The organism is Burkholderia sp. SCN-KJ (assembly GCF_024656005.1).
Taxonomy (GTDB): domain Bacteria; phylum Pseudomonadota; class Gammaproteobacteria; order Burkholderiales; family Burkholderiaceae; genus Burkholderia.
On sequence record NZ_JANKOG010000022.1, the window covers coordinates 56,679 to 112,634 of the forward strand.

53 protein-coding genes, 1 tRNA gene and 2 pseudogenes are annotated in these 55,956 nt (G+C 68.5%); 31 read left to right on the forward strand and 25 right to left on the reverse strand.

The annotated features are described in order from the left end of the window. Positions 1-223 precede the first annotated feature (223 nt). Both NQV17_RS29080 and NQV17_RS29085 read left to right on the forward strand, forming a co-directional pair. Positions 224-673, forward strand: coding sequence for an HU family DNA-binding protein (locus tag NQV17_RS29080; protein WP_011548077.1), 450 nt, complete (start codon positions 224-226; stop codon positions 671-673). 269 nt (positions 674-942) lie between these two features. After that, positions 943-1,119, forward strand: a pseudogene (locus tag NQV17_RS29085) (ANT(3'') family aminoglycoside nucleotidyltransferase); the annotation flags it as partial. Positions 1,120-1,306: 187 nt separating this feature from the next. Here the strand turns inward: NQV17_RS29085 and NQV17_RS29090 are convergent. The 3 genes from NQV17_RS29090 to NQV17_RS29100 all read right to left on the reverse strand — a co-directional run bounded on the left by NQV17_RS29090 (position 1,307) and on the right by NQV17_RS29100 (position 4,770). After that, on the reverse strand, positions 1,307-1,780 hold the full coding sequence (locus NQV17_RS29090) for a VOC family protein (RefSeq protein WP_044843835.1): 474 nt from the start codon (positions 1,778-1,780) through the stop codon (positions 1,307-1,309). Between the two features lie 478 nt (positions 1,781-2,258). Next, a complete protein-coding gene (locus NQV17_RS29095) occupies positions 2,259-3,416 on the reverse strand; it encodes a porin (protein WP_257774911.1) in 1,158 nt (385 codons plus the stop codon). A 421-nt stretch (positions 3,417-3,837) separates the two neighbouring features. Beyond that, complete coding sequence (locus tag NQV17_RS29100) at positions 3,838-4,770, reverse strand: YihY/virulence factor BrkB family protein (RefSeq protein WP_257774912.1); 933 nt, start codon at positions 4,768-4,770, stop codon at positions 3,838-3,840. A gap of 140 nt (positions 4,771-4,910) precedes the next feature. On the opposite strand from NQV17_RS29100, the gene fdnG reads away from it, so the two are divergent. The 7 genes from fdnG (at position 4,911) to NQV17_RS29135 (ending at position 14,135) form a co-directional block, all read left to right on the forward strand. Beyond that, positions 4,911-7,982: a formate dehydrogenase-N subunit alpha gene (fdnG, locus tag NQV17_RS29105; protein WP_257774913.1), complete on the forward strand. Its 3,072-nt coding sequence runs from the start codon at positions 4,911-4,913 to the stop codon at positions 7,980-7,982. Between the two features lie 10 nt (positions 7,983-7,992). Then, the gene (gene fdxH / locus NQV17_RS29110) at positions 7,993-8,907 is read left to right on the forward strand and encodes a formate dehydrogenase subunit beta (protein WP_124521880.1); all 915 of its coding nucleotides are present in this window, start codon (positions 7,993-7,995) and stop codon (positions 8,905-8,907) included. Then, positions 8,904-9,530: a formate dehydrogenase subunit gamma gene (locus tag NQV17_RS29115; protein WP_044843841.1), complete on the forward strand. Its 627-nt coding sequence runs from the start codon at positions 8,904-8,906 to the stop codon at positions 9,528-9,530. The genes fdxH and NQV17_RS29115 overlap by 4 nt, the downstream gene beginning before the upstream one ends. 108 nt (positions 9,531-9,638) lie before the next feature. Then, positions 9,639-10,574, forward strand: coding sequence for a formate dehydrogenase accessory protein FdhE (gene fdhE, locus NQV17_RS29120; protein ID WP_185733814.1), 936 nt, complete (start codon positions 9,639-9,641; stop codon positions 10,572-10,574). Positions 10,575-10,647: 73 nt separating this feature from the next. Beyond that, entirely contained in the window at positions 10,648-12,087 is a 1,440-nt protein-coding gene (gene selA, locus NQV17_RS29125) for an L-seryl-tRNA(Sec) selenium transferase (RefSeq protein WP_257774914.1), read from the forward strand. After that, positions 12,084-14,009 (forward strand): selenocysteine-specific translation elongation factor, encoded by a 1,926-nt coding sequence (selB, locus tag NQV17_RS29130; protein ID WP_257774915.1) that lies wholly within the window; start codon positions 12,084-12,086, stop codon positions 14,007-14,009. Before selA ends, selB begins: the two co-directional genes overlap by 4 nt. Positions 14,010-14,039: 30 nt before the next feature. Beyond that, positions 14,040-14,135: transfer RNA gene (locus NQV17_RS29135), tRNA-Sec, on the forward strand. A 71-nt stretch (positions 14,136-14,206) separates the two neighbouring features. Here NQV17_RS29135 and NQV17_RS29140 read toward each other — a convergent pair. Both NQV17_RS29140 and NQV17_RS29145 read right to left on the reverse strand, forming a co-directional pair. Further along, a complete protein-coding gene (locus tag NQV17_RS29140; RefSeq protein WP_044843848.1) occupies positions 14,207-14,368 on the reverse strand; it encodes a hypothetical protein in 162 nt (53 codons plus the stop codon). 61 nt (positions 14,369-14,429) lie between these two features. Further along, on the reverse strand, positions 14,430-15,590 hold the full coding sequence (locus NQV17_RS29145) for a DUF4382 domain-containing protein (RefSeq protein ID WP_257774916.1): 1,161 nt from the start codon (positions 15,588-15,590) through the stop codon (positions 14,430-14,432). Between the two features lie 362 nt (positions 15,591-15,952). On the opposite strand from NQV17_RS29145, the gene NQV17_RS29150 reads away from it, so the two are divergent. Continuing rightward, positions 15,953-16,165, forward strand: a complete 213-nt coding sequence (locus NQV17_RS29150; protein ID WP_044843850.1) for a hypothetical protein — start codon at positions 15,953-15,955, stop codon at positions 16,163-16,165. A gap of 60 nt (positions 16,166-16,225) precedes the next feature. Here NQV17_RS29150 and NQV17_RS29155 read toward each other — a convergent pair whose 3' ends face one another. The 3 genes from NQV17_RS29155 to NQV17_RS29165 all read right to left on the reverse strand — a co-directional run bounded on the left by NQV17_RS29155 (position 16,226) and on the right by NQV17_RS29165 (position 18,467). Beyond that, the gene (locus tag NQV17_RS29155; RefSeq protein WP_257774917.1) at positions 16,226-16,525 is read right to left on the reverse strand and encodes a hydrogenase maturation factor; all 300 of its coding nucleotides are present in this window, start codon (positions 16,523-16,525) and stop codon (positions 16,226-16,228) included. An 86-nt stretch (positions 16,526-16,611) separates the two neighbouring features. Beyond that, positions 16,612-17,034, reverse strand: coding sequence for an NUDIX hydrolase (locus tag NQV17_RS29160; protein WP_257774918.1), 423 nt, complete (start codon positions 17,032-17,034; stop codon positions 16,612-16,614). A 98-nt stretch (positions 17,035-17,132) separates the two neighbouring features. Beyond that, the gene (locus tag NQV17_RS29165) at positions 17,133-18,467 is read right to left on the reverse strand and encodes a nucleobase:cation symporter-2 family protein (RefSeq protein WP_257774969.1); all 1,335 of its coding nucleotides are present in this window, start codon (positions 18,465-18,467) and stop codon (positions 17,133-17,135) included. Here NQV17_RS29165 and NQV17_RS29170 point away from each other — a divergent pair. The 3 genes from NQV17_RS29170 to NQV17_RS29180 all read left to right on the forward strand — a co-directional run bounded on the left by NQV17_RS29170 (position 18,393) and on the right by NQV17_RS29180 (position 20,542). Beyond that, positions 18,393-18,836, forward strand: coding sequence for an SDR family oxidoreductase (locus tag NQV17_RS29170; protein WP_257774919.1), 444 nt, complete (start codon positions 18,393-18,395; stop codon positions 18,834-18,836). The genes NQV17_RS29165 and NQV17_RS29170 overlap by 75 nt on opposite strands. Positions 18,837-19,052: 216 nt before the next feature. Beyond that, on the forward strand, positions 19,053-19,388 hold the full coding sequence (locus NQV17_RS29175; RefSeq protein WP_257774920.1) for a putative quinol monooxygenase: 336 nt from the start codon (positions 19,053-19,055) through the stop codon (positions 19,386-19,388). Continuing rightward, entirely contained in the window at positions 19,385-20,542 is a 1,158-nt protein-coding gene (locus NQV17_RS29180) for an iron-containing alcohol dehydrogenase (RefSeq protein WP_124668452.1), read from the forward strand. Before NQV17_RS29175 ends, NQV17_RS29180 begins: the two co-directional genes overlap by 4 nt. A gap of 164 nt (positions 20,543-20,706) precedes the next feature. Here NQV17_RS29180 and NQV17_RS29185 read toward each other — a convergent pair whose 3' ends face one another. Continuing rightward, the gene (locus NQV17_RS29185; RefSeq protein ID WP_257774921.1) at positions 20,707-21,615 is read right to left on the reverse strand and encodes a LysR family transcriptional regulator; all 909 of its coding nucleotides are present in this window, start codon (positions 21,613-21,615) and stop codon (positions 20,707-20,709) included. Positions 21,616-21,799: 184 nt separating this feature from the next. On the opposite strand from NQV17_RS29185, the gene NQV17_RS29190 reads away from it, so the two are divergent. Then, the gene (locus NQV17_RS29190; RefSeq protein ID WP_257774922.1) at positions 21,800-22,384 is read left to right on the forward strand and encodes a putative glycolipid-binding domain-containing protein; all 585 of its coding nucleotides are present in this window, start codon (positions 21,800-21,802) and stop codon (positions 22,382-22,384) included. Between the two features lie 20 nt (positions 22,385-22,404). Here NQV17_RS29190 and NQV17_RS29195 read toward each other — a convergent pair whose 3' ends face one another. Next, positions 22,405-23,397: a sulfonate ABC transporter substrate-binding protein gene (locus NQV17_RS29195; protein WP_257774923.1), complete on the reverse strand. Its 993-nt coding sequence runs from the start codon at positions 23,395-23,397 to the stop codon at positions 22,405-22,407. 215 nt (positions 23,398-23,612) lie between these two features. Next, entirely contained in the window at positions 23,613-24,020 is a 408-nt protein-coding gene (locus NQV17_RS29200; RefSeq protein ID WP_257774924.1) for a DUF427 domain-containing protein, read from the reverse strand. A 360-nt stretch (positions 24,021-24,380) separates the two neighbouring features. Here NQV17_RS29200 and NQV17_RS29205 point away from each other — a divergent pair, with 360 nt between their 5' ends. After that, the gene (locus NQV17_RS29205) at positions 24,381-26,042 is read left to right on the forward strand and encodes an ABC transporter substrate-binding protein (RefSeq protein WP_257774925.1); all 1,662 of its coding nucleotides are present in this window, start codon (positions 24,381-24,383) and stop codon (positions 26,040-26,042) included. 43 nt (positions 26,043-26,085) lie between these two features. Here the strand turns inward: NQV17_RS29205 and NQV17_RS29210 are convergent, their stop codons facing one another. The 6 genes from NQV17_RS29210 to NQV17_RS29235 all read right to left on the reverse strand — a co-directional run bounded on the left by NQV17_RS29210 (position 26,086) and on the right by NQV17_RS29235 (position 31,994). Next, a complete protein-coding gene (locus NQV17_RS29210) occupies positions 26,086-27,033 on the reverse strand; it encodes a TauD/TfdA family dioxygenase (protein ID WP_257774926.1) in 948 nt (315 codons plus the stop codon). Between the two features lie 169 nt (positions 27,034-27,202). Beyond that, on the reverse strand, positions 27,203-28,159 hold the full coding sequence (locus tag NQV17_RS29215) for a TauD/TfdA family dioxygenase (protein WP_257774927.1): 957 nt from the start codon (positions 28,157-28,159) through the stop codon (positions 27,203-27,205). A 162-nt stretch (positions 28,160-28,321) separates the two neighbouring features. Beyond that, positions 28,322-29,173 (reverse strand): ABC transporter ATP-binding protein, encoded by an 852-nt coding sequence (locus NQV17_RS29220; RefSeq protein WP_257774928.1) that lies wholly within the window; start codon positions 29,171-29,173, stop codon positions 28,322-28,324. Positions 29,174-29,208: 35 nt separating this feature from the next. Next, the gene (locus tag NQV17_RS29225; protein WP_257774929.1) at positions 29,209-30,033 is read right to left on the reverse strand and encodes an ABC transporter permease; all 825 of its coding nucleotides are present in this window, start codon (positions 30,031-30,033) and stop codon (positions 29,209-29,211) included. A gap of 24 nt (positions 30,034-30,057) precedes the next feature. Further along, positions 30,058-30,897: an ABC transporter permease gene (locus NQV17_RS29230; protein WP_257774930.1), complete on the reverse strand. Its 840-nt coding sequence runs from the start codon at positions 30,895-30,897 to the stop codon at positions 30,058-30,060. 14 nt (positions 30,898-30,911) lie between these two features. Further along, positions 30,912-31,994: an ABC transporter substrate-binding protein gene (locus NQV17_RS29235; RefSeq protein WP_257774931.1), complete on the reverse strand. Its 1,083-nt coding sequence runs from the start codon at positions 31,992-31,994 to the stop codon at positions 30,912-30,914. Positions 31,995-32,802: 808 nt separating this feature from the next. Here NQV17_RS29235 and NQV17_RS29240 point away from each other — a divergent pair. The 12 genes from NQV17_RS29240 (at position 32,803) to NQV17_RS29295 (ending at position 43,323) form a co-directional block, all read left to right on the forward strand. Then, positions 32,803-32,985, forward strand: coding sequence for a Flp family type IVb pilin (locus tag NQV17_RS29240; protein WP_257774932.1), 183 nt, complete (start codon positions 32,803-32,805; stop codon positions 32,983-32,985). Positions 32,986-33,073: 88 nt separating this feature from the next. Beyond that, positions 33,074-33,553, forward strand: coding sequence for a prepilin peptidase (locus NQV17_RS29245; protein WP_257774933.1), 480 nt, complete (start codon positions 33,074-33,076; stop codon positions 33,551-33,553). 19 nt (positions 33,554-33,572) lie between these two features. Further along, positions 33,573-34,610: a Flp pilus assembly protein CpaB gene (gene cpaB / locus NQV17_RS29250; protein WP_257774934.1), complete on the forward strand. Its 1,038-nt coding sequence runs from the start codon at positions 33,573-33,575 to the stop codon at positions 34,608-34,610. A gap of 53 nt (positions 34,611-34,663) precedes the next feature. Further along, positions 34,664-36,043 carry a type II and III secretion system protein family protein gene (locus tag NQV17_RS29255; RefSeq protein WP_257774935.1) on the forward strand — a complete coding sequence of 460 codons (1,380 nt, stop codon included), beginning with the start codon at positions 34,664-34,666 and terminating at the stop codon, positions 36,041-36,043. 14 nt (positions 36,044-36,057) lie between these two features. Beyond that, positions 36,058-36,441 carry a CpaD family pilus assembly lipoprotein gene (locus tag NQV17_RS29260; RefSeq protein ID WP_257774936.1) on the forward strand — a complete coding sequence of 128 codons (384 nt, stop codon included), beginning with the start codon at positions 36,058-36,060 and terminating at the stop codon, positions 36,439-36,441. 22 nt (positions 36,442-36,463) lie between these two features. Next, positions 36,464-37,687, forward strand: a complete 1,224-nt coding sequence (locus tag NQV17_RS29265) for an AAA family ATPase (protein WP_257774937.1) — start codon at positions 36,464-36,466, stop codon at positions 37,685-37,687. Continuing rightward, positions 37,684-39,096 (forward strand): CpaF family protein, encoded by a 1,413-nt coding sequence (locus NQV17_RS29270; protein ID WP_257774938.1) that lies wholly within the window; start codon positions 37,684-37,686, stop codon positions 39,094-39,096. The genes NQV17_RS29265 and NQV17_RS29270 overlap by 4 nt, the downstream gene beginning before the upstream one ends. After that, entirely contained in the window at positions 39,093-40,070 is a 978-nt protein-coding gene (locus NQV17_RS29275) for a type II secretion system F family protein (protein ID WP_124488401.1), read from the forward strand. The genes NQV17_RS29270 and NQV17_RS29275 overlap by 4 nt, the downstream gene beginning before the upstream one ends. Next, positions 40,067-41,011 (forward strand): type II secretion system F family protein, encoded by a 945-nt coding sequence (locus tag NQV17_RS29280; RefSeq protein WP_257774939.1) that lies wholly within the window; start codon positions 40,067-40,069, stop codon positions 41,009-41,011. Before NQV17_RS29275 ends, NQV17_RS29280 begins: the two co-directional genes overlap by 4 nt. After that, positions 41,008-41,865 (forward strand): lipopolysaccharide assembly protein LapB, encoded by an 858-nt coding sequence (locus NQV17_RS29285; protein ID WP_257774940.1) that lies wholly within the window; start codon positions 41,008-41,010, stop codon positions 41,863-41,865. Before NQV17_RS29280 ends, NQV17_RS29285 begins: the two co-directional genes overlap by 4 nt. Then, positions 41,862-42,290 (forward strand): TadE/TadG family type IV pilus assembly protein, encoded by a 429-nt coding sequence (locus NQV17_RS29290; protein ID WP_257774941.1) that lies wholly within the window; start codon positions 41,862-41,864, stop codon positions 42,288-42,290. Before NQV17_RS29285 ends, NQV17_RS29290 begins: the two co-directional genes overlap by 4 nt. After that, on the forward strand, positions 42,283-43,323 hold the full coding sequence (locus NQV17_RS29295) for a TadG family pilus assembly protein (protein WP_257774942.1): 1,041 nt from the start codon (positions 42,283-42,285) through the stop codon (positions 43,321-43,323). Before NQV17_RS29290 ends, NQV17_RS29295 begins: the two co-directional genes overlap by 8 nt. Here the strand turns inward: NQV17_RS29295 and NQV17_RS29300 are convergent. Both NQV17_RS29300 and NQV17_RS29305 read right to left on the reverse strand, forming a co-directional pair. Beyond that, on the reverse strand, positions 43,287-44,549 hold the full coding sequence (locus tag NQV17_RS29300) for a glycosyltransferase family 87 protein (RefSeq protein WP_257774943.1): 1,263 nt from the start codon (positions 44,547-44,549) through the stop codon (positions 43,287-43,289). The two genes, NQV17_RS29295 and NQV17_RS29300, sit on opposite strands and share 37 nt — an antisense overlap. A gap of 16 nt (positions 44,550-44,565) precedes the next feature. Next, positions 44,566-45,642 carry a glycosyltransferase family 2 protein gene (locus tag NQV17_RS29305; protein WP_257774944.1) on the reverse strand — a complete coding sequence of 359 codons (1,077 nt, stop codon included), beginning with the start codon at positions 45,640-45,642 and terminating at the stop codon, positions 44,566-44,568. Positions 45,643-45,900: 258 nt separating this feature from the next. Here NQV17_RS29305 and NQV17_RS38115 point away from each other — a divergent pair. Next, positions 45,901-46,109: pseudogene (locus NQV17_RS38115) on the forward strand (hypothetical protein). Positions 46,110-46,153: 44 nt separating this feature from the next. Here the strand turns inward: NQV17_RS38115 and NQV17_RS29310 are convergent. Both NQV17_RS29310 and NQV17_RS29315 read right to left on the reverse strand, forming a co-directional pair. Further along, on the reverse strand, positions 46,154-47,143 hold the full coding sequence (locus tag NQV17_RS29310) for an ABC transporter substrate-binding protein (protein WP_257774945.1): 990 nt from the start codon (positions 47,141-47,143) through the stop codon (positions 46,154-46,156). Positions 47,144-47,274: 131 nt separating this feature from the next. Beyond that, positions 47,275-48,153, reverse strand: a complete 879-nt coding sequence (locus NQV17_RS29315; protein ID WP_257774946.1) for a LysR family transcriptional regulator — start codon at positions 48,151-48,153, stop codon at positions 47,275-47,277. A gap of 100 nt (positions 48,154-48,253) precedes the next feature. Here NQV17_RS29315 and NQV17_RS29320 point away from each other — a divergent pair, with 100 nt between their 5' ends. Next, positions 48,254-49,822, forward strand: coding sequence for an MFS transporter (locus NQV17_RS29320; RefSeq protein WP_257774947.1), 1,569 nt, complete (start codon positions 48,254-48,256; stop codon positions 49,820-49,822). A 126-nt stretch (positions 49,823-49,948) separates the two neighbouring features. Here the strand turns inward: NQV17_RS29320 and NQV17_RS29325 are convergent, their stop codons facing one another. From NQV17_RS29325 to NQV17_RS29335, 3 genes are read right to left on the reverse strand one after another with little or no spacing between them, the layout of a single operon-like run. After that, positions 49,949-51,115 (reverse strand): LysR family transcriptional regulator, encoded by a 1,167-nt coding sequence (locus NQV17_RS29325; RefSeq protein WP_257774948.1) that lies wholly within the window; start codon positions 51,113-51,115, stop codon positions 49,949-49,951. Between the two features lie 24 nt (positions 51,116-51,139). Beyond that, positions 51,140-51,868 (reverse strand): aspartate/glutamate racemase family protein, encoded by a 729-nt coding sequence (locus NQV17_RS29330; protein WP_257774949.1) that lies wholly within the window; start codon positions 51,866-51,868, stop codon positions 51,140-51,142. A 22-nt stretch (positions 51,869-51,890) separates the two neighbouring features. After that, on the reverse strand, positions 51,891-53,423 hold the full coding sequence (locus tag NQV17_RS29335) for an NCS1 family nucleobase:cation symporter-1 (RefSeq protein WP_257774950.1): 1,533 nt from the start codon (positions 53,421-53,423) through the stop codon (positions 51,891-51,893). A gap of 253 nt (positions 53,424-53,676) precedes the next feature. Between NQV17_RS29335 and NQV17_RS29340 the strand changes: the two genes are divergently transcribed. Continuing rightward, positions 53,677-53,949 carry a hypothetical protein gene (locus NQV17_RS29340; RefSeq protein ID WP_124551202.1) on the forward strand — a complete coding sequence of 91 codons (273 nt, stop codon included), beginning with the start codon at positions 53,677-53,679 and terminating at the stop codon, positions 53,947-53,949. Positions 53,950-54,142: 193 nt separating this feature from the next. Continuing rightward, positions 54,143-54,709, forward strand: a complete 567-nt coding sequence (locus tag NQV17_RS29345) for a DUF3005 domain-containing protein (protein WP_257774951.1) — start codon at positions 54,143-54,145, stop codon at positions 54,707-54,709. A 60-nt stretch (positions 54,710-54,769) separates the two neighbouring features. Here the strand turns inward: NQV17_RS29345 and NQV17_RS29350 are convergent, their stop codons facing one another. Further along, the gene (locus tag NQV17_RS29350) at positions 54,770-55,534 is read right to left on the reverse strand and encodes a DUF4397 domain-containing protein (RefSeq protein ID WP_257774952.1); all 765 of its coding nucleotides are present in this window, start codon (positions 55,532-55,534) and stop codon (positions 54,770-54,772) included. Between the last annotated feature and the right edge of the window lie 422 nt (positions 55,535-55,956).

The window sequence follows — 55,956 nt, forward strand, 5'->3', positions numbered from 1 at the left end:
ATCGAACGTAATTCGCGTTCGGACGCGTTTCGACGTATACGTGAAGGCGTTTTTCGTTGTTCGAGCGTCGGCGAAGTCGGTCGCGCGCAACAAAACCTGCGGGAAACCCCGCGAAAACGCATAAAAGTACTGCACGAAGCGTCACGGCGCTTGTAGAATCCGGCGTTGAAGCGCGCGCGTTGCACGCTTCGTGTATCCAACGACCACACCTGGTAGGAGAAACATGGCGACTTCCGCAAAAAAGGTGGCCAAGAAGGCTGCCGCACCGGCCACCAAGAAAGTGGCTGCCAAAAAGGCTGCGCCCGCGAAGAAAGTAGTGGCCAAGAAGGCTGTCGCGAAGGCAGCACCGGCCGCTCCGACGCCGCTGAAGGACAAGTTCACGAAGGCATCGCTCGCAACGCACATCGCTGAGCGTGCAGCTGTCGAAGTGAAGGCGGTCAAGGCAGTGCTCGTCGCGCTCGAGAACGTCGTGCTGGGCTCGGTCCACAAGAAGGGCGCAGGCGAATTCACGCTGCCGGGTCTGCTGAAGATCACGGCGCAAGTCGTGCCGGCGAAGAAGAAGCGCTTCGGCAAGGATCCGTTCACGGGCGAAGAGCGCTGGTTCCCCGCAAAGCCGGCCAGCGTGCGCGTGAAGGCACGTGCGCTGAAGAAGCTGAAGGACGCGGCTGCGTAATGCCGCGTAACGGTCGCCGATTGCAGGTCGGCGGCCGTTGCGATGTCCGACGATCCCCGTACGCGAAAGCGTACGGGGATTTTTATTGCGCCGCGCAAATCGAGCGGCCGCTTCGGCATCGCACTGCGCGGACACGGCATGACGTGACGCGCATCCTGTGTCGCGGGCGCGGGCGCGGGCGCGGGCGCGCTTGCGCGGATGGCCGGATCGTCGTGTTCGTGCCGGCGCGCGGTCTTGCATCGCTGCGCATTGCGCGCGAGTCTCGCGTGATGAATGCAGCGATCGTTCCCGTCGGGATCGCCGACCAGGCGACTGCCGCGCGTGCGGCGATCGAGCGGCATCCCGGCGCGATGCCGCAGGCGATGCATCTGTTCGGATTCGGCTCGGCGCGCGACGGCGGGCTGAAACCGCGCAGCGACATCGACCTGCTGGTGACGCTCGCCGCGTTCGTGTGCCACGCGCGACGGATCGCCGAAGCGATGCTGTCGACGTAGCGTCGCACGAGCGACCGCTGCCTGCGATTGCGTCGCGGCGCGATGCAATCCGGTGGACGACCGCGGTCATGCGCGGAGCGCACGCGCTGCACGCGCGTGCCGCTGCCCGCGCGAAGGGCGCACAGCGCCCGTGGCTTCGTCAGCCCGCCGTGCCGGCGTATGCGGCCTTCAGCGCGGCGACGTCGAACTTCGTCATCTGCATCATGGCCGCGGCCACGCGCGCCGCCTTGACCTCGTCGCGGTCGGCCATCATCGGAATCAATGCGTCGGGCACGATCTGCCACGAGACGCCGAAGCGGTCACGCAGCCAGCCGCAGCCGTCGGCCGTGCCGCCGTTGTCGAGCAGCGCGCTCCAGTAGCGGTCGAGCTCCGCCTGGTCGGCGCAACTGATCATCAGCGAGATCGCGTGGTTGAACGTCTCGGTGCGCGGGTGGCTCATCGCGATGAACGGCTGCCCGAACAGCTCGAACTCGACCATCCGGGTGCCGCTGGTGCCGGCGACCGCCGTGACGCGCACGACGCGCGAGTCCGGGAAAATGCCCGCATAGAAGGCCGCGGCTTCTTCGGCTTCCGTCGAGTACCAGAGGAACGGCGTGATCTTCTGAATCGTCATGGAGCGTCTCCTGTCGGGTGTGTCGGTGAGGAACGGGGCAATCTGCGTGCCGCCATCGATACGACGGACGACGGCCGTCGAAATCGACACGTCGAAGCATAGTGCTTCGCGTCGCGGTAGCGAAATCGGTAGGGTGGACACACATGCGTCCGTTGCGACGCCGGACCCTCCTTGCGCGCATCAGGAGGAATATGGGAGCGCGGTGGTAGCCAGTGCGGCATGCGCCTGACCGGCCGTATGCCGCGGTCCGACAATGCAGGGTATCCGGATGCCTGCGGACACGCTTCCGGCGCGCGACGGGCGGCCCAGGCGCCGCTCCCGGCCGGTTGCCGTACCCACGGTGCCGGCCACGGTCGCCGCTCGCCACGGCGCCGCCGGCAACGGACGAAAAAAAACCAGCCACGGCCGAAACCGGTGACTGGTTTTGCAGTTCGGCGGCACGGCGTCGGAGACGCCATGCACACCGGAAACGTACTTCTTAGAACTTGTGGCGAATGCCGAGTGCGACCAGTTCGGCCGAGCTCTTGCCGGCGAAGCCGTACGAAGCGATCGACGCTTGCGCGCTTTGCTGCACGCCGTCGACGAGCTGCGTGCCGCTCGCGTGCTGGTATGCGCCAACCAGGTAGATGTCCGTGCGCTTCGACAGCGAGTAGTCCGCGCCGATGCCGACCTGGTGGTACTTCGCGCTCGTGTCGCCGCTTGCCTTCGTGTACGAGTAGCCGAGGCCCAGCAGCAGCGGCGGCGTGACCTGGTACGTCACGAACGCGCGGCCCGTGTTGTACTTTTCGGTCGAACCGAAGCCCGAGAATGCGTCCGGCTTGTACTGTGCGTTGCTGTAGCCGAGACCGAACGTCACCGGGCCGAGTGCGTACTGGCCTGCGACTTGCGCGATGGCGATCGACTTCGCCGTTGCGTAACCCGAGTTGATCGGGCCGTCGAAGATCGCGTCGGACGTCGTCGAACCCCAGCCTGCGCGGCCGACAGCCGTCGTCGGCGACGGGTTGGCTGCGTAGAAGTAGCCTGCTGCAACGCCGACCGGGCCGTTGTTGTAGGCAGCTGCGACCGACCACGTCTGGCCCGAGCCCGTCTTGCCTGCGACGCCGCCGAGGGCGTACATGCCTTCGACCTGGAAGCCTGCCCAGACCGGCGACGTGTACTTGATTGCGTTGCTGACGCGCAGCGAGTTGTCGTTGTTGTCGACGTCGCCCGGCGTTGCCATCACGCTGCCGAAGTAGTTGTCAGCCGTGACTGCCTGGACCAGGTCGACCAGCGGGTCGTACTGGCGGCCGAGCGTCAGCGTACCGTACTGGGCGCTCTCGAGGCCGACGTATGCCTGACGACCGAACATGCGACCGCCCTGGTTCAGGTGGCCCGTGCCCGGATCAAAACCGTTTTCCAACTGGAAGATCGCCTTCAGGCCACCGCCGAGGTCTTCAGCACCTTTCAGGCCCCAACGGCTGCCTTGCAGGTTGCCCGACAGCATTTGCCACGAGTTGTTGGCCTGGCCGTCGTTGCCGTGGACCCATGCGATCGACGTATCGATCACGCCGTACAGCGTCACGCTCGACTGAGCGTGAGCAGCGCCAGCGGCGCCCAGCAGGGCGAGCGAGAGGGTCGAGAGTGCGAGTTTCTTCATCGTTGAGTATCTCCACGCAAATGATTCGTCATTCATTATTTGTTGCGGATTGGAGAATAGCTCAGTGCCATACCTGCAAGAAAGCTTAAAAAATAAAGTGTCTCGAAAAGGTAACAGCGAGAAAAAGTCTATATATATCAAGCACATCAAGGACTGTTCCTCTTTTTGAAATAGTTGACAATTGCTGCGCCGCGATTGTTGCAGCGGTTGGTGCGTTCGGCAGCGGAGGGGCGGGTTTGGCCGGTTGACGCACGGAAATCGAGGTGTGCAAACGTTTGCCGTTGCAGCATGCGTCGCGCGCTGATGCAAAGAACGCATCAACGCGCGGCGGCCGGGTGGGTTGCGGAAACGAAGGCAGTCGCGTAGGGCGACGATGAGGCGCGCGCGACGCGCGGCCGCGCAGGAAAAAATACGTGGGGATTCAGTTGCCCCCTGAGCGATCGGCGGTGCGATCCGTCGGCGCGGACGCAGCCGGGACGTTGCCGTTGCGGCGATGCGCATCGCCGCGCGCGGCCGCGAATTCCGCGCCGAGCAGCAGCACGGCCGCCGAGAAGTACAGCCACATCAGCAGGACCGCGAACGATCCGGCCGCGCCGAACGCACTGGCCGTGCCCGCGCGCGCGAGATACAGCGCGAACAGCTTCTTGCCGCCGGAGAACAGGATCGCGGACACGATCCCGCCGATCGTCGCGTCGTGCCATGCGACGCGCGCATCGGGCAGGAACTTCATCAGCGCGGCGAACGCGCCCGCGAGCACTGCGATGCCGACGAAGAACTGCAGCAGGTTGGTGATCGCGACATACGGTGAATCGCCGAGCAGCCAGGTGCCGATGAACGTGATCGCGGTATCGAGCACGAGCGACACGATCAGCAGGAAAGCGACGCCGAGCACGAGCCCGAACGAAATGAGCCGCACGCGCACGAGCCCGAGCATGCTCGACCAGCGGCTTTCCGTGCTCGGCCAGATCACGGAGAGCGCGGTGTTCAGCGACGCGAACGTCGCCGACGCGCCGAGCGCGAGCGCGGCGAACGAGATCAGCGTCGCGATGCCGCCGCTCTGGCCCGCGCGATGCGCGTTCTGCACGATCGTCTGGATGCTGGCCGCCGCATCGTCGCCGATCAACTGGTGGGCCTGCTCGAACACCTGGCCGCGTGCGGCGTCGTCGCCGTAGAACCAGCCGGCCACGGCGATCACCATCACGAGCGTCGGCGCGAGCGAGAATGCCGAGAAGAACGCGATGCTTGCGGCCATCGCCGAGCAGCGGTCGGAGGAGAAGCGCCTGAACGCGTTGAGTGCCCAGTTGGCCTGTTGTTGCGCGAGGCGGGTGGCCTCGGACGTGATCTGTCGTTTCATGACGGTTCGGTTGTGCGTTGAACGCAGGACATCGGTGGATCAGACAAATCGGTATTGATCCTACGAATCGGTCATAGTTGCCTCAACTGTCTATAATTCCTTTCAGTTTCACCCCACCCCACAAAATCGCCGAGACCATCATGCTACAAATGTCCCGGCGCCAGTTCCTGAAGGTGACGGCCACGTCGCTTGCCGGATCGAGTCTAGCCCTGCTGGGCTTTTCTCCAACGGAAGCGCTCGCCGAGGTCCGACAGTACAAGCTGGCGCGCACAGTCGAAACGCGCAACACCTGTCCTTATTGTTCAGTGGGTTGCGGCATCCTGATGTACAGCCTCGGTGACGGCGCGAAGAATGCGCAGCCGAGCATCATCCATATCGAAGGCGATCCCGACCATCCCGTCAATCGCGGCACGCTGTGCCCGAAGGGTGCGAGCCTGATCGATTTCATCCACAGCCCGAACCGCCTGACGCACCCCGAGTATCGTGCGCCCGGCTCGGACAAGTGGGAACCCATCTCTTGGAACGACGCGCTCGACCGGATCGCGAAGCTGATGAAGGCCGACCGCGACGCGAACTTCGTCGAGACGGCGGAAGACGGCGCGAAGGTCAACCGCTGGCTGACCACCGGCATGCTGGCCGCATCGGCGGGCAGCAACGAAGTCGGTTATCTCACGCACAAGACTGTCCGCAGTCTGGGAATGCTCGTATTCGACAATCAGGCGCGTGTCTGACATGGCCCGACGGTGGCAGGTCTTGCCCCGACGTTTGGCCGTGGAGCGATGACGAACCATTGGGTCGACATCAAGAACGCGGACGTGATTCTCGTGATGGGCGGCAATGCAGCCGAGGCCCATCCGTGCGGTTTCAAGTGGGTGACGGAGGCGAAGGCGCACCGCAAGGCGCGGCTGATCGTCGTCGACCCGCGCTTCACGCGTACGGCCTCGGTGGCCGACTACTACGCGCCGATCCGCACCGGCACCGACATCGTCTTCCTGGGCGGTGTGATCAACTACCTGCTGACGAACGACAAGATCCAGCATGAGTACGTGAAGAACTACACGGACTTCTCGTTCATCGTGCGCGAGGATTTCGCGTTCAACGACGGCATCTATTCCGGCTACGACGCCGAGAAGCACGCGTATCCGGACAAATCGAGCTGGGACTACGAGCAGGGCGACGATGGCTTCGCGAAGGTCGACCCGACGCTGCAGCATCCGCGCTGCGTGTACAACCTGCTGAAGCAGCACTACGCGCGCTATACGCCGGACATGGTCCAGCAGACCTGCGGCACGCCGAAGGAGAAATTCCTGAAGGTGTGCGAGATGCTCGCGACGACGGCCGTGCCAGGCCGCGCCGGCACGATCCTGTACGCGCTCGGCTGGACCCACCATTCGGTCGGCGCGCAGATGATCCGCACCGGCGCGATGGTGCAGCTGCTGCTCGGCAACATCGGCATCGCCGGCGGCGGGATGAACGCGCTGCGCGGCCACTCGAACATCCAGGGCTTGACCGATCTCGGGCTGATGTCGAACCTGCTGCCGGGCTACATGACGCTGCCGATGCAGGCCGAGCAGGATTTCGACGGCTACATCAAGAAGCGCGTGCAGCTGCCGCTGCGGCCGAACCAGCTGAGCTACTGGAAGAACTACAAGGCCTTCCACGTCAGCTTCATGAAGTCGTGGTGGGGCGATGCCGCGACCGCCGAGAACAACTGGGCCTACGACTACCTGCCGAAGCTCGACAAGCAGTACGACCTGCTGCAGGCGATCGAGCTGATGAATGCCGGCAAGATGAACGGCTACATCTGCCAGGGCTTCAACCCGCTCGCGGCGGCGCCGTCGAAGGTGAAGACGGCGGCCGGCCTCGCGAAGCTGAAGTGGCTCGTGATCATGGATCCGCTCGCGACCGAGACATCCGAGTTCTGGAAGCATCACGGCGACTACAACGACGTCGATGCGTCGAAGATCCAGACCGAGGTGTTCCGGCTGCCGACCACGTGCTTCGCGGAGGAAAACGGCTCGCTCGTCAGTTCGAGCCGCGTGCTGCAATGGCACTGGAAGGGCGCGGAGCCGCCGGGCGAGGCGAAGAGCGACCTCGAGATCATGTCGGGGCTGTTCCTGCGCATGCGCAAGATGTATCAGGCGGACGGCGGCAAGTATCCGGACCCGATCGTGAACCTGACCTGGCCGTACGCGAACGCGGAAAGCCCGACGCCCGAAGAGCTCGCGATGGAGTTCAACGGCCGTGCGCTCGCCGACCTGCCCGACCCGAAGGATCCGGGCAAGACGCTCGTGAAGAAGGGCGAGCAGCTCGCCGCGTTCGCGCAGCTGAAGGACGACGGCACGACCGCGAGCGGCTGCTGGATCTTCTGCGGTGCCTGGACGCAGGCCGGCAACCAGATGGGGCGGCGCGACAACTCGGACCCGACCGGCATCGGCCAGACGCTGAACTGGGCGTGGGCCTGGCCGGCCAACCGGCGGATCCTGTACAACCGCGCATCGTGCGACGTCGCCGGCAAGCCGTTCGACCCGACCCGCAAGCTGATCGGCTGGAACGGCAGCGCGTGGAAGGGCTCCGACATCCCGGACTTCAAGGCGGACGAACCGCCCGAGAACGGGATGGGGCCGTTCATCATGAACCCGGAAGGCGTCGCGCGCTTCTTCGCCCGCGCGGGGATGAACGAAGGTCCGTTCCCCGAGCACTACGAGCCGTTCGAGACGCCGCTCGCGGCGAACCCGCTGCACCCTGACAACCCGCAGGCGCTGAACAACCCGGCTGCCCGCGTGTTCCCGGACGACCGCGCGTCGTTCGGCAAGGCATCGGAGTTCCCGCACGTCGCGACGACGTACCGGCTGACCGAGCATTTCCACTACTGGACCAAGCATGCGCGGCTGAACTCGATCATCCAGCCCGAGCAATTCGTCGAGATCGGCGAAGACCTCGCGAAGGAAGTCGGCGTCGCGCACGGCGATCGCGTGAAGGTGTCGTCCAAGCGCGGCTACATCGTCGCGGTCGCGCTCGTCACGAAGCGGATCAAGCCGCTGACGATCGAGGGCAAGAAGGTCCAGACGGTCGGCGTCCCGTTGCACTGGGGCTTCAAGGGTCTGACGAAGCCCGGCTATCTCGCCAATACCCTGACTCCGTCCGTAGGCGACGGCAACTCGTACACACCGGAATTCAAGTCGTTCCTGGTGAAGGTCGAAAAGGCGTAAGGGGGAAGAGATGGCATTGCAATCGCTGGATATCAAGCGCGTCTCGGCCACCACGACGCCGCCGCCCACGGCGCGCGAACCGGTGACCGGGAGCGTCGCGAAGCTGATCGACGTATCGAAGTGCATCGGCTGCAAGGCATGCCAGACGGCATGCATGGAGTGGAACGACCTGCGCGACGAGGTCGGCACCAACGTCGGCGTGTACGACAACCCGGCCGACCTGTCGGAGCACTCGTGGACGGTGATGCGGTTCGCCGAATACGAGAACCCGGCGGGCGACCTCGAATGGCTGATCCGCAAGGACGGCTGCATGCACTGCGAGGATCCGGGCTGCCTGAAGGCGTGTCCGTCGCCGGGCGCGATCGTGCAGTACAACAACGGGATCGTCGATTTCCACGAGGAGAACTGCATCGGTTGCGGCTATTGCGTGACCGGCTGCCCGTTCAACGTGCCGCGGATCTCGAAGAAGGATCATCGCGCGTACAAGTGCACGCTCTGTTCCGACCGCGTCGCGGTCGGCCAGGAACCGGCCTGCGTGAAGACCTGCCCGACCGGCGCGATCGTGTTCGGCACCAAGGAGGACATGAAGCAGCACGCGGCCGAGCGGATCGAGGACCTGAAGGAGCGCGGCTTCGAGCATGCGGGGCTGTACGACCCGCAGGGCGTCGGCGGCACGCACGTGATGTACGTGCTGCACCACGCCGACAAACCGTCGCTGTACCACGGGCTGCCCGACAATCCGTCGATCAGCCCGATGGTGAGGCTGTGGAAGGGCATCGCGAAGCCGCTCGCGGTCGCCGGCCTCGCGCTGACCGCGCTGGCCGGGTTCTTCCACTACACGCGGGTCGGTCCGAACGAGGTCAGCGAGGAAGAGGAAGCCGCCGCCCGCGACGAGGCGCGACGCATCAAGGAGGACGCAAAATGAAGCACGACGACCCCAACCTGATCGTCCGCTACACGCCGAACGAGCGCACGAACCACTGGATCACCGCGATCACGTTCGTGCTGCTCGCGCTGTCCGGGCTCGCGCTGTTCCATCCGTCGATGTTCTGGCTCACCGCGCTGTTCGGCGGCGGCCAGTGGACGCGGATCCTGCATCCGTTCGTCGGTCTCGTGATGTTCGTGTCGTTCGCGATTCTCGTGGTGCGCTTCTGGCATCACAACACGCTCGACGCGGACGACCGCCAATGGCTGAAGCAGATCGGCGACGTGCTGACCAACCAGGAAGACAAGCTGCCGCCCGTCGGGCGCTATAACGCCGGACAGAAGCTGCTATTCTTCACGTTGGTGGCGTGCCTGCTGCTGCTGCTCCTATCGGGGATCGTGATCTGGCGGCGCTACTTCTCGTTCTACTTCCCGATCGGGGTGATCCGCGCGGCCGCTGTCGTGCATGCCGTGGCGGCCTTCGTGCTGATCGCGAGCATCATCGTGCACATTTACGCGGCGTTGTGGGTGAAGGGCTCGATCGGGGCGATGGTGCGCGGCACCGTCACGCTGGGCTGGGCCCGCAAGCATCACCCGAAGTGGTTCCGTGAAAGCGTGAAATAACGCACCGGAGCGGGGCGATACGCCGATTGCGGCGTATCGTTCCGCCAGCCGTCGGAATCGCCTGAGAGCGCCGATTCGTCGGCGCTTGTTTTTTTGGATGACATTTTCGTGACACAACGCATTCTCGAACCGACCGAAATTTCGGCGCTCGATCATTCGGCCATTCCGCGCTTTCGCCTGCCGGAGCGCGGCACCGCGTTCGCCGCGCGTGCCGCCCGGCTGCGCAAGCTCGCCGACCTGAACCCGATCAGCGGCTACCTGCGGCTGATGGCGACCGTTGCCGACGCGCAGCACGCGACGCTGCAGGCGCTGGAACTGCCGCTGCCGTCGCCCGAAGCGATCGCACGCGCGCAACAGCATTCGATGCCCCTCGTGCCGGCGCTCGACGGCGAGCGCAACCCGCAGTGGCGGGCCGTGCTGTATGAACTGCTCGACCGCGTCGAAAGCGCCGGGCTCGTCAATCCGTCGCTCGCGAAGCTGCTCGACCGGCTGCGCCTGATGGCGCCCGCCGAACTCGACGCGCAGGCCGACGCGATCCTCGCGTTGCGCTTCGCCGAAGTCGACCCGGCCACCGCGCCGTTCCTGATGGCCGCGCTGCAGGTCGTCTGGACCGATCTCGCGAGCCGCGTGGCACCGGCCGACGTCCCGTATCTCGACCAGCCGGGGCTGTGCCCCGTGTGCGGCACGCATCCGGTCGCGAGCGTCGTGCGCGTCGGCGGCCAGTACCAGGGCTACCGGTTCCTGCAGTGCGGGCTGTGCACGACCGAGTGGCACATGGTGCGCACGAAATGTTCGCACTGCGACTCGACCAAGGGCATCGCCTACCACGGGATCGAAGGCGGCAGCGAAGCCGTCAAGGCCGAGTCGTGTGACGAATGCAAGACCTATCGCAAGATCGGCTACCAGGAAAAGGACTACGAGTTCGAGCCGCTGGCGGACGATCTCGCGAGCCTCACGCTCGACCTGCTGATGAACGAAGCCGGCTACCAGCGCAGTTCGCCGAACCCGCTGCTGTGGCCGGACATGTCGCGCGAAGCGGAATGACGGTACGGAGCCGGGGCGCGCGCGAGCGCCGGCGCCGGCTGCCTGCCGCGCATGGAATTGGAGCCACCATTACGTGACCGAACCGGGTTTGAATGAACTGAATGACGTCCTCGCACGCGTGCCGTCGGTGGAGCGCGTGCTGACGTCGGCGCCGCTGCAGCCGCTGCTCGCCGACTATGGCCGTACGCGCGTGCTGAACGCGGTGCGCGCCGAACTCGAACGCTGGCGCACCGCCGCGCAGCAGGATCCGCCGGCGGCCGGGCCGCTCGACGAGCCGCGCATCGCGGCGGCCGTCGCCCGCACGCTGGCCGCGCAGAGCGCGGGCACCGTGCGCGCGGTGTTCAACCTGACCGGCACCGTGCTGCACACGAATCTCGGGCGCGCGCTGTTGCCGGACGACGCGGTGCGCGCGGTGGTCGACGCGCTCACGCAACCCGTCAACCTCGAATTCGACCTCGCCACCGGCCGCCGCGGCGACCGCGACGACCTGATCGACGATCTGCTGTGCGAACTGACCGGCGCGGAAGCCGCGACCGTCGTCAACAACAATGCCGCGGCCGTGTTGCTCGTGCTGTCGGCGCTTGCGCCGAAACGTGAAGTGATCGTGTCGCGCGGCGAGCTGGTCGAGATCGGCGGCGCGTTCCGCATTCCCGACATCATGAGCCGTGCGGGTGCGAAACTGCGCGAGGTCGGCACCACCAACCGCACCCATCTGCGCGACTACGCGGACGCGATCGGTCCGCGCACGGCGATCCTGATGAAGGTGCACTGCAGCAACTACGCGATCAGCGGCTTCACCAAGGAAGTGACGCTGGCCGAACTCGCGCCGCTCGCGCGGGAGCACGGGCTGCCGGTGGCGGTCGACCTCGGCAGCGGCACGCTCGCCGATCTGTCGCAATGGGGCCTGCCGTACGAGACGACCGTGCAGGAAACCGTCGCGGCCGGCGCGAACCTCGTCACGTTCAGCGGCGACAAGCTGCTCGGCGGCCCGCAGGCCGGGCTGATCGTCGGCGATCGCGCGCTCGTCACGAAGATCAAGAAGCATCCGCTCAAGCGCGCGCTGCGCGTCGGCAAGCTGACGCTCGCCGCGCTCGAACCCGTGCTGCGGCTGTACCAGGCGCCGGAATTCCTGCGCGAGCGGCTCACGACGCTGCGTCTGCTGACGCGGCCGCAGCGCGAGATCGCCGAGGCCGCCGAGCGCGTGCGTCCGGCGTTGCAGGCCGCGCTCGGCGGCGGCTTCGACGTGCAGGTCGAGCCGATGTTCAGCCAGATCGGCAGCGGCGCGCTGCCGGTCGACCAGTTGCCGAGCGCCGGGCTCGTCGTGCGCACGCCGGACGGCAAGCGCGGCGGCCGTGCGCTCGCGCAGCTCGAGAAGCGGTTGCGCGAATGGCCGCGCCCGGTGATCGGCCGCATCGCCGACAATGCGCTGCGGCTCGACCTGCGCTGCCTCGAAGCGGCGGACGAAGCGGCATTCGTCGCGCAATGCGTGCAGGTCGCGGGGCCGGCTGCATGATCGTCGGTACCGCGGGACACATCGATCACGGCAAGACGACGCTCGTGCGCGCGCTGACCGGCGTCGACACCGACCGCTTGAAGGAAGAGAAGGCGCGCGGCATCTCGATCGAGCTCGGCTATGCGTATACGCCGCTCGAGAACGGCGACGTGCTCGGCCTGATCGACGTGCCGGGCCACGAGAAGCTGATTCATACGATGGCGGCCGGTGCGAGCGGGATCGACTTCGCGCTGCTCGTGATCGCCGCGGACGACGGCGTGATGCCGCAGACCCGCGAGCACCTCGCAATCCTGCAGCTGCTCGGCGTCGCGCATGGTGCGATCGCGCTGACGAAGTGCGATCGGGTCGACGCCGCGCGCCTGTCGGCGGTGCGCGACGAGATCGCCGCGTGGCTGCACGGCTCGACGCTCGAGGGCGCGCCGATCTTCGAGACCTGCGCGACGCGCGAGGACGATCCGGGCGTCGCCGCATTGAAGCGTCATCTCGCCGATGCGGCACTCGCGTGGCGTGCGCGCCGCGACGACGGCCTGTTCCGGCTCGCGGTCGATCGCGTGTTCACGCTCGCCGGGCAGGGGACCATCGTGACGGGCACCGCGTTCGCGGGCCGCGTGGCGACCGGCGACACGCTCGCGGTCGTGCGCACCGGCGGTGCGGCGCGCGTGCGCAGCATCCATGCGCAGAACCGCCCGGTCGACGCGGGCCGCGCGGGCGAGCGCTGCGCGCTGAACCTGGCCGGCGTCGACCGGGCGGACGTCGAGCGTGGCGATACCGTCGCGGATGCGCGGCTCGTCGCGACGTCGCCGCGTCTCGACGTCGAACTGACGCTGCTGGCCGATGCGGGGCTCACGCTGACGCACTGGGCGCCGCTGCACGTGCATCTCGGCACGCTGCATCGCGTCGCGCACGTCGCGCTGCTCGATGGCGATACGCTCGCGGCGGGCCACACGATGCGCGTGCAACTGGTGTTCGACGAACCGGTGTTCGCGCTGCCGGGCGATCGCTTCATCGTCCGCAATCCGCAGGCGACGCGTACCGTCGGCGGCGGCCGTGTGCTCGACCCGTTCGGTCCCGCCCGCAAGCGTCGCACGCCCGCGCGCCGCGCATGGCTCGACGCATTGGCCGCGTGGCTCGACGAAGGGCGGCTCGATGCGCTGCTCGCGCAGGCGCCGCTCGGGATCGCACGCGCGATGCTCACGCACCTGACGGGCTTCGCGCCCGACGTGCTGGCGTTGCCGGACGACGCATTGGCGATCGGCCAGCGCGAGCGCGCGTCGAACGACGGCACGGTGATCGCGCGGGTGCATTGGGACGCGCTGCAGGCGCGGGCAATCGATACGCTGCGCGCGTATCACGAACGCGTGCCGGACGAGCAGGGGCTCGATGCGGCGCGCCTGCGGCGGATGGCGGCGCCGCTCGTCGGCGATGCGCTGTGGCGTGCGTTGGTCGATGCGCTGGTGGGCGGCGGTGAGGTTGCGCGAAGCGGGCCGTGGCTGCATCTGCCGTCGCATTCGGTGAGTTTCGATGCGCGCGAGGAAGCGCTGGCGCGGCAACTGCTGCCGCTGATTCATGCGGGGCGCTTCGATCCGCCGTGGGTCCGCGATCTGGCGCGCGACACGGGCGCGCAGGAGGAGGCCGTGCGCATGCTGTTGCGCAAGCTCGCGCGGCGCGGCGACGTGCATCAGGTCGTGCGCGACCTGTTCTATCACGCGGATGTCGTGCGCGAACTGGCCGGGCTGGTCGCGCATCTCGCGCCGACGCGCGGCGGCGGGCTCGACGCGGCGACGTTTCGCGATGCGACGGGGCTCGGCCGCAAGCGCGCGATCCAGATTCTCGAGTTCTTCGATCGGGTTGGGTATACTCGCTTCCACCGCGATCTTCACTTCCTGCGGCCTGACAGCGGTTGGGTGGGTGTACAGGCGTAGGCGCTCGTCGTTCTTTTGGTTTTTCCCCACGGAAGGCATTCGTATCCGGTGGTACGGCTGGACTTCAAATCCAGTTGGGGGTGTCAGACACTCCCGGGTCGGTTCGACTCCGGCTGCCTTCCGCCATTCACGGCGCCATGCCCGTCATGCAGCGGCGACCATGAAAAAGGCCCGCAAAATACGCGGGCCTCGTGCAATCAGCAATTGCCTTTCTTCGCCTGTCCGGGCGGGCAGAACCCGTTCCCCGGCCCGCCCTGCGGCGCGACGACGACCGGCGGCCCCGGCACGTATGCGACGCACCCGCTGAGCGCGCCGACCACGCTCGCCGCGGCGAGCAATGCGATAACCCCTTTCTTCACTTCGTTCTCCCGTTTATTGAGGAAAGGGCCGTAAGGCCCTTTCGATGATGCTGCCGATGCGTCAGAAGCTGAAATTGACGTTCGACTGGCTGGTCGTCGCGTTGACGTTCGTCGATTGCGTTGCGCCCGACGCTGCGTCCGCTTCGATCGTGTATTGTGCCGCGGCGGCCGGCGACGCAGCCAGCGCGACCGGCAGCGAGCCCGAGTACGTGCCGACGATCGGCGCGGCCGTGGGCACGTTGAGCGCATATGCACCCGTATCCAGGTTCGCGTTGATCGACGTGATCTCGTACGCGTTCGCATCGACGGTCTGCAACGCGCGCACGAACGCGTTGGCGCTTGCCGTCACCGTGCCGCTGACCGTGCTCATCGTCGATGCCGGCAGCGTGATCGGGGCAGTCGACGCCGACACGGCCGTGGTCGTGTTCACCACGACCGGAACCGAGCGGACGATGCCGGACGCGAAGTTGTTCTGCACGATCACGACGTCGTAATTGCCTTGCGTCGAGCTCTGGATCAGCGGCGACAGCACGAATTTCCCGGTGTTGTCGGCAACCGTGCCGCGGACCACCTTGCCGCCTTGTTCCGCATACACGGTCGCGCCGGCTTCGGCCGAGGCGACATAGCCGGAGATCGCGCCGCTCACGACGGTCGGGATCGCGGTGACGACCGGCTTCAGCGCATACGTGCCGTTGCCGCGCTGGACGATCGACTTGCACGCGTTGAAGTCGAGCACGAGATCGACGAGCGTGTTCGGCTGGACCGTGAAAGGCTGGATGATCTTGTAACCGCTTTGCGTCGCGCTCGGCGTCGCGAGCGCCTGTTCCGTGCCGCCCGTCGGGACGACCGAGTTCGCGAGGGTGTTGCCCTGGTTCGGCGCGAGAACGAGGCGGATCTGCTGATACTGGCCGGCCGGCAAGGCGGTCTGGCCGATATCGGCGAGCACGCCGTTGGTCAGCGACAGCAGGTCGATCTTCTGCGGTGTCGCCAGCGTGATGGTCGACCAGCCGGCGTCGTTGTCGGAAGCATTCCCATTCGCATTGACGCGGACCTGAGAAACGGTCACGAATACGTGATCGAAGCCGCATGACGGTGCATCGGTCATCGCGACATGCAGCGTGCCGGTTTGCGGGCTGCCACCATCGTCGCCGCCGCCGCATCCTGCGAGCACGAACGGCACCGCTGCCGCACAGAGCGCGGCCTTCCAGAATGTTTTGTTCATTGTTTTGTCCCCCTTCGAGGTTATTGTGGGTGCAACGAAGCATAGCCTCGGGAAACGCCCACAGTATGGACAGCTTTGAAACGAACCGTAAATTCTGCGTCGGAGCGTAAGAACCGCTGCCCGTCGATCGATATTCGCGACGCAATGGCAGGCAATAGGGCTCACAGCGAAGGAATCCTGTCCGGCTCGATCGGGCAGGGCATGAGTCGCCGGGACACGGCATGTTCGCGATCGGCAAAAACTTGATCGGTGAAAGCACTAAATCCGCCCTGATTATTTCACCGCTATAGTCGAATCACGAATGGTAGACGCGAGCGCCATGCGCCGCCGCCATTCAGGCAAAGACTGTAGACGGGTGCTGTATGAAAAACACAATCGAAAAGACCACCGGACCGGTGTGGGGTGTGGCGGCAGGCGTGTTTCTGGCTGCCGCAGGACTGAGTCTCGGCATCTTCCCGAAATCGCTGAACAGCACGGGAACCGCAAACGACTTCCTGGCATCCGGCGTCGCGATGCTGGGTATCTTCCTCGCCGTCTATTCCACGCACGAACTACGACGAAAGCGCCTGCACTGAGCGCCGGCACGCGCGCGTTCCGCAAAACGCCGTAAAGATGATGCCGGGCCGATCGACGGCTCAGGAATGCGCGCGTCCTTTTGCCCGACCCGTATCAACCAGCAGATCGTCGACGAGGATTTCGCCGGCCGCGCGGCCGGCGCGCAACGCATTGCGGGTGTTGCGGAACAGGTGGCCGCCGTCGTCGGCGAGGCGAATCGGTCCGAGCAGGCGCGGCACGCTGCCGGCCGAGTGCACCTGCACGACCGCGACGAACCCGAACCGCAGCGGGGCGGGCGGCGCGTGGTCGCGCGGTTCGTCGAGCCGGAATTCGCAGCGGATATCGATGGTGTATCCGCGGTAGGTGTACGCACTGTTCATCTGCAGCTCGCTCGGAAGGGAACGCGGTGATGGACCGTGGGCGCATCATATCGGCTCGCGTGAGCCGGTGGGGGTGGGGTGTCTACCTACTTGAGGATTTCGTGCTCGTAGACGAGCTCGACGATGCGCTTCGTCGGGATGCTCGCGCGCAGTTCGTCGACGTTGTCGATGCGAAACCACTTGCACTTCTCGATCTCGTTACTCGCCTGGGCCGTATGCTCCGGGCCGACTTCGGCGAAGAACACGTGATGCACCTTCGCGAGCCCCGTGAACTGCATCGAATAGACGAGGTCCTGGCCGGTGATGCCGGTCTCTTCCTGCAGCTCCCGATGCGCGGCTTCGAGCGGTGTTTCGCCGCGCTTGATCGCGCCACCGGGCAGCGCCCAGCGCGACGATGCGCGCGCAACGAGCAGGATCTGCCGTTCGCGGTAGCAGACGACGGTCGCGCGTTCCTTGACGGGGACCGCACTGGCTTCCGGCGCATTCGTGGAGACGGGGGCTTGAGGCATGAACCGATTCTAGCGAGAGTCGGGCGCCCGGCCAAGCCGGGCTCGTCGAGCGCGACGCGGCCCGTCGGCCGGGCCGCGTCGTCATGGAGTCCGTAGCGTTACTTCTGTTCCGGCAGGAACCAGTTCATCACGAGCGCGCAGATGCCGCCCGTCGCGACACCCGACTCCAGCACGTTCTTCAGTGCATGCGGCAGGCTGTTCAGGATGTCCGGCACTTGCGACACGCCGAGGCCGAGCGCGAGCGACACCGCGATGATCAGCAGCGCGCGGCGATCGAGCTGGACGCCGGACAGGATGTTGATGCCCGACGCGGCCACCGCGCCGAACATCACCATTGCCGCACCGCCGAGCACGGGCTCCGGCACGGCCTGCAGCGCGCCCGCGACGACCGGGAACAGGCCGAGCACCACGAGCATGCCCGCGATCCAGATGCCGACGTAGCGGCTCGCGACGCCGGTGATCTGGATCACGCCGTTGTTCTGCGCGAACACGGAGCTCGGGAACGTGTTGAAGACGCCGGCCAGCAGCGAGTTCGCGCCGTTCACGAGCACGCCGCCCTTGATCCGCTGCATCCACACCGGCCCTTCGACCGGCTCCTTCGAGATCTTGCTGGTGGCGGTGACGTCGCCGATCGCTTCGAGCGACGTGACGAGGTAGATGATCAGCATCGGCACGAACAGCGACCACGAGAAGCCGATGCCGAAATGCAGCGGCGTCGGGACCTGGAACAGCGCGGCCTGGTGCACGCCGGTGAAGTCGAGGCGGCCGAGCACGGCGGCCGCGGCATAGCCGATCACGAGCGCGATCACGAGTGCGGTGCTGCGCACCCACACGATCGGCACGCGGTTCAGCAGGATGATGGTGCCGAGCACGAGGCACGACAGCGTCAGGTTCTGGGCGCTCGCGAACGTGCCGTTGGCCATCGCGCCGTAGCCGCCGCCCATGCTGATGAGGCCGACCTTGATCAGCGTGAGGCCGATCAGCAGCACGACGATGCCGGTGACGAGCGGTGTGATCAGGCGCTTCACGAACGGCAGGATGCGCGATACGCCCATCTCGACGAACGAACCGGCGATCACGACGCCGAAGATCGCGGCCATCACGGTCTCGACCGGCGTGCCTTGCTTGACCATCACGCTGCCGCCGGCGATCAGCGGGCCGACGAAGTTGAAGCTGGTGCCCTGCACGATCAGGAGGCCGGCGCCGAGCGGGCCGAAGCGCTTGCACTGCACGAACGTCGCGATGCCGGAAATCACCAGCGACATCGACACGATAAGGGTCGTATCCCGGCTCGATACGCCGAGCGCCTGGCAGATCAGCAGGCCGGGCGTGACGATCGGCACGATGATCGCCAGCAGGTGCTGCAGCGCGGCGACGAAGGCGACCATCGGCGCGGGCCGGTCGTTGGGACCGTAGACGAGGTCGTGCGACAGGTCTGTATCGTCGGCGCCGTGGGCGGCGGATCGGGCGTGGGAAGCGGGTTGCATGGCGAGCGGGCCGGACAAGGTGGAAAGTGCGGCATTTTAGCCGAAGGGCCCACCGGCGCCGCCCGGGGGGCGCTTGCGCCGGAACTCAAGCCGATTCGCGTGAACGTCGTCGCGCCTGGTTTCGTCGACACGCCGCTGTACGACGCATTCGGCCCGGAAGCGCGCGACGCGATTGTCGGCCAGGCCGCGTCGGCGCTGCCCGGCGGACGCGTCGGTCGCGCCGACGAAGTCGGCGAAGCGATCGCGTTCCTGCTGGGCAACGGCTTCGTGAATGCCGAAATCCTGCATGTCGACGGGGGCGGCCGGCTGGTGTGACGCGCGGGCATTCGACGGGCCTGCCGTGAACCCTTCGCGCGAAGCGTGCCGTCGCATGCATGGCGCGTGCGCGGCGCAAGCGGCACCGATTCAATACAATGCGACGACGAGGCGTCGGCACCGTGTCGGGCCGCCGACTGCCGCCTTCGACGAGCGACCGCGCATGGTCGAATGACGACCCGTCATGACGGGCCGCTGGCGAATACGGAGCGCAGCATGAACGAACCTTACCTGCAGGTCATCGCCCATTTCTTCGCGAAACCCGGCAACGGCGACCGCGTGATCGAATTGCTCGCGGAACTCGCGCCGGCCACGCGTGCCGAGCCGAAGAACCTCGACTATGCGTACTTCCGCTCGCCGGTCGATCCCGACCACATCGTGATCCTCGAGCGTTACCGGGATGCCGACGGCCTCGACGTGCATCGGGAAACGCCGCATTTCCAGCGGCTCGGTGTCGGCGCGATCATTCCGTTGCTCGATCGCCGCGACGTGACGCAGTACATGGTGCAGCCGGACACCGGCACGGCGACGCCACCGGGAGGCATCCGATGAACCCGTTTCAATTCCGTACCGTGCCGACGCAGATCGTCGAATTCGGCGCCGCGCGCCGGCTCGGCGCGCTGTTGCGCGAACGCTTTCCGGCGCTCGCGCGGCTGTGCGTCGTCACCGACGCGTTCCTGCATCGCAGCGGCGTGCTCGCGCCCGCGCTGGAGAGCCTCGCCGCGCACGGCTGGCAGGTGACCGTGATCGACGACGTGATCGCCGATCCGCCCGAGCACGTCGTGCTCGAGGCGACCGCGCGGGCGGTGGCGGCCGATGCCGAGATCGTGCTCGGCCTCGGCGGCGGTTCGTCGATGGACGTCGCGAAGCTGATCGCGGTGCTCGCGCCTGGGCGGCAGGCGCTGGCCGACATGTACGGCGTCGACAAGGTTGCCACGTCCCGGCTGCCGCTCGTGCAGATGCCGACCACGGCCGGCACCGGCTCCGAAGTGACGGCCGTGTCGATCGTCACGGTCGGCGAGGCGCGCAAGATGGGCGTCGTGTCGCCGCAGCTGTTCGCGGACGTCGCGATCCTCGACGCCGAGCTGACGCTCGGGCTGCCGCGCGCGGCAACCGCCGCGACGGGCATCGACGCGATGGTGCACGCGATCGAAGCCTATACGTCGTCGCGGCTGAAGAATCCGGTGTCCGACATGCTGGCCGTGCACGCATTGACGCTGCTGTCGCGCAACCTGCTGAAGGCCTGCGACGACGGCAACGATCGCCGCGCGCGCGAAGCGATGCTGGTCGGCGCGATGTTCGCCGGCCAGGCATTCGCGAACGCGCCGGTCGCGGCCGTGCACGCGCTGGCCTATCCGGTCGGCGGCATGTTCCACGTGCCGCACGGGCTGTCGAACGCGCTCGTGCTGCCGCATGTGCTGCGCTTCAATGCGCCGGCTGCCGCGCCGCTGTATGCGGAACTCGCGGCGATCGTCGCGCCGTCGGCCGCGGGGAGCGACGAAGCGAGGACGCAGGCGCTGATCGACGAGATCGATCGCCTGATCGTCGCGACGGGCATTCCGCGCACGCTGCGCGAGGTCGGCATCGGCGAGGGCGACCTGCCGCGGATGGCGTCGGACGCGATGCTGCAGACGCGCCTGCTCGTGAACAATCCGCGCGAGGTGACGGAAGCCGACGCGCTGGCGATCTATCGGCAGGCGTGGTGATGCGGCGCGCGTGACTGCGTGGCGGCTGCACGGGCAACGACGCGACGGCGCCGGCAAACGCGTGGCCGCATGGAATCGAATCGGATCGAATCGACGGACGGGTTTCGAGGCGAGGCTCCGGTTATCCGGAAAGCAGACGGTACCGCTCGGGCGGCTGTGCGCGCTCAGGGTTTGCTTCTGTCCAAAAGCGCCGGAATCTCCTTCTTCAGCAGATCGACGACGACCCGCACGCGCGGCGGCAGCGGCCGTTGCGCCTGGACCAGCGCGTTGAGCGCGAATGCGGGGATCGTGTATTGCGGCAGGATCTCGACGAGCTTGCCGTGCGCGAGCGCATGGGCGCAGGCCGGCGCCTGCACGACGCCGATGCCGCCGCCGGCCAGGATCGTGTCGAACATCGGGCGCCAGTGGCTCGTCGTCATCACCGTCTGGATCCGCGCGTATTCGAGCGTCTTGTCTTCACTCTGCAGCGGCAACTGCTCGTTCGCGAAGATGCCCTTGACGCGGATGAACGGGTGGTTCGCCAGATCGGCCTTCGTGTCGATCGGGCCGTGGCGGTCGAGATAGGCGGGCGCGGCCACGAGCACGCGGTCGACCTGGCCGAGCGGATGCGCGACGAATCCGCCGTCGTCGAGCTGGCCGAGGCGGATCGAGATGTCGACGCCTTCCGTGACCGGATCGACGATGTTGTCGTTCAGCACCAGGTCGATGTGCAGTTGCGGATACGCGGTGCGGATATGCATCAGCGCCTGCGGAATCACGACTTCGCCGAAGCATTGCGGCGCGGCGAGCCGGATCGTGCCGCCGAGCGTGTTTTCCGTTTTCGATACCGAGGCGATCGACGCTTCGGCCGCTTCGAGCAGCGCCTTGCTGTGTTCGTAGAAAATGCGGCCTTCGTCGGTGCACGTGAGCGTACGCGCACTGCGCATCAGCAGACGTGTGCCGAGCCGTTTTTCGAGCTTTTCGATGCGCTCGCTGACGGCCGGTTGGCCCATGTCCAGATCCCGTGCCGCGCCCGACATCGTGCCGCGCTCGACGACCCTCACGTAGATGCGCATCGTCGCCAGCAAATCCATGAAATCAGGCCCCTTGTCCGGTTCGGGTGATGCCGAGCGGTGATGGTACCAAAGCAGGACCGGTACCGAAGGTGCGCGACGAGCCGATACTCGGTATCGGTACGAAGGCACGCGCCAGACAAAGGCCGTGAGATCATCGACGCCGTGAGCGAAAATCCGGCTCATGCGATCGACGGGAGCCGACATGACACAACGGGACGAAGCGGCGCGCACGCGCTGCGTCGCATGGCAGATCGCGCAGACCTGGCAGGCGGCCGAATGGTGCCGGCTCGCCGAGACGCGTGCGGGCATCGATCTGTCGGGAACGGTGGCGGGCGCGCTCGACGGCACGCCGTTTCGCTTCGACTATGCGATCGTATGCGGCGCCGACTGGCTGACGCGCTCGGTGCGCGTGACATACTGGCTCGGCGCCGCGCCGCCCCGGCAACTCGCGATCGAATGCGACGCGGGGCACTGGACGATCGACGGCGGCGCAGCGGCGGCCCTCGCGGGCGCGACCGACATCGATCTCGGCTTCAGTCCGTCGACCAATACGCTGCCGATCCGGCGTCTCGGGCTGGCGGTCGGCGCATCGGCCGTCATTCGTACCGCGTGGCTGCGTTTTCCGTCGTTCGAGATCGTGCGCGGCGAGCAGCGCTATGCGCGCACGGCGGAGCACGTGTACCGCTACGAGAGCGGCGCGTATGCGGCCGATATCGCGGTCGACGACGCGGGTCTCGTCACCGATTACGACGAATGGCGGCGGATCGGCGCGACGCGTGCGCCGTAACGCGTCGCGGCAGCGGTGCGTCAGCGCGCGTTGGCGACCGTCACCTTGCCGGGAATCAGCTTCAGCGTGCTGAACGCGTCGGCGATGCCCTGCTGGTACGCCAGCGTCGCATCGGTGACGGGCTGCACGCCGTAGCCGGCACGCTTGAGCGCGACTTCGAGCGTCGGCGCGTCGAGGCCGACGAGCGGCGACAGTTGCGCGGCGACTTCCGGAACATGGTCGCGCCCCCAGCGATCGACCGCGTCGACTTCCTCGAGCAGCGTGCGCAGCACCTGCGGCTGCGCGGCCGCATACTTGCGCGCGGCGAGGTAGTACTGCGTGTTGCGCACGAGCCCGTCGCCGTCCGCGACCACGCGTGCGCCGAGCTGCCGTTCGGCCGCGGCCAGGTACGGATCCCAGATCACCCACGCGTCGACGTTGCGCTGCACGAACGCGGCGCGCGCGTCGGCGGGCGTCAGGTAGATCGGCTGGATGTCGGCATACGTGAGGCCCGCATGCTCCAGCGCCTTCACGAGCAGGTAGTGGACGTTCGAACCCTTGTTGAACGCGACCTTCTTGCCGCGCAGCTGCGCGACGGTGCGGATCGGCGAATCGGGCAGCACGACGATCGCCTCGCCGTGCGGCGCGGGCGGTTCGTTGCCGATGTAGACGAAATCGACGCCCGCGGCCTGCGCGAAGATCGGCGGCGTTTCGCCGACCGTGCCGACGTCGATCGCGCCGGCGTTCAGCCCCTCGAGCAATTGCGGGCCGGCCGGGAATTCGAGCCACTGGACCGCCACGCCCTGGCTTGCGAGCCGCTTCTCGAGCGTGCCGCGCGCCTTGAGTATGACGAAGTTGCCGTATTTCTGGAAACCGATGCGCAGCCGCTTGTCGCTGCCCTGGGCCCGTGCAGGCATGCCCGCGAGCGGGCCGAGCGCGAACCCGGCCAGTCCAGCGGCCGCGCCGTGCAGCCACTGGCGGCGGCGCGGGTTGGCCGGGGTCGTTTCAAGATCTGCGTGCGGTAGGTCGTTCATCGAGGCGTCCTGCTGGCGGGTTCACGGGTCGCGCGGGCTGGCGGCGCGATCGGCACGGGACGCAGCCGGATGCGGTCGATGCGCGCGGCCGGCCGCGCCCGCGCCGGATGGACGACGATACGGCCGCGCGGGCCGGCGGCCAACCAATGAATCCGCATATGCAAATCAGCGGCCGGACGATACGTGAACGCAGGGGCGGCGGCGTGCCGCCGCGCTCAATCGGTGCCGAGCGGGCTTTCCTCGATCGCGTCGACACGGTCCGGATAGAACGCGAGGTGCGCGCGGATCGATTCGACGGCCGGGTTCGGATGCTCGTACGTCCACACCGCGTTGGTCGAGCGTTCGCCGCCGGCGGGAATCGAGTAGTACGCGCAATCGCCCTTGTACGGGCAGTACGTCGCATGGTCGGTGCGTTGCAGCAGCGCCATGTCGGCATCCTCGCGCGGAACGTACAGCACGGCCGGATAGCTGGCTTCGCGCAGCGCCAGCGCACGGCGCGTATCGGCGACGATCTTGCCGGCCACCTTGACCACGACGCGCGACGGGTGCGGTTCGATCGTGATCGGATGATCGGGGCCCGGCGACTTCACGGGACGAGAGGGCGTAGCGGGGTTGAGCGACATCGTGGGTCCTCCAGGAAGGGGCGGCGCGCCGGCAGGCACGCCGCGCCGGAACGCGTGCGCCGGGCGAGTCCTCGCGCACCGCTGCCGGCATTGACCAACCGATACGATGCGCCCATTCCGGAGAACCTGCAGGGGGCCGGAAGGATGGACCGCGAACGGCGTCGATGCACGACGCGGGGCGGGCCGCTGCAGCGGCATCCGCACGCATGTCCGCGGTGCTCGCGCGGACGTTTCCATGCGGCGGCAGCGGGATGCATCCGCGGCGATAAGCAACGCGGAATTAATTGGTAAGCGATCGGCGGGCGGCGCGCGAAGATCGGCGGTCGTCATTCGCATGACAGTCCTTCCCTGACCGCCACCATGAAGATTCCATTCGTTTCATCGGCCGCGCATCGTGCGCGGCAGACCTCCGTTGCCGTTGCAGTGCTGCGTGGCGTGGCCGCGTCGCTGCTGCTCGCCGGCACGGTCACGCACGCGTTCGCGGCGCCGGCCGGCAAGACGCTCGTCTACTGCGCCGAAGGCAGTCCGGCCGGCTTCGATCCGGGCCAGCACACGACCAGCACCGATTTCGACGCGAGCACGTACACGGTCTACAACGGGCTCGTGCAGTTCAAGCGCGGCACGCTCGATCTCGTGCCGTCGCTCGCGACGAGCTGGGACGTGTCGTCCGACCAGCGCGTCTACACGTTCCTCCTGCGGCGCGGCGTGAAGTTCCAGACGACCGCGTGGTTCAAGCCGACGCGTCCGTTCCAGGCGGACGACGTCGTGTTCACGTTCCGCCGGATGCTTGATCCCGACGATCCGTTCCGCAAGGCCTATCCGGTCAGTTTCCCGTACTTCAGCGACCTCGGGTTCGACCGCAACATCGAGCGCATCGAAAAGCTCGACGACGATACGGTGCGCTTCGTGCTGAAGCAGCCCGACGTCGTGTTCGTGCGCAATCTCGCGATGGCGTTCGCGTCGATCCTGTCGGCCGAATATGCGTCGCAGTTGACGGCACGCCATCGCGAAGCCGACATCAACCAGTTCCCGGTCGGCACCGGGCCGTTCCAGCTGCGCGCGTACCAGAAGGACGCCGTGATCCGCTACGACGCGAATCCCGACTACTGGAAGCCGGACGACGTGAAGCTCGCGCATCTCGTGTTCGCGATCACGCCCGATCCGGCCGCACGCCTGCAGAAGCTCACGGCCGGCGAGTGCCAGGTGTCGGTGTTCCCGCGGCCGGCCGATCTCGAGACGGTGCGGCGCGATCCGAAGCTGACGCTGTTTTCGGGGACGGGCTTCAACGTCGGCTTCGTCGCGTACAACACGCAGCATGCGCCGCTCGATCGCGTCGACGTGCGGCGCGCGCTCGACATCGCGATCGACAAGACGGCGATCATCAAGACCGTGTTCAACGGCGACGCGACGATCGCGACGAACCCGATGCCGCCCGCGCAATGGTCGTACAACCCGCGCCTGAAGGATGCGCCGCGCGATCCGGCCGCCGCGAAGGCGCTGCTCGCGCAGGCGGGGTTCCCGAACGGCTTCGACCTGACGCTGTGGGCGATGCCGGTGCAGCGCCCGTACAACCCGAACGCGCAGCTGATGGCGCAACTGATCCAGCAGGACTGGGCGAAGATCGGCGTGCGCGCGAAGATCGTCAGCTACGAGTGGGGCGAATACAACCGCCGCGCGAAACGCGACGGGCAGCACGACGCGATCCTGTACGGCTGGTCGGGCGACAACGGCGACCCCGACAACTGGCTCGGCACGCTGCTCGGCTGCGAGGCGGTGCACGGCAGCAATCTCGCGAAATGGTGCAACGCGGATTTCGAGCGGCTCGTCAGCGCGGCGCGCACGAACTCGGACGTCGCGAAACGCACGTCGCTCTACGAGCAGGCACAGGTCGTCTTCAAGGATCAGGTGCCGTTCACGCCGATCGCGACGTCGATCGTGTCGCTGCCGATCTCGAAGCGCGTGCACGGGCTGACGTTCTCGCCGCTCGGCGGGCACCGGTTCGACGGCGTGTGGCTGGATTGAGGCAAGGAAGCCGGCGCGGGTGCGCCGGCTGTCGACACGGCGGTCAGTTCAGCGCGACCGCGGCCGCTGCCTCGACCGGCGAGCCTTCGAGCGCGACGGACGCCCGGCCGTCGGGGCCGACCGGCACGTCGCCGATGAGCGTCGTGCGGTAGAGCTGGCGATCGAAGTCGAGATCGAAGATGTCGACGGGCGCGAGATGCGCGGTCGCGCGGTTGTCCCAGAACGCGATGCTGCGCGGCTCCCACTTGAAGCGGATCGTGAATTCCGGCCGCGTCACGTGTTCCCACAGCAGTTCGAGCAGGGCCTGGCTCTCGCGCGGCGTCAGCCCGACGATCGACTTCAGGAAACTCGGGCTCACGTACAGCGCGCGTTCGCCAGTCTCCGGATGCACGCGCACCAGCGGATGCTCGGTCACGAGCGGGCGGCGCTCGACGGCTTCGTCGAATGCGCCGGTCGCGCGCGCACCGGGCGGCGGCGTGAAGCGATGGATGCCGCGCAAGCCGTCGACGAAGTCGCGCAGCGGTGCGGACAGCGTTTCATAGGCGCGCACGAGGTTGGTCCAGTGCGTGTCGCCGCCGTACGGCGGAATCGTCACGCCGCGCAGGATCGACGCCCACGGCGGATTGACGGCGGCCGTCACGTCGGTGTGCCAGCCCGTCCACGGCCGGCGTACCGGCTCGCCTTCGAAACGCGTCGCCTTGCGATGCTTCGCGATCGAATAGACGGCCGGATGACCGTCGACGTGGCCGAACACCGGGTGGCCGACGGTCGGCTCGCCGAACTGCGCGGAGAACGCGACATGCTGCTCGTGCGTGAGGAACTGCTCGCGGAAGAAGATCACGCGCCATTTCAGCAGCGCGGCGCGAATCGCGGCGATCTGCGGCGTGGTCAGCGGCTGGGTGAGGTCGATGCCGCGGATCTCCGCGCCGATGTGGGCGGACAGCGGGATCACGTCGACCGGCTGGGCGGCGGGTACGGGTAGGGCGCTCATGCGACGCTCCTGGCGGAAGTGAACGGGGCGGACGGACGGCGACATCGTTGCGCATGCAAGCGTCGGCCCGGTGGCGGGAAGGTCATGGTCGGATCCTCCGGTCGGGAAGGCGGGAATGCAGGGTGGCGCCGGCACGGCGGCGGCTTCCACCGCCACCGTGCGGCGAACGTCATTGCAGCGTCGCGCCCGGCCCCTTCAGCACGACGCTGCGGCGGCCGTCGATACCGACCGGAACGTCGCCGTGCACGGTCGCGCGACGCACGACGCGGCGCGCATCGCCGTAGTCGTTGATCGCGTAGTGCTGCGTCGCGCGGTTGTCCCAGATCGCGACGTCGCCTTGCTGCCAGTTCCAGCGCACGGTGTTCTCGAGGCGCGTCACGTGTTCGTGCAGCACCTGCAGCAGATGGGCGGAATCCTGCGACGACAGCCCCTTGATCTTCTGCATGAAGTGTCCGAGCACGAGCGTGCGCTCGCCGGTCTCCGGATGCACGCGCACGACCGGATGTTCGGTTTCGTAGACGGTCGACGTGAACACTTCGCGGTAGCGCTTCAGTTGCGTGTCGTCGGCATGCACGTGCGTCGACGCGTAGTCGTACGCGTTCGTGTGCACCGCCCACAGCGTGTCGGCGAGCGCGCGCAGCGACTCGGGAAGATGCGTGTATGCGGCCGCCGTGTTGGCCCACACGGTGTCGCCGCCGAACGGCGGAATCACGACCGCGCGCAGGATCGACACCTTCGGGTACGCGTCGACGAACGTCACGTCGGTATGCCACGAATTGGCGCGCGCGCCGTGCGCGGAATCGAGTTCGAGCAGGTGCGCGCTGCCGTCGACGGAGGGCACGGTCGGGTGGGCGACCGTCTCGCCGAAGCGGCGCGCGAAGGCTTCCTGCGCGGTGTCGTCGAGATGGCCCTGGTTGCGGAAGAACAGCACCTTGTGGCGCAGCAGCGCGGCCTGGATCGCGTCGAACGTCGCATCGTCGAGCGTGCCCGACAGCCGGACACCGGCGATTTCGGCGCCGATCCGGCCGGCGACCTGGCGAAGCTGAAGCGGGACGGCGGCCGTGCGCGGCGCGGCGGCGTGCGAAGCATGCGATGACGGGTGAGCGGCGTGCTGGACTTCGGACATCGGGAGTCTCCTGGGTCGGGTCGGTCGAGTCTCCATTCAAGCAGGGACCGCGCGGAACCGGAACCGATGAATCGTCACAACCTTAGCGCGCGCCGTGATGATCGATATGTGTCGGCATGCTGAGCGTTTCGGGCACGGCATCGGGCCCGCCGCGTGAGCGCATCACCACGCGAGCCGCCATTCGCCGATCCGGTGCGTATCGAGCGCCTCGTCACGGTTTGCCCGGCTGCCGCTGCCGCCGTTGCCGGGCGGTTCGAGATCGTCGAAATCGGCGAGCACCGCGTCGCGCAGCCGCGCGAATTCCGGCGAGTCGCGCCGGCGCGGCCGCGGCAACGCGACGTCGAGGATGCGCTCGATGCGCCCCGGGCGCGGCGCCATCGTGACGACGCGATCGCCGAGATACACGGCTTCGTCGACGTCGTGCGTGACCAGCACCATCGTGATGCGTTCCTGTTCCCAGATGCGCAGCAGTTCGTTCTGCATCCGCGCGCGCGTCTGTGCATCGAGTGCGCCGAACGGTTCGTCGAGCAGCAGCACGCGCGGGCGATTCACGAGGCCGCGCGCGATCGCGACGCGTTGCGCCATGCCGCCCGACAGCTGGTTCGGGTACGCATGCTCGAAGCCGTTCAGCCCGACGAGCGCGATGTGCTCGGCTACCGCGCGCCGTTTGGCCGGTGCGTCGAGCGGCGCATTGCGCAGTGCGGCCTCGACGTTCTGCGCAACCGTCAGCCACGGGAACAGCCGGTGATCCTGGAACACGATCCCGCGCTGCAGCGACGTGTCGCGCACCGTTTCGTCGCCGGCGCGGATTTCGCCCGCGTAGTCGGTATCGAGCCCGGCGATCAGGCGCAGCAATGTCGATTTGCCGCAGCCGCTCGCGCCGACGATCGTGACGAACTCGCCGGCACGCACGTGCAGCGACACGTCGTCGAGCACGGCGAGCGACGCGCCGCGTTGCGCATAGCGTTTGCTCACGTGGAGGATATCGAGCGAATCGGAAGCGAGAGTCGTCATGGCGGAAAGGGAAGCAACGGGAAGGAAGAGGGCGATCAGCGGCGCCGCTCGCCGCGCCGGGCCAGCACCTTGCGCTCGATCGCACGCGCGAGCGCGTTCAGCGCCCAGCCGGTCACGCCGACGACGATGATCCCGAACAGCACGAGATCCATCCGGAACTGCTCGCTGCCGTCGATCAGCGTGTTGCCGATCCCGGCGCCCGCGACGAGCAGGTACTCGGCGCCGAGCGTCGCGAGCCACGAGTAGATGAGGCCGAGATACAGCCCGGTGAAGATCGACGGCAGCGCAGCGGGCAGGATCACGTGGCGCACCAGCTGAAGCCGCGAATAACGCAGCGCGCGGGCCACGTCGACGTACGTGCGCGGCACCGCATGAATGCCGTCGCACGTATGCGCGGCGACCGGCAGCAGCGCGGCGAGCGACAGGAACACGACCTTGGCGACGTCGCCGAGGCCGAACCAGACGGAAATCAGCGGAATCCACGCGAACAGCGAGATCTGCTTGAACGTGTCGAAGCTCGGGCCGACCATGCGCGCGGCGACGCGCGACAGCCCGAGCGCGGTGCCGAGCAGCAGGCCGCCGGTCGCGCCGATCGCGAAGCCGCACGCTTCGCGCGCGAGCGATGCCGACAATGCACGCGCGAGCGCGCCGCTGGTCGTCTGGGTCCACGCGGTGTGCAGCACGTCGGCCGGGCCGACCAGCAGCCCGCTCTTGACGAGGTGCGCGGACGAGACGGCCCACCAGAGCGCGAGCGTGGCAAGCGGCAGGACGAAACCGCGCCAGTCGGGCACGGGAAAGCGACGGGCGATCCTGGCGGCGGGCGCTGGGGCGTCCGATGCGGACGTGGCGTCAAGCTGCATGGGAAGAGAATCCTTGAATCGGGTTCAACCGCGGAATGCGGACGGCACGCCGCGGCGCAGCCGTGCTTCGAGCGCGTCGAGCAGCCGGTTGATCGCGAGGCCGACCGTGCCGACCACGATCACCGCCGCCATCACGAGATCGAGCTGGAACAGCTGGCGCCCATACACGATCAGGTAGCCGAGCCCTTCCGACGACGCGACGAGTTCGACGACGACGAGCGCGAGCCACGATTTCGTGAATGCGAGCCGCACGCCGGTCGCGAGCGTCGGGATCGCGGCCGGCAGCACGACGTGGACGATGCGCTGGCGGCGCGTATAGCCGAACACGCGCGCGGCTTCGTCGAGCGCGGGCGGCGCCTGGCGGAACCCCTGCAGCGTGCTCATCGTCACGGGGACGAGCGCTGCATGCGCGATCAGCAGGTACTTCAGCGGCTCGCCGACGCCGACGAGCAGCAGCAGGAACGGCAGCCAGCCGAGCACGGGAATCTGCACGAGCGCGTTGAAGCCGGGCAGCACGTAGGCTTCGAGCGTGCGCGACAGGCCGAGCGCCGCGCCGGTCGCGAAGCCGAGCAGCGTGCCGGCCGCGAAGCCGACCAGCACGCGCTGCAGGCTGATCAGCGTGTGGCGCGCGAGATCGCCGCTGGCCGCGAGCTCGGCGAGCGAGTCGGCGACGTGCGCGGGCGGCGGCAGGATCTGCGGTGCGATCCAGCCGCGCGCGCTGCCGACGGTCCACAACACGAACAGCAGCGCGGGCAGCGCCCACGGCGCGAGCAGCCACGCCACGCGCTTCACGGCCGCCGCGCGGGACGGCGCGGCGCGCGCGTGCGAATCGGACGACGGAATCGGGATCGCGGTGTCGCTCATCGGGCGGGTCCGGGTCAGGAGAGGGGCTTGCCGGCCGCGTCGTAGCGCGGCCAGTAGTGCTCGAGGTGCTGCGCGCGCAACGCGTTGTCGAGGTACTTCGGCTCGAACCAGCCGTCGACGTCGACCGGCTGGCGGATCAGTTTCAGCTTCAGCGCGTCCTGCGCGACGGCCTTGTAGCGCGCGACGAGGAACGGATCGATCAGCGGCGACAGGCGGTCCTTCAGGCGCTGGTTCGCGTAGTCGGCCTGCCACGACGTATACGGCACGCCGCTTTTTTCCCACAGCCTGAACAGCGCATCGCGGTTCGCTTCGTCGGACGACCATTGCGCACCCTTGACCAGCGCGTTGACGACGCGTTGCACGATGTCCGGATGCGCGCGCTCGAAGTCGTCGAGCACGAGCAGGTGGGTCTGCCGCGTGTACTGCGGGCCGTCGTTCTGCGATTCGTAGATGATTTTCGCGAGGCCCGCGTCGCGCAGCTTGTACAGCTGATAGTCGCCCACCGACGCGTCGATGCCCTTCGACGCGAGCGCGGCGAGCGAACTCGCGGAGTCGAGGTTGATCACGCGCAGGTCGCGTTCGCCGAGGCCGTTCTTCGCGAGCGCGTTGTCGGCGACGAGCTGCAGGTTCGTGCCGCGGAAGATCGACACGCGGCGGTCCTTCAGGTCGGTGATCGAGCGGATGCCGGAGTCGGGCGGCACCGCGATCTTCACGCCCGAGCGCACGCTCGCGGCGAGCAGCAGGCGCGTCCTGATGCCGTTCGAGCGCGCGAGCACGGCCGGCAGGTCGCCCTGGTAGGCGAAGTCGAGCGCCTTGTTGGCGATCGCCTCGTTGACGGCCGGGCCCGCGCCCTTGAAGAACAGCCACTGCACCTTGATGCCGTCGGCCGCGAATTCCTTTTCGACGAGTTGCTGCAACTGCGCGGTGGCCGCGCTCGACCCGCCGAAGGTCGGCGGATCGCCGGTGCCCTGCTGGGCGACGCCGATGCGGATCGTGGCGGGCTTGTCGGCGTGCGCGGCGGCAGCGGGCAACGCGACGAGGGACGCGATCAGCAGCGATCGCAGCAGGCGCAGTGGAGACGGGAATCGGTCGATCATGGTGCGTCGGATGGTGAGGAGTCGAAATCGGGCCGGCGGGTGTCGAACCATTCTGGAGGACGCCTCCGGCGCGGGACAAGCAACGATTTGAACTATGCTTATCGCCGCGTTTCGGGTTGGCAAATCACGCGCGGCGCCGATTGGAAATGGCGAGACGGGCGAGCTCGGCGTGCGGATCGCGCTCGCCGAGCGGCGGCGAATCGAGCGTCGGTGACAGCGGCGCCAATCCGGATCGGGCAATGCGATCGGATGCGCAAAATTTTCCGGATCATGCCGGCGCGTACGAAAAAGATGCCGGGAAACGCACGCGGGAGTTCGTTTCAAGTTCGGGCAGGTAAATCACGTGGCATATCGGAAAACTGAATAAAAATCATCGAATTGCAACGGCGTCGGCAACGATGCCTCCCGGTGTTGACATTCTTACTGCACGCCGCACCGGGCTTGCTGCATCATGCTGAAAAGCGGCAAATGGCATGCGCGAATTTCATCGCTGAAGGGCGCCGGCCCATAAATGCACTCCGACGCTAAATAATTTGAAATCGCCAAAAAAATTGTCTATACCCTAGACGAATCAGTGAGAATTGCATTGTGCCAATGCAGCTATGTAACAAGCGCGCAAGTAGCGGCGGATTCCGTGCCGACCATCGCGCGTTGCAGCGATCGAATGGATTCCGGGGGATGCGCATGGCCCGACGACAGGGCTGCCGCATGAGTCATGAATGGGCGAAAACGCCGTGCGTGCCACCGAAGCAGCGCCGCTTCTTTTCACTCAACGGTCGATCACCGACCCCGTCACACGGAGGTTGTCATGCTGCAATACGTCAAGACCTTGCTGCGCGATGAACGCGGCGTCAGCTCGCTCGAGTACGCGGTTCTGGCCGGCATCGTCGTGGTCGCACTGGCGGCGGTCGGGGTGATCCTCAGCAGCTCGTCCGGCGGCTTGCCGGCCGTGTTCACCGCGCTGATCAACAAGGTCACGGCGTTGATCTGATCTCCTGAACCCGCGCGCCGCCGACGAACACACGGATCCGCAGCGGTACGACGTATCCAGCCGGGGCGCGCCGACGGACGGCTCTCCGATGCTCTTTCTCGTACAGTCGGCGGCGACGCTCGTGCTGGTGTCGCTCGCGACGCAGGATGTGCGCGCGCGGCGCCTGTCCAATCGCGCGGTGCTGGCGTTCGCGATGCTGTATTTCGTCGCGGCGGCACTCGCGCGCGAAGGGCTCGCGCACCTCGCCGGTCACGTGGCGACCGCCGCGGCGATGCTGCTGCTGTTCGCCGGCCTGCGTCACGCGGGCTGGATCGCCGGCGGCGACGTGAAGCTCGCGGCGGCGGTATTCCTGTGGGCCGGCCCGGCGCTCGCGTTCCCGGTGTTGACGCTCGTCGGTGCGAGCGGCGCCGCGTGCGGCCTCGCCGCGCTCGCGGCCGTCGCATGGCAGCGTCGCGCCGCGCCGGCGCGGACGATCGCGACGCGCGGCGTGCCGTACGGGATCGCGCTCGCGCTCGGCGGGGCGCTGGCCGTCTGGGCGCCGTTCCCTCACGCGGTTTCGCTTGCCTAGACCGGGGACGCACGCCGCCATGCCCAAACCCCTGAGAATGACCGTGCTGATCATCGCTGCCGCGATCGGCGCGTTCATCCTGCGCCAGCTGTATGTCGCCGCGTCGACGCCGCCGGTGCCCGGCGAAGCGGCCGAGGTGCGCGTGCGCGTCGCGGCGGCGGACCTGCCCGAAGGGCTGCTGCTGCGCGACAACGATCTCGCGTGGAAGCGCATGCCGCGCACGCAGGTGCCGGCCGGTGCGTTCGTCGAGTCGCAACCGGGCGCGGACCTGAAAGGCGCGCTGCTGCGCAACCGTGTCGACGCCGGCGCGCCGATCCGGGCGGACAACGTGATTCCGGGCGCCGCGCCGGATTTTCTCGCGGCCGCGCTGCAGCCCGGCATGCGCGCGATCTCGGTGCCGGTCGACGACGTGTCGGGCAACGCGGGGCTGATCCAGCCGGGCGACTTCGTCGACGTGGTGCTCACGCAGGAGATCGGCGGCTCCGCGACGACGCCCGGCACGTTCGAAGCGGAGACGGTCGTGCGGCGCGCGCGCGTGCTCGCGGTCGGCTCGGAATTCCAGCGTACCAAGACGCCTGCGAGTGCGCCGGACGTGCCGGCCCGCGCGCGCACGGTCACGCTCGAGGTCGCGCCGCGCACCGCGCAGGTCGTGCTGGTCGCGACGCGCCTCGGCTCGCTGTCGCTGTCGCTGCGCAGTTTCGCGACGAGCGATCGCCGGCAGGCGGCGGGCGGCGACGAAGCGGAGCCCGATACGCCGCCGGTGTGGGCCGGCGACGTGTCGCGCGCGGCGCGCCGCGCGCAGCTGGCGCCGCCCGCGAGAACGGACGCCGGCACGCGGCCGGCGCCGCAGGGCAATACGGTCGTGATCTATCGCGGCTCGTCGGTCGACGACGGGTCGCACGGCAGCGGCAGCGGCACCGGCACGCCGGGCCTGCCGCCGCTGCCGTCGGGCTGGTTGGGCACGCTGGTTGCGCCGGCGGCGCCCGCGGCGCCCCCGGGCGGCAATGTCGCCGCGGATGCGACGGCGCAGGCGCCACGGATCGTGGCGCCGCAGTGAGCAGTGACGATTCGGGCCGGCCGCCCGGCGGCCGGCATTTGACGGGAACACGCATGGTGCGCATGGTTCGTTGGATCGCTTTCTGGTGCCTGGCCTGCATCGTCGCGCCGGGCGTCGCACTCGCGCAGCGCGCGAGCGCGGCGGACGCCGGCGCGGCGTTGTCGATCGCGACCGGCAAGGGCGAGATGCTGTCGCTGTCCGAACCCGCGACCGCGATGTTCGTCGCGGACCCGAGCATCGCGGACATCCAGGTGCCGTCGCCGCGCACCGTGTTCGTGTTCGGCAAGAAGGCCGGCACCACCACGCTGATCGCACTCGGCGCGAACCATCGGCCGATCCTGCGCCGCACGGTGATCGTGCAGGTCGACACCGCGTCGCTGCAGGCGGTGCTCGACAGCCGCTTTCCGCAATTGAAGCTGTCGGTGTCCGGCGCGCCGGGCTCGCTGATGGTGTCGGGCAAGGTGCCGAGCGCGGCCGACGCGGACGCCGTGATGCAGTCGCTCGCGCCTTACATCAACGACAAGGAAAAGATCGTCAACCGGCTCACGCTATCGCGCCCGATCCAGGTGAACCTGCGCGTGCGCGTGACCGAGGTGAGCCGCAACGTCACGCAGCAGCTCGGCATCAACTGGAGCTCGCTCGGCTCGGCCGGCAACTTCTTCGGCGGATTGCTCAGCGGCCGCACGCTGTTCGATCCGACGACCAAGGTGTTCAACCTGTCGCCGACCGGTGCGTATTCGGTGCTCGGCGGCTTCCGCGCGGGGCGCTGGTCGATCGACGTCGTGCTCGACGCGCTCGATCAGGAAGGCCTGATCACGATGCTCGCGGAGCCGAATCTCACCGCGATGTCCGGCCAGACCGCGAGCTTTCTCGCGGGCGGCGAAATTCCGATTCCGGTCGCGCAGGCCGGCAACACAGGCGCGATCACGGTCGAGTTCAAGCCGTTCGGCGTGTCGCTCGACTTCACGCCGACCGTGCTCGCCGACAATCGGATCAGCCTGAAGGTGCGCCCGGAGGTGAGCGAGGTCGATTCGAACAACAGCGTGACGACCGGCAGCGTCAGGGTGCCGGGGCTCTCGGTGCGGCGCGTCGAGACGACGGTCGAGCTGTCGAGCGGGCAGAGCTTCGCGATCGGCGGGCTGCTGCAGAGCCAGACGGCGGATACCGTGGCGCAGGTGCCGGGGCTCGGCCGGCTGCCGATCATCGGCCGGCTGTTTTCGTCGAAGAACTTCCAGGACAACAAGACCGAGGTCGTCGTGATCGTGACGCCGTACATCGTGCAGCCGACCGGCCCCGGCCAGCTCGAGCAGGCGCTCGACACCGTCGCGCGGCCGAGCAGCGATCTCGAGTTCGCGATCCAGCGCAATCTCGGGCTCGACCTGCTGACGGGCGACACGCCGCGCCTCGTCGGCGCCGCGGGCTTCGTGTACTGACCGGAGGAGCGCGCATGCGAGTTCGAACCATCGTCGCCGCCTTGCCGCCACTGGTGCTTGCGGGCTGCTTCTCGGCGCCGCCGCCGCTCAACCTGCCCGATGCGCGCGCGATCGGCTTCGACGGCGTGCACGCGGTGCCGCCCGACTGCGCGAAGCTGATGCAGCCGTCGCATCTCGTCGATGCGGGGTTCGGGCGGCCCGGCGTGCCGTTCGGCTGCGCGACCTACACGAATCTCGCGACGATGCTCGCGCGGCCGGAAGACCTGGTCGCGCCCGTGCCGTACGGCGGCGCCGATGCGCAAGTCGCCGCCGACGCGGTGCGCCGCTACGTCGAGGATCGCGTGAAGCAGCCGGTTCCGGACAAGACACTGACGACGACCGGCTCGCCCGGCCACTGACCCGCTCCCGATGCCCATCGCGATGCCGCCCATGAACGTCCTCGATCGCCAGAATGCCAAGCGCGCCGCCGCAGCCGGTGCGGCGGATCTCATCGCGGTCGTGTCCGATGCCGGCAGCGAAGACGTGATCCGCCGCGTCGCCCAGGACCTGTCGATCACGCGCGCCCACGTGCAGCCGGGCAACTGCGACGACGCGATCCGGCTGCTGCAGCAGCACGAGCGCTCGCCGCGCCAGTTGATCGTCGACGTGTCGGATTCGGTGCTGCCGGTGTCCGACCTGATGCGGCTCGCCGACGTGTGCGATCCGTCCGTGAGGGTGGTCGCGATCGGCACGCAGAACGACGTCGGGCTGTTCCGCAACCTGCTCGGCATCGGTGTGCAGGACTACATCGTGAAGCCGCTGACCGTCGAGTTGATGCGGCGCGCGCTGACCGCGACGGAATCGGTCGTGCAGGTGCGCACCGGCAAGATCGTCAGCTTCGTCGGCGCGCGCGGCGGCGTCGGCACGACGACGGTCGCGGTGAGTCTCGCGCGCTGCCTGGCGGGCGAGAAGCGCCGCCGCGTGGCATACGTCGACCTGAACCTGCACGGCGGCGGCGCGAACTCGATGCTCGGGCTGTCGAGCAACAACGGACTGATCGAACTGCTGAACATGGAACAGCGTCCCGACGACGCGTTGTTCGACCGCATGTTCGTCACGAAGGGCGACCGCCTGCACGTGCTCTCGGCCGAACTGGCGTATGGCGACGACGCGCCGCTGCGCGACGATGCGATCGCGTCGCTCGTCGAGATGCTGAAGGACCGCTTCCATTACGTGCTGTTCGACGTGGGCAACCGCGCCGGCAAACTGTTCGAGGATGCGCTGACGGTGTCCGATCTCGTCTATATCGTCGCGGATCGCTCGGTGCATGCCGCGTACGAAGCCGCCCGGCTTGCGCGCTTCGTGAGGGAGCTGCCCGGCGAGCGGCTGCTGTCGATGATGCTGAACAACCCGCTCGAGCCGGTCAAGGGGCGCGTCGCGCAGGCCGACTTCGAGGACGCATTCGGCGGCGTGCGGCTGCGCGAGCTGCCGCACGAGCCGCAGACGCTCGCGGTCGCCGAGAACCTCGGCGAGCCGATCGAAGGCACGAAACGCCGCGGCTTCCTGGACGAGATCCGACTGCTCGCGAACGGCATCACCGGCGAATCGATGGCCGTCGCGCAGCCGTGGTACGCGCGCTTCGTGAAATGGAGGAAAGGATCGTGACGTTCGGTACCCGCAAACGGCCGACGCCTGCGCCCGGGCCGGCGGCTACTCCTGCCGCGCCGCGCGACGACGCGACGACACCGGTCCCGACAGCGAGCCAGGCGCCCGCGTCCGCGCGCGGGCTTGCGGTGGCCGATACCCACGAGGCGCTGATTCGTTCCGGCAAGTTCGACGCGATTCGCACCGCGGTGTTCTCGTCGATGAACATGTCGGCGGCGCTGATGAAGACGCGCGACGAAGTGCGCGCGGGCATCGAGCAGGTGGCCGCGCACACGGTCGAGCGCGAGCGCCTGAAGATCACGGCGGGCGAGCAGGTGCTGATCGTCGACGCGATCCTGAACGACATGTTCGGCGTCGGGCCGATCGAGCCGCTGCTCGCCGACGACACCGTCTCCGACATCCTCGTGAACGGCCCCGACCAGGTGTACGTCGAGCGCGCGGGCCGGCTCGAACTCACGCCGCTGAAGTTTCGCGACAACGCGCACGTGACGAGCGTCGCGCAGCGGATCGCGGCGGCGGTCGGGCGCCGCGTCGACGAGAGCAGCCCGATGGTCGACGCGCGTCTTGCCGACGGCAGCCGCGTGAACGTGGTCCTGCCGCCGATCGCGATGCGCGGCGCGTCGATCTCGATCCGCAAGTTCGCGAAGCGCGACATCACGCTCGCGCGGATGGCGCATCAGGGCAACATCTCGCACGGGATGCTGCAGGTGCTGAAGATCGCGTGCGCGTGCCGGCTGAACATCGTGATCTCCGGCGGCACCGGGTCGGGCAAGACGACGCTGCTCAACGCGCTGTCGCAACACATCGAGGAGCACGAACGGATCGTGACGATCGAGGATGCGGCCGAGCTGCAACTGCTGCAGCCGCACGTGGTCAGTCTCGAAACGCGGCCGGAGAATACGGAAGGCCTCGGCGGGATCTCGCAGCGCGACCTCGTGCGCAACGCGCTGCGGATGCGGCCCGACCGCATCATCCTCGGCGAAATCCGCGGCGCGGAAGCGTTCGACGTGCTGCAGGCGATGAATACCGGGCACGACGGCTCGATGACGACGATCCATGCGAACTCGCCGCGCGACGCGATCAGCCGGCTCGAAAGCATGGTGATGATGGCGAACGCGAACCTGCAGCTGCTGTCGATCCGGCGCCAGATCGCGAGCGCCGTGCACCTGTTCGTGCAGGTCGAGCGGATGCGCGACGGCGTGCGCCGCGTGACCCGGATCACCGAGATCGTCGGAATGGAAGGCGAGGTGGTGATCACGCAGGACCTGTTCGCGTTCCGCCAGGAAGGCGACACCACGCGGGACGTGGTGAAAGGCGTGTTCGAGGCGTCGTCGCTGCGGCCGGCGTTCGCGCCGCGCGCCGCGTACTACGGCGTCGAGGACGCGCTCTCCGAGGTCTTCCGGCAATGAGCACCGCGGACCTGCTCGCGCTCGGCGCCTTCGTCGTGATCCTCGCGGCGGGCCTCGCGCTGTCCGCGTGGCTGGACCGTGCGCGCCACACGCCGGAGCAGCGCATTCGCGAGCGGATGCGGCACCTTGCGCCGTCGCTGGCGGGCCGGGAAGCCGGTGCGGCCGCTGCACCCGGCATCGCGCTGTTCAACCTGCCGCGGCGGCAAAGCCGCGCGCGCGCGTGGCTGCAGCGCTACGTGACGCGCGTGCGGGCGGTTGGCGGCGAACGCGGGATGCGGATCGTCGTCGCCGGCACGATCGCCGGCGCGATTGCCGCGATCGTGGTGGTGCAACTCGTCGCGTTGCCGCACGCGCTCCATCCGCTGATCTACGTCGGGCTGCCGCTGGTGGCGATGCGCGCCAGCTATCGCGCGCTGGTCGAGCGGTTCCGGCTGCGTTTTCTCGAAGCGTTCCCGGACGCGATCGACCTGATCGTGCGGGCGGTGCGCGCGGGCATTCCGGTCACGCAGGCGATCAGCACGGTGGGCGACAGCGCGGCGGAGCCGGTGCGCTCGACCTTTCGCTCGATGGGTGACAGCCTGCGCGTCGGCGCGGATCTGAAGGACGTGCTGACGCACGCGGCAGACCGGCTGATGATCGCGGATTTCTCGTTCTTCACCGTCTACCTGCTGCTGCAGCGCGAGACCGGCGGCAGCCTCGGCGAGACGCTCGACGAGCTGTCGAGCATCATCCGCACGCGCCGCGACATCCGCCTGAAAACGCGCGCGCTGACCGCCGAGGGGCGGATCACGACGAAGATCATTTCGGCGGTGCCGTTCGTGATGATCGGCGCGCTGTTCCTCGTGAACCGCGCGTACGTGATGCTGCTGTTCGACACGCATGCCGGACGCGTGATGCTGACGATCGCCGCGGTGCTGCTGACGATCGGACTGCTGACGATTCACAAGATTTCGAAACTGGATACCGCGCGATGACGATGTCGATGCTGGCCGCCCGCGGCCTCGAATTGTTGCTGTTGCTCGCGTGCGTCGCGGCGGCGCTCGCGACGCCCGGCGGCGGCACGCGCCGGCGGATCGCGGAGCGCGTGCAGCAGGCGGCCGGGCAACGTCCGCTGTCGCTGGTGGCGGGGCGGCTGCAGCCGGGCGAGGTGCGTCAGGACCTGACGCGGCGGCTCGCGCAACTTGGCGAGCGGTTGCCCGTGCTCGACCCGATGCAGCGAGTGAAGCTCGCGCTGCAGCTGACGCGCGCGGGCTTTCGCGAGCGGCGTGCGGTGTCCTCGATGATCGGCATCAAGCTGAGCTGCGGCGTGCTGCTCGCGGGCGTCGCGATCGTGTTCAGCCCGTACATTCCGCGCTTCGGCGAATACGTCGTGATCCGGGCGCTGGCGATGATCGCCGCGTTCGTGATCGGCGTGATCGTGCCGGAATACGTGCTCGGCGCAATGATCCGGCGGCGCCGGCGGATCATCGCCGCATGCTTTCCGGACGCCCTCGACCTGCTCGTGATCTGCACGATGGCCGGCAACAGCCTCGTATCGGGCGTGCGGCGCGTCGCGCGCGAACTCGAGCGCATCTGCCCGCCGCTCGCCGACGAGCTGACGGTATGCGCGGACGAGCTGACGCTGAGCGGCAACGTATCCGAAGCGCTCACGCATTTCGCGACGCGCGTCGACTTTGCGTCGGCGCGCTCGCTTGCCACGACGCTCACGCAATCGCAGCGCTTCGGCACGCCGATCACGCAGGCGCTGCGAACGCTGTCGCGCAGCGAGCGCACCGAGCAGATCGTCGCGCTCGAGGAGCAGGCCGCGAAGCTCGCGCCGAAGATCACGCTGCCGATGATGCTGTTCATCCTGCCGACGGTCGGCCTGATCGCGGCGGGCCCGGCGGCGATTCGCCTGCTCGAGGTATTCAAATGACACGATCCGTGATCCGTGCGTTCGCATTCGCGGCGGTGTTGCCGGTGCTGGCCGGCGGCTGCGCGCCCGGCATCCAGACGCGGCCGGCGCTGTCGCACAAGAGCGACGACCCGCAGGCCGAACTGCGCATTGCCGACAGCGCGCTCGCCGGCGGCAACGTCGATCTCGCGTCGACGCTGTACGAGAAGGTGCTCGCCCGGCATCCCGATTCGCTCCCGGCGCGCCTCGGGCTGGGCGACGTCAGCTACCGCGCGGGCGATCTGGAGCGCGCGCGGATTCTCTACGAGCAGGCACGACAGCAGGCACCCGCGGAACCCGGGCCACAGGTCGGGCTCGCGCGCGTCGCGTTGCGGCAGCGCCGGCTCGACGAGGCCGCCCAGCGCTACCGCGAGCTGCTGGCCGCGCAGCCGAACCTGCCGCTCGCGGCGGAAGGGCTCGGCACGGTGCTCGACCTGCAGGGCCGCCACGAAGACGCGCAGGCCGTGTACCGCGATGCGCTGCGCGCGCATCCGGATGCGCAGGGCTTGCGCGTCGACCTCGGGCTGTCGCTCGTGCTGAGCAACCGGCCGCGCGAAGGCGTGAACGTGCTGCTCGACGTGGCCGGGCTGCCCGATGCGCCGTGGCAGGCGCGCCAGAACCTCGCGTTCGCGTATGGCGTGCTCGGCAACACCGATTCGGCGAAGAAGCTGCTGTCGGCGGATCTGCCCGCATCGGCGGTGGCCGACAATCTGCGCGTCTACGAGGCAGTGCGCGCGCAACTCGCGTCGCGCCCGGCGCCCGCCACCGCGCGACCGTCGACGGGGGCCGCGCTCGAGCCGCACGCGCTGCCGCCCGCCGCGGGGGCGGCAAGATGACACGCCAGGCGATGGGCGCCCGCCACGCGCGCGGCGTCGTATCCCTCGAGTTCGTGCTGATGCTGCCGTTCCTGCTGATGGTGCTGATCGGCATCATCGACACGAGCCTGCTGCTGTGCGACAAGGCCGTCATCACGAACGCGAGCCGCGAGGCCGCGCGCGCGGGCGTCGTGCTGCGCGTGCCGATGCTGACCCCGACACAGATCGCCAACGTCGCATCGACCTACACGCAGAACAGCCTCATCACCGGCGGCACCGCGACGACGCCGACCATCACCGTGACGCAGGCGAACGGCACGACGGCCGGCACCGCGCTGACGGTCACGGTGACCTACACGTATTCGGGGCTGGTGCTGGGGTCGGCCTTCAGCGCGCTGACCGGCCCGGTGACGATCTCGGCCAGCTCGGTGATGTTCTATGAATGACGCAGCCGGCACGCCGTGCATCGGCGCCACGCGCGAGCGCGGCTCCGTCGCGCTGTTCTTCCTGCTGTTCCTGATTCCGCTGCTGTCGTTCGGCGCACTGGCGATCGACATCGCGTGGGTGGCCACGGTGCGCAACCAGTTGCAGAACGCCGCCGACGCGGCCGCGCTCGCGGCGGCCGACGCGATGATGTCGCCCACGGGCGGCGCGCTGAACTGGTCGCAGGCCGCGCCGGCGGCGAACGGCGTGATCGCGCAGAATGCGGCGGCAGGCGCGCCGCTCGCGACCGGCACGGTGACGACCGGGTACTGGAACGTGACGCGCAACCCCGCATCGATGCAGCCGACGACCATCACGCCCGGCCAATACGACGTGCCGGCGGTCCAGGTGACCGTGTCGCGCGCGCCGGGCGTGAACGGCGGCTCGATTCCGCTGCTGCTCGGCGGGCTGCTCGGCATTCCGGGCGCGTCCGGCAGCGCGACCGCGATCGCGGTGCTCGCCGCGCCGGGCGGCGTGGCGGCGGGCGGGCTCTTTCCGATCGCGATCGACCAGTGCGTGTACAACCAGTACTGGAACACGCTGACCAACCAGCCGCTGATCAATCCGCTGACCAACCAGCCGTACGAATTCTCGATCACGAACGGCCAGACCTACGGCGCGCTGTGCATGGGCGGCCAGTGGACGTCGTTCCAGTCGACCGCGACCGACACGACGACGATGGGCGGCCTGATGGTGACCGGCAACCCGACGACGCTCAATATCGGCGACAGCATCTATCTCGCGACCGGCGTGAAGGCGACGCTCTACACGTCGGTGCCGGTCGGCACGACGGTCGTGCTGCCGGTCGTCACGCAGACGGCGAGCAGCACCTACGTGCCGATCGTCGCGTTCGCGGCGTTCCGTATCGACGTGTCGCTCGGCGGCACGTACAAGTACATCCAGGGGCACTTCGTCGCCGGCGTGAAGCTGACCGGTGTCGCGACGGGCGTCGGGCCGTACTACGGCGTGTACGTGCCGCCGCGGCTCGCGTTGTGAGCATCGTGCCGCGCGCGGCGCAGCAGCACGAGCAGCGCGAAGAGCGTCACGGCCGGGCCGATCTGCGGCAGCAGCAGCCACGGGTTCAGGTATTCGACGACCGGCAGCGCCCACATCAGCGCGATCGCGGCCTGTTCGCCACGCAGCCAGCGGTTGCGCCAGCCGATCGACAGCATGCAGGCGATCGCGATGGCGAGCCACGCAAGTTCGTAGTGCCACACGTACGGGTTCGCCACGAGCGTCGCGACCGCCAGCACGGCGGCGCGCACGCGGGTATCGCGCGATTGCGTCCATGCGATGCACGCGGCGGCGATCGCGATTGCCGCAATACACGCTTGCGCGGCATAGGCGGCGCCGAGCGGCACGCCCGCAAGCCGGAACGCCGCGAACGGCGTCGGCGACGCGAGCCAGAACACGACACCGTGTTCGAGGACGATCGATCGCGCGAGTCCGGTGCTCGCGACGAACAGGCGCAGCGACTCGATGCCGCAAATCAGGACGCTCAGCGCGACGAACGTGCCGGTGGCGAGCGCGGCCCATGCGATCGTGCGCCATGCGCGCACGGCGACCAGCACGAACGGGAACAGCAGCGCCATCTGCGGCTTGACCGACAGCAGGCCGATGCAGAGGCCCGCCCAGATCGGCCGCCGTTCGGCCCAGTGGACGGCCAGCGCCGCGCACGACGCGGTCAGGAACGCGTTCTGCCCGAGCGTCGCGGTGACGAACACGCAAGGCGCGGCGGCCAGCGCGAGCGGGGCGATGCGCGATGCGCCCGGAATCGTGCCGAGACGCGACACGCGCCACGCGACGAGGCCGAGCACGACGACGCCGATCGCGACGAACACCGGATAACCGAGCGCGAAGGGCAGTAGCGCCAGCGGGGTCACGAGCAGCAGATAGGTGGGCGGGTACAGCCACGGGGCGAAGACGTCGCGGCGAAGGTGCGTGAACAGCCCGGTCGTCAGCCGCGAGAAGGTGGAGAAGTCGTACGCCTGCGCCGGCGAGCCGTGCAGCATCACGTACGAGGCCGACCAGAACACCGAGAAGTCGGCACCGGGGCGTGCCCCGATGCTTCCGGCCCCGTGACGAACGACGGTCGTCCAGATCGCGACGAACAGTGCGTCGAGCACGAGCATCAGCACGCTGTACACGACGACGCGCCGCAGCGTGAGCCACGCGCGCACGGGCGGCTCCGCCGAGCGCATCGATTCGCGGGGAATGTCCAATTGCGGCGGTCCGGTTCTACTTGAACGACGCTTTGCGGGAGGCGGCGCCGGCGACTGCCGGCATCGCCGCGCGGCGGCGGGCCGCGGGTGCGCGCTTCAGCGGAAACTGCAGCAGCTTCGATGCCGGTTGGGCGGCGGCATCGCGCTCGGCTCGGTAGCGCCGCCTCACGAGATAGACGGGCCGCTGCTTGGACTCGTGATAGATCCGCCCGAGGTATTCGCCGATCACGCCGATGCCGATCAGCTGGATGCCGCCGACGAACAGCACGACGGAAATCAGCGACGGGTAGCCGTGCACCGGATTGCCGTACAGCAGCGTGCGTACCACGATGAAGGCGCCATACGCGAGCGACAGCATCGCGAACGTGAGACCGACGTAGGTCCACACGCGCAGCGGCACGGTGCTGAAGCTCGTGATGCCCTCGAGCGCGAAGTTCCAGCGTCGCCATCCGGAGAACTTCGAGCGGCCGCCGCTGCGCGGCGCACGCGTGTATTCGACGATCGCGGTGCGAAAGCCGACCCACGCGAACAGCCCCTTCATGAACCGGCGCCGCTCCGGCAGCGCGCGCAGCGCTTCGACGACCTCGCGATCCATCAGGCGGAAATCGCCGACGTTTTCCGGCATTTCGACTTCGGACAGCGCGTTGTGCACGCGATAGTAGAGCGCCGCCGCCGCGCGCTGCAGGTACGGGTCGCACATCCGGTCGGTGCGTTTCGCGGCGACGACCTCGGCGCCGGCGCGCCAGTGTTCGATCATCGCGGGAATCAGGGCGGGAGGGTCCTGCAGGTCGGCGTCGATCAGGATCACCGCGGCGCCGGCGGCCTCGTCGAGGCCCGCGGTGAGCGCCGCTTCCTTGCCGAAGCGGCGTGTGAGATCCACGACGTGTACGCGCGCGTCGCGGGCGGCGATCGCGAGCAGCCGGTCGAGCGTGCGATCGCGGCTGCCGTCGTTGATGCAGACGATCTCGAAGCGGACCCCGGCGACCGACTCGAGAACGGGCAGCGTTTCGGCAAAGAACGCGTCGATCGTGTCTTCTTCGTCATGAAACGGCACGACGAGCGATATCAGCGGCTTCCTGGCGTGCGTGGACATGCTGCGGTCTCCCGAGAGATCCGGCCTGCGCTGCACCGTATGGTTCCGGTTGTCGTCCGCCGAACGGGCCCGGCCCGGTTCGGCGTGAATGCGGTTCCGGGGTGCGTGCCCACCGCCGCCCGGACGATACGTGTTGCGTTCATTGTACGCAGGAATCGCCGATTCGTAACACGTATCGGCGGTTTTGCACGACGGGCGGCTTGCGGGGGGCAAACACCGGCCGGCGGTTGTCGGCGAACCGCGTGTAGCGGCGCCAGGATGGCGTTTTCGATGCCGAGGGCGGGCGCGATGCAAGTCCGGGAACTGGCCGGTGTGCCGGTGTCGTGCGCGCCGTCGTCGTCGTGGGCGGACGAAGCTGAACGTTCAACCAGTCGGGCCCGACGCTGGCGGTCGCCGCGATGCGTACGCTGGTCGCGTCGACGTTCGGCGACGACGTGCCGGATCTCGACATGGCGAAGGCGCGCTGAGCGCCCGCGCAGGCGACGACGCGCAGCGGATGACGCCCAGCCGGTTACGCAGCCGACAGGTTGCGCACCGCGATCGACGCGACGTCGACGCGCTTCGGCAGGATCGCGTCCGCGGCCGCGCGATCGGCGACGCGCTGCAGCACGTCGATGTCCGCGCCGGTGACGCCGCGCTGCGCGAGCGCCGCCCGGCGCGCGATGTCGGTGGCCGCCTCGCGCGGCAGGCGCGTGAGCGATGCATAGACGCTCGCGTAATCGGCCGGATGCGCGAGCGCCCACTGGCCGGCTCGGGTGAGCCGCGCGAGCACGTCCGACAGCGCCGCGCGCTTCGCGCGATCGTCGAGCGTGTCGACCGGCGACGTGAGGAACGCGAGCCCGGAATTGATCCCGCTGCCGTCGCGCACGATGCGCGCACCGCGCCGGACCACGTTGCCGTAGTACGGATCGAAGGTCGCCCAGATACCGATCTGCCTGGCCTCGAACGCGGCGAACGCGTCGACCGGCAGCACGAAGCGCACGTCGACGTCGCCCGGTGCGAGGCCGTGTTCGCGCAGCGCGCCGTAGAGCTGGTATTGCGAGATGCTGCCGCGTGCCGACGACACGACGACCGTGCGCCCCTTCAGGTCGGCGACGGTGCGCACCGGCGAATCGGGCTGCACGACGATGCCGAGCGACGTCGGCGAGCCGACGCGCGTGGCCACGATCCGCAGCGCCGGATCGCCGAGCGCGGCCGTCAACACCGGCAGGTCGCCGGCCGGCGCGAGGTCGATCGCACCCGCGCGCTGTGCTTCGAACAGCGGCGCGGCGCCCTGGAAATTCGCCCAGCGAAACCGGTACGACACGCCGTCGAGCACGCGCGCGGCTTCGGCCAGCGCGCGCAGGCCGCCGGCCTGGTCGCCGAGCACCAGCGTCACGTTGGACAGGTCGGGGCCGGCCGCGCGGACGGGCCGTGCGGCGGCGCCGGCAAGCGGTGCGGCGGCCAGGGCGGCCACGCGCAGCAGTGTGCGGCGGCGGGCCGGGGCGGGGGGCGAAGTCATCGGCGGCAGGTCCTCGGTGATCCGCGCGAGAGGCCGCGCGGCTGCCGGGCAGATTACGGAATCGGTTTCGCGCCGGCAAACATCGAATCGCGAAATGCTTATTCGCGCGTCCGTTATCGGCGGGACGGGCGCTAGCCCGCGGCAGGGACGGCGCGCAGGAACGCGCGTACCGCGGGCGCCTTCTCGAAGCGCCGGTACGCGAGCGCGAGCTCGGACATGATCGGCTTGCCGGCGATCGGCCGGTACACGACGCCCGGCAACGACACGCAGTCGGCGAGCGCGTCCGGGATCACGGCAACCCAGCCGTTCACCGATACGCACGCGAGCACCGCGAGCAACCCGCCCGGCCGCGCGGCGATCACCGGCGCGAAGCGGCCGCGGCGCGCGACTTCGAGCGTGCCGTGCTCCTGTTCCGGCACCGCGAAGCGCGCGTCGGCGAGATCGGCGGCACGCACGGCGGTCATCGCCGCGTAGCGCGAATCGGCCGGCACCGCCGCGACGAATACGTCGCGCTGCAGCGTGACGATCCGCAGCCCGCCCGGCAGCGGCAACGGCGGGCGCACGTACGCGAGGTCGAGCCGGCCCGCGTCGAGTTGTTTCGCGACGTCGTCCATCGGTACCTCGCGCAGGTTCAGCTCGATGCGCGGATGCGCGGCGCGGAACGCGCCGACCGTGCGCTGCAGCGTGCCCGAATAGACGGCCGACGACACATAGCCGATCTCGATCCGGCCGAGTTCGCCGCGCTCGGCGAGCGTCGCGAGTTCGCGGCCGCGCTGCAGATGCTCGACCGCCGCGCGCGCCTCGGCGAGAAACGCAACGCCTGCCGCCGTCAGCGAAACCTCCCGGCGCGAGCGCTGGAACAGCCGCACGCCGAGCAGCCGCTCGGCTTCCTGGATCTGCCGCGTGAGCGCGGGCGGCGCCATGTCGAGCGCGTCGGCCGCGCGCGCGAAATGCAGGTGCTGCGCAACGCTCAGGAACGCGCGCACGTGACGGAATTCGAGCGGATTCATGATTGCAATTTTCGTTAATGAAACTGCATCGGTATGTCAATGACGGGTAATACCGGGCAAGCCTAGCATACGGCTCGTTCCTCTCGTTCCGGAGCCGTCGATGTCCCAGTCTTCTCCCGCCCCGCGCTCAGGCGCGCCTGCCGCCGCGCGCACGGGCACCCGCCTGCCGGCCGCCGCGACGCTCGCGGTCGCGGCGGCGACGTGCTCGCTGATCGTGCTCGACACGAACGTCGTCGCCGTGTCGCTGCCGAGCATCGCGCGCAGCTTCCATGCGAGCTTCGCCGAGATCGAATGGGTCGTGAGCGCCTACATGACCGCGTTCGCCGCATGCCTGCTGCCGGCCGGCGGGCTGGCGGACCGCTTCGGGCGCAAACGCATGCTCGGCGCGGGGCTCGCGCTCTTTTCGCTCGCGTCGCTCGGGTGCGGGATCGCGCCGTCGGCCGGCTGGCTGATCGCCGCGCGCGCGGCAAAGGGCGGCGGGGCCGCGCTGTTGCTGACGGCCGCGCTCGCGGTGATCGCGAACCGCTTTCCGGACGGACGCGAACGCGCGCGTGCGTGGGCGATCTGGGGGATGTGCATGGGGATCGCGACGGCCGTCGCGCCGCTGGTCGGCGGCGCGATCACGCAGTGGATCGGCTGGCGCTGGGTGTTCCTGCTGAACCTGCCGGTGTGCGCGCTGCTCGCGGCCGGCGCGCGCGTCGCGATCGACGAGTCGCGCGATCCGCACGCGAAACGGGTGGATGCCGCCGGCAGCCTGCTGTTCGGCGCGGCGCTCGCCTGCGCGATCGCGGCGCTGATCGGCGCGCCGTCGCATGGCTGGCTGTCGACCGCGACGCTCGGCCGGTTCGCGCTGGCCGCCGCGCTGCTGGCCGCGTTCATCGGCGCGGAGCGCTGGCAGGCGCGGCCCATGATCGATCTGGCGTTGTTCCGCCAGCCGCGCTTCGTCGGCGCCGTGCTCGCGATGTTCGGCTATGCGGCGTGCGCGCAGGTGATGATGACGTTCCTGCCGCTGTACCTGCAGAACGCATTCGGGATGTCCGCGATCGACGCGGGGCTCGGGATGCTGCCGTTCGCGTTCGCGATGATCGCAGGGCCCTCGCTCGGCGGCCTGCTCGCCGCGCGCGTATCGTCCGGCGGCGTGCTGGCGGGCGGGCTCGCACTGATCGGCGCGGGCAATCTCGCGACCGCGGCGCTGACGGCCGGCGGCGACTACCGGCTCGTCGCGCTCGGCATGTTCGTGACCGGCTGCGGCGCGGGCATCATGAACGGCGACACGCAGAAGGCGATCATGGCGTGCGTGCCGCCGAGCCGGACCGGGATGGCGTCGGGCATCAGCACGACCACGCGCTTCTCGGCGATCGTGACGGCCGTCGGCGTGCTCGGCGCGGTGCTGGCCGCCAGCACGCACGCGCACCTCGACCGGCTGCTGTCCGCCGCCCCGGGCATGCGCGCGTTCGTCGACGCGCCGTTCATGTCGAGCCTGCTGGCCGGCGATCTCGCGCAGGCGCTCGCGCACGTGCCGCCGTCGGCCGCGCGCACGCTTGCCGATGCGGCACCCGCGGCCTTCGCGAGCGGATTCGCCGTGGCGCTGACGGTCAGCGGCGTACTCGCGCTCGCCGTCGCCGTCGTTGCGTACAGGTTGCTTGCGCAACCGATGCGCGACGCGTGATGCGTGCGGCGGGCGTTCATGCCGCACTCGTTGCGCGCGACGATACGGAGCCGCCAGGCTTGCGCGTTGCGGTTTCACGCAGCGTGTTCAGGATGTCGTCGGCGATCGATTCGGCGCGACTTCGATTCAGCGCGACTTCGTCGTGACGCGATGAACGCGCGCCGCGCGCGCGACACGCGGCCGTTGCGATGCACCGCAATGCGTCGCCTGCCGGCGGCGCGTGCGTCGGGTCGGTTCCGGCAGGGCGTCGGCGATCGGCACATTCGCTTGCGCATCCGCATTCGCGGCAACCGCCGCGACGGCCGGCTGCGTGGCCTCCGCATCGAGCCAGCCGCGCGTCGCCTCCGCGATCAGCCCGCGCAGCCAGCGCACACCGTCGACGCAGGCGCCCGACTCGTTCCACGTCATCCGGTACACGATCTCGGGCGGCTCGGCCGGCAGCGCCACCGCGCCGAGCGGCAGCAGCTTCGCGTAGTGGCGCGCGAGCCGGTACGTGGTGGTGAGGATCAGGTCGGAGCGCACGAGCGCATGCGCGGCGAGTTCGAAGTGCGGCAGCGTGACGACGATCCGCCGCTGCAGGCCGACGCGTTCGAGCTGCCGGTCGATCGCGCCGGACGCTTCGAGCCACGACGGTGTCGGGCACAGCTGCGCGGCGCGCGCGAATTCGGCGGCCGTCATCGCGCCGCGCCGTGCGAGCGGATGCGTGGCGCGCATCAGGCACACGACGCGATCGTCGAACAGGTCGTCCTGCCGGAACCGCGACAGGCGGGCAGGGCGGTTGTCGATCACGACGTCGAGCTCGCCGTCGGCGAGCGCGCGTTCGTCGTCGTAGCCGTCGCCGAGCGGATGGAACACGAGTTGCGCGTTCGGCGCGCGTTCGCGGAACAACGCGACGAGCTTCGGCACGAACAGCACGTTCAGGTAGTCGGGGCAGCCGATCCGGTAGGTGCGCACCGACGTGCGCGCGTCGAAGGTCGGCTGCTGGATGCGGATGAAGTCGATCACGCGCAGCGCGTTGCGCAGCGGCTCGATCAGCCGCGCGCCGAACTCGGTCGGCACCATGCCGTAGCGGCTGCGCACGAGCAGCGGATCGCCGAGCAGCGTCCGCAGCCGCTTGAGCGCGGCGCTCGTCGCCGGTTGCGACATGTTCAGCCGCACGGCCGCGCGCGACACGGTGCGCTCGGTGAGCAGCACGAGCAGGATGCGCATCAGGCGCGCGTCCAGACCGTCGAGCGCACTCCTTGCGTCGGACGCATCGAGGGACAGGCCGTTCGGCGCCGGTGCGTCCCGCATGTCGCTACGCGTTCCCGCGGCCCGTCATTTGACGAAGGTGCCCGGCCAGCCGACGATCCGCTTCGGGCGCGGCGGCGCATAGGTGCGGACCTTCGACGTCTTCAGCTTCAGGCGCACCAGCGATTCCGCGAGCGCGACCGCGGCCGACACGCCGTCGACGACGGGCACGCCCGTGCATTCCTCGATCTGCCGGTCGAGGCCGGCCATTCCGCCGCAGCCGAGGCAGATCACTTCCGCGTGATCGTCCTTCACCGCGCGCGCAGCCTGGTCGACGATCGACTCGATCGCGCGGGCCGGGTTCTCCTCGAGCTCGAGCACCGCGAGACCGCTCGCGCGCACCGACGCGCAGCGCGCGTCGAGCCCGGCGAGCTTCAGGCGATCCTCGATCAGCGGCACCGTGCGGTCGAGCGTCGTGACGACCGAGTAGCGGTGGCCGAGCAGCATCGCGACGCTCGCGGCCGCTTCGGTGATGTCGACGACCGGCACCGTCAGCAATTCCTGCAGCCCTTCGCGGCCGTGTTCGCCGTAGCCGGCCTGGATCACCGCGTCGTACGGCTCGTCGTAGCTCAGCACGCGGTCCATCACGGCGATCGCCGCGAGGTAGCTCTCGAAGTTGCCTTCGACCGATTCCGCGCCGAAGCGCGGCGTCAGCCCGACGATCTCGGTGCCCGGCGACGCGGCGGCCCGCGCCTGCGCTGCGATGGCGTCGGTGATCGACGCGGTCGTGTTGACGTTGACTACCAGGATTCTCATCGGTGCACTCCGTATGCTGCGTTCAGTGTCGGGCGCAGGCGACCGCGATGGGTTCGCCCGAGCGCTCGTCGTATTGCCGTTTGCGATCGGCCGTCAGCCAGTACACGCTGCCCGCGATGGCCGCGCCGAGCAGCCAGGAGAACGGCGTCATCGCGCTGAAGGCCGGCACGACGGCGAGCGCGATCGAGATCAGCGCGGACGGCACGAGCGCCGCGAGCGCCTTGCGGTTCACGCCGCGCGTATAGAAATACGCGCCGCTCGGCGCTTCGGTATAAAGGTCCGGCACGTTCACGCGCTGCTTGCGCACGAGCCAGTAGTCGACCGTGACGATCCCGTACAGCGGGCCGAGCAGCGCGCCGAGGCCGGACAGGAAGTAGACGATCACGATCGGGCTGTTGTACAGGTTCCACGGCAGGATCAGCACCGCGACCGTCGCGCTGATCAGGCCCGCGCGGCGGAACGTCAGGCGGTGCGGCGCGAGGCTCGTCAGCACGAAGGCCGGCGCGACGAAATTCGCCATGATGTTCACCGCGACCGTCACGATCAGGAATGCGAGGCAACCGAGCACGAGGAACAGCTTGTTCGGCACCGTCGCGATGATTTCCGTCGGGCTGTGGATGATCTGGCCGTTCAGCCTGAACTGCGCGCCCGCGAGCACGAAGCTGATCGTCGCGAACACCAGGATGTTCACCGGTAGGCCCCAGAAGTTGCCGACCCGCACCGTCTTCGCGCTCGGCGACGCGCGCGCGAAATCGCAGAAGTTGAGCACCAGCGTGCCGTAGATCGCGAGCCACAGCGCGCCGCCCGCGAACACCTCGGTCCACATCTTCAGGCCGGTCATCGGCTTGCCGATCGACATCGCGAGATGGCCGCCGGTGCGGCTGAACATCCACGCGGCGAGCGACAGCGTCGTGACGAGGATGATCGGGCCGGCGAGCCCTTCGTACTTGCGGACCATCTCCATCCCGTAGGTGAGGATGCCGATCTGCACCAGCCAGATCGCGACGAACGTGACCCAGCCGAGCGTCGACAGCCCGCAGATCGCGTTCTGGTCGAACGCGGCGAGGCCCGGCCAGATCGCGGTGAGCAGCACGCGCAGCACGACCGACGCGAGATAGGTCTGGATTCCGAACCATGCGATCGCGATCACCGCGCGGATCATCGCGGGCAACAGCGCGCCGTAGATGCCGAAGCTCATCCGGCTGATCACCGGGAAAGGCACGCCGGTCTTCTGGCCCATGTAGCCGGTGAGGTTCATGAAGCCGTACACCAGCACCGCGCCGATCGCGAGCGACACGAGCATCTGCCAGCCCGACAGGCCGAGCGCGAACAGCCCGATCGCGAACGAGTAGTTCGCGATGTTGTGCACGTCGTTGGTCCACAGCGCGAAGATGCTGTAGCGGCCCCAGGTGCGGCCCTCCGCCTTGGTCGGCGCGAGGTCGGGGTTGTGCAGCCGCGGGCTCAGCGCGGGGTCGCGCGCGGCGGTATCGGTTCGATTCGATGCGTCGTGCGCGCCGAGCACGATGCCCGCGCGGTGGGTGGCTTCCAGTTGCACGCTCGTCTCCTTCCATGTGGGGCGCGAACTGGCCGCGTGTGCACGCAGCGCAGGCCCGGCCGCCGTGGACGTGATGTCTCGGATTTGTTCGCGAGTATGGGTGGCCGTCGCGGCGATGGGAAATTAAATATTCGGCTGGGGGGCATTTGAAAAATGAATGGGGCTGGGTCGCCGGCGGGGACGATGGAGGAGATGGACGGCACGCGCATTGCTCGCCACAGGTCTCCATCCAGTCGACATCAGCGGAGGTGTCATGCAGCGATATTCCATTCGTCACGTATCGCGGGTCGTCTTCGCCGGCATCCTGATTGCCGGCCTGGCGGTGGGTGCGGGTTGCCAGAAGAAGAGCGAGAGCGACACCACTACCGGCGGGAGCTCAACCGGCTCCACCAGCAGCATGGCGCCGGCGCCGTCCACCGCGCCGTCGGGCATGCCGGGCAGCGGCACGGCCGGCAGCGGCATGACCGGCGGCCCGGCGAGCATGCCGGGCGCGGCTTCCGCGCCCGCGGGCGCAAGCGGCGGCTGACCGTCGGCGCGGGCGGCATGCGCGGGCCCGTCGCCCGCGTGCCGCCGGGGCGGCTGTCGGCGTGGCACGCGTGTCGCAGGGCACGCGTGGGCGACGCCGTGCGCGTGAAAGATTTGCAACGACCGTTGTAGCGATTCCCGGACCGGCGCCGGCTGCATCCCGCCGACGCGCGCCGTCCGGAACAGGAGGTGCGATGCACAACGCGGAATCGAACCCAACCCCGAAACAGCAGCGCGAACAGATCGCGAAGAGCCCGGTGCAGACGCCGGCGGCCGGCGACATGCCCGATGCGGCGACCCAGGCCGCCGAGGTCGCCGAAGCCGCCGAGGTCGCGAAGCGGCCGCTGACGCCCGAGGCCGTCGCGGCGAAGACGCCGACCGGCCTGCCGCCGATCGACGTCGGCGCGCATGCGGTCGACAGCGGCGATCCGGTGCGTCGCGCCAGCGGCAGGATCGTCACGCTCGACAACGCGAACATGGCGATGACCGACAACACGGTCGACGTCGACGGCAAGGGCATGGAGGCACGCAGCGGCGCGACCGAGTGGCACGACAACGTGATCTATTCGAATGCGTCGCTCGACGACGCGGTCGAGACGCCCGACGAAGGGCTCGGCGGCATCGAGAGCCGGCCGGGCGGCAACGTGCCGCAAATTGGGACGCGGCCGGGCTGGCGCGTCCGGCATGTCGGCGATGTCGATGTCGAGCACGGCGACGGCACGCGGGTCGAGCACGTGATCCGTCTCGAGCGGACCGACTGAGGACCTGTCGAGGGCTGCCGGGCGGACCGCCGGCCGGCGGTCCGCCGAAGCCGTTATCCGTTATTGCGGGCCGAGTTCCTGCGCGGACGTGTCCGCATCGTTGCCCTGCGCGACCAGCACGTGAATGTCGTTCGGCGTCACGTCGCCGATGCCGCCCGCCGGAATCGTCACCAGCAGCCAGTCGGCGTTGTTGTTGATCGCGACCGGCGCGGTCTTCAGGATCGGCGCCTTGCTGCCGGCCGTCGTGACGATCACCTGGTAGGTTCCGCCGTTCAGGTAGATGGAATCCTGTGTGGATGCCGGCACGGCGTTCTGATACGCGGCGCCCGCCAGCGTCGGGCTTTGCGTGTTGATGTCGGTGCCCGGCGGCACGACGTACACGTCGACGTTCTGCGTGTTCGGCGACGCGTTGAAGCTGCGCACGCGCGCCTTGTCGGACAGCAGCTTCTTGTCGAACGGATCGTCGATCAGCGAAATCGCCGACGAGGTGCTCGGCAACGCGATGGTCGTGTAGTGATGACCGTTCGCCGCGCCGAACGATTGCGACGCGACGGTCTTGGTCGTTCCCGATACGTCGTAGCTGGCGGTCTGCGTGCCCGAATCGATGTCGTGATAACGGGTCACGCCCTTGTACGCGACACCCGGCGCATCCAGCTTCGCATTCAGGTAGTAGTCGAGATTCGGGCCGGCCGGCACCGCATTGATGAAACGCGCCTGCGGCTTCGAGATGCCGAGCACGGTGCCGACGTCGTTGCTGTCTCCGCCGCATGCCGTGAGCACGGAAATGACCGAGCACAGGGCCACTATCATTCGTATGGATTTCATGTCGTCCTCTCGTTCAGGGGAACCTGATTGCGATGCGGGATCGCCGCACGAGGACTCGCGCGGTGCGCAGCGCCGGATTGAAGGAAGGATTGCCGTCCGCCCGAGGGGCGGGCGCGTTGATATCGCAAACGACGTGCCTGCACGGCGGGACACGCGTACGCGCCGGTGTGGCGCGAAGCTGCGCGGGGAGGCAGTGGCATGCCGTGCGCGAACGCGCGCGCGGGGTGACGTGTTTGTAAAAAGGCAGTGCGGCAAGTCGCGAGGCGACCTGTGCGCGAGTGCGATGCCCAGGAAAGCTGTTCAAGCCGTCAGCCGGGGGGCGCTGCGACGAATGCGGAAGGGCGAGAGGGGGCTTGCGCGCATATCGTTGGGCACGCATCGATACGCGGAGAGTCGTGCGAATTGTACGAATCGCGCGCGAC

What these genes read in the sequence shown, in the direction of transcription:
- cpaB (WP_257774934.1), top strand. Translation starts at nt 33,573, where the DNA reads ATGCCCAAACCCCTGAGAATGACCGTGCTGATCATCGCTGCCGCGATC.
- NQV17_RS29185 (WP_257774921.1), bottom strand. Translation starts at nt 21,615, where the DNA reads ATGGATTTGCTGGCGACGATGCGCATCTACGTGAGGGTCGTCGAGCGC.
- NQV17_RS29290 (WP_257774941.1), top strand. Translation starts at nt 41,862, where the DNA reads ATGACACGCCAGGCGATGGGCGCCCGCCACGCGCGCGGCGTCGTATCC.
- NQV17_RS29315 (WP_257774946.1), bottom strand. Translation starts at nt 48,153, where the DNA reads ATGAATCCGCTCGAATTCCGTCACGTGCGCGCGTTCCTGAGCGTTGCG.
- NQV17_RS29175 (WP_257774920.1), top strand. Translation starts at nt 19,053, where the DNA reads ATGAACGAACCTTACCTGCAGGTCATCGCCCATTTCTTCGCGAAACCC.
- NQV17_RS29305 (WP_257774944.1), bottom strand. Translation starts at nt 45,642, where the DNA reads ATGTCCACGCACGCCAGGAAGCCGCTGATATCGCTCGTCGTGCCGTTT.
- NQV17_RS29340 (WP_124551202.1), top strand. Translation starts at nt 53,677, where the DNA reads ATGCAGCGATATTCCATTCGTCACGTATCGCGGGTCGTCTTCGCCGGC.
- NQV17_RS29195 (WP_257774923.1), bottom strand. Translation starts at nt 23,397, where the DNA reads ATGAACGACCTACCGCACGCAGATCTTGAAACGACCCCGGCCAACCCG.
- NQV17_RS29285 (WP_257774940.1), top strand. Translation starts at nt 41,008, where the DNA reads ATGACACGATCCGTGATCCGTGCGTTCGCATTCGCGGCGGTGTTGCCG.
- NQV17_RS29295 (WP_257774942.1), top strand. Translation starts at nt 42,283, where the DNA reads ATGAATGACGCAGCCGGCACGCCGTGCATCGGCGCCACGCGCGAGCGC.
- NQV17_RS29330 (WP_257774949.1), bottom strand. Translation starts at nt 51,868, where the DNA reads ATGAGAATCCTGGTAGTCAACGTCAACACGACCGCGTCGATCACCGAC.
- NQV17_RS29220 (WP_257774928.1), bottom strand. Translation starts at nt 29,173, where the DNA reads ATGACGACTCTCGCTTCCGATTCGCTCGATATCCTCCACGTGAGCAAA.
- fdxH (WP_124521880.1), top strand. Translation starts at nt 7,993, where the DNA reads ATGGCATTGCAATCGCTGGATATCAAGCGCGTCTCGGCCACCACGACG.
- NQV17_RS29215 (WP_257774927.1), bottom strand. Translation starts at nt 28,159, where the DNA reads ATGTCCGAAGTCCAGCACGCCGCTCACCCGTCATCGCATGCTTCGCAC.
- NQV17_RS29210 (WP_257774926.1), bottom strand. Translation starts at nt 27,033, where the DNA reads ATGAGCGCCCTACCCGTACCCGCCGCCCAGCCGGTCGACGTGATCCCG.
- NQV17_RS29205 (WP_257774925.1), top strand. Translation starts at nt 24,381, where the DNA reads ATGAAGATTCCATTCGTTTCATCGGCCGCGCATCGTGCGCGGCAGACC.
- NQV17_RS29350 (WP_257774952.1), bottom strand. Translation starts at nt 55,534, where the DNA reads ATGAAATCCATACGAATGATAGTGGCCCTGTGCTCGGTCATTTCCGTG.
- NQV17_RS29260 (WP_257774936.1), top strand. Translation starts at nt 36,058, where the DNA reads ATGCGAGTTCGAACCATCGTCGCCGCCTTGCCGCCACTGGTGCTTGCG.
- NQV17_RS29200 (WP_257774924.1), bottom strand. Translation starts at nt 24,020, where the DNA reads ATGTCGCTCAACCCCGCTACGCCCTCTCGTCCCGTGAAGTCGCCGGGC.
- NQV17_RS29095 (WP_257774911.1), bottom strand. Translation starts at nt 3,416, where the DNA reads ATGAAGAAACTCGCACTCTCGACCCTCTCGCTCGCCCTGCTGGGCGCC.
- NQV17_RS29255 (WP_257774935.1), top strand. Translation starts at nt 34,664, where the DNA reads ATGGTGCGCATGGTTCGTTGGATCGCTTTCTGGTGCCTGGCCTGCATC.
- NQV17_RS29230 (WP_257774930.1), bottom strand. Translation starts at nt 30,897, where the DNA reads ATGAGCGACACCGCGATCCCGATTCCGTCGTCCGATTCGCACGCGCGC.
- NQV17_RS29090 (WP_044843835.1), bottom strand. Translation starts at nt 1,780, where the DNA reads ATGACGATTCAGAAGATCACGCCGTTCCTCTGGTACTCGACGGAAGCC.
- NQV17_RS29115 (WP_044843841.1), top strand. Translation starts at nt 8,904, where the DNA reads ATGAAGCACGACGACCCCAACCTGATCGTCCGCTACACGCCGAACGAG.
- NQV17_RS29080 (WP_011548077.1), top strand. Translation starts at nt 224, where the DNA reads ATGGCGACTTCCGCAAAAAAGGTGGCCAAGAAGGCTGCCGCACCGGCC.
- NQV17_RS29235 (WP_257774931.1), bottom strand. Translation starts at nt 31,994, where the DNA reads ATGATCGACCGATTCCCGTCTCCACTGCGCCTGCTGCGATCGCTGCTG.
- NQV17_RS29145 (WP_257774916.1), bottom strand. Translation starts at nt 15,590, where the DNA reads ATGAACAAAACATTCTGGAAGGCCGCGCTCTGTGCGGCAGCGGTGCCG.
- selB (WP_257774915.1), top strand. Translation starts at nt 12,084, where the DNA reads ATGATCGTCGGTACCGCGGGACACATCGATCACGGCAAGACGACGCTC.
- NQV17_RS29155 (WP_257774917.1), bottom strand. Translation starts at nt 16,525, where the DNA reads ATGAACAGTGCGTACACCTACCGCGGATACACCATCGATATCCGCTGC.
- NQV17_RS29160 (WP_257774918.1), bottom strand. Translation starts at nt 17,034, where the DNA reads ATGCCTCAAGCCCCCGTCTCCACGAATGCGCCGGAAGCCAGTGCGGTC.
- NQV17_RS29190 (WP_257774922.1), top strand. Translation starts at nt 21,800, where the DNA reads ATGACACAACGGGACGAAGCGGCGCGCACGCGCTGCGTCGCATGGCAG.
- NQV17_RS29150 (WP_044843850.1), top strand. Translation starts at nt 15,953, where the DNA reads ATGAAAAACACAATCGAAAAGACCACCGGACCGGTGTGGGGTGTGGCG.
- NQV17_RS29275 (WP_124488401.1), top strand. Translation starts at nt 39,093, where the DNA reads ATGAGCACCGCGGACCTGCTCGCGCTCGGCGCCTTCGTCGTGATCCTC.
- NQV17_RS29265 (WP_257774937.1), top strand. Translation starts at nt 36,464, where the DNA reads ATGCCGCCCATGAACGTCCTCGATCGCCAGAATGCCAAGCGCGCCGCC.
- NQV17_RS29225 (WP_257774929.1), bottom strand. Translation starts at nt 30,033, where the DNA reads ATGCAGCTTGACGCCACGTCCGCATCGGACGCCCCAGCGCCCGCCGCC.
- NQV17_RS29100 (WP_257774912.1), bottom strand. Translation starts at nt 4,770, where the DNA reads ATGAAACGACAGATCACGTCCGAGGCCACCCGCCTCGCGCAACAACAG.
- NQV17_RS29240 (WP_257774932.1), top strand. Translation starts at nt 32,803, where the DNA reads ATGCTGCAATACGTCAAGACCTTGCTGCGCGATGAACGCGGCGTCAGC.
- NQV17_RS29345 (WP_257774951.1), top strand. Translation starts at nt 54,143, where the DNA reads ATGCACAACGCGGAATCGAACCCAACCCCGAAACAGCAGCGCGAACAG.
- NQV17_RS29320 (WP_257774947.1), top strand. Translation starts at nt 48,254, where the DNA reads ATGTCCCAGTCTTCTCCCGCCCCGCGCTCAGGCGCGCCTGCCGCCGCG.
- NQV17_RS29245 (WP_257774933.1), top strand. Translation starts at nt 33,074, where the DNA reads ATGCTCTTTCTCGTACAGTCGGCGGCGACGCTCGTGCTGGTGTCGCTC.
- NQV17_RS29325 (WP_257774948.1), bottom strand. Translation starts at nt 51,115, where the DNA reads ATGCGGGACGCACCGGCGCCGAACGGCCTGTCCCTCGATGCGTCCGAC.
- NQV17_RS29180 (WP_124668452.1), top strand. Translation starts at nt 19,385, where the DNA reads ATGAACCCGTTTCAATTCCGTACCGTGCCGACGCAGATCGTCGAATTC.
- NQV17_RS29280 (WP_257774939.1), top strand. Translation starts at nt 40,067, where the DNA reads ATGACGATGTCGATGCTGGCCGCCCGCGGCCTCGAATTGTTGCTGTTG.
- NQV17_RS29310 (WP_257774945.1), bottom strand. Translation starts at nt 47,143, where the DNA reads ATGACTTCGCCCCCCGCCCCGGCCCGCCGCCGCACACTGCTGCGCGTG.